Origin of the sequence: Mesorhizobium sp. M0139 (genome assembly GCF_040322455.1) — a bacterium.
Classification (GTDB): Bacteria; Pseudomonadota; Alphaproteobacteria; order Rhizobiales; family Rhizobiaceae; genus Mesorhizobium.
Genome location: NZ_JAMYTN010000001.1, coordinates 56,160 through 109,845, shown reverse-complemented (window position 1 = coordinate 109,845; position 53,686 = coordinate 56,160). Strand labels below are relative to the sequence as shown.

Sequence of the window (53,686 nt, the reverse complement as noted above, 5' to 3'; positions counted from 1 at the left end):
AGTTCATGCGGGTGATCCGGGCTAGCGGCGAACGCGGCGTTCCCGCCCACCCCCCTCTGGCCTGCCGGCCATCTCCCCCGCAAGGAGGGAGATTGGCAGCTCCGCCGCCTGCGTCTCTTTTGGTGCGTTGAAGATTTGCGAAGGCGGCAGCCACATCTGATCTCCCCCCTTGCGGGGGAGATGTCCGGCAGGACAGAGGGGGGTGTGACGGAGCGCAACCTTCGGGCCTTTCAGCAATCTGTAATTTGCGGCAATTAATGCACACTCGTCCTTGGTTGTCTATTTCCCGCACAACGGTTGCGTTTCCCCTCGCGTTGCCTTCGCGCCTGCAAAGGGGTTGAATGCGCCATCACAAACTCAGGGAGAGAAACCATGATCGAATACGGTCATTTCATTGGCGGCAAGCATGTCGCCGGGACCAGCGGGCGCAAGCAGGACGTCATGCAGCCGATGGACGGCTCGGTGCGCGGCACGGTGGCGCTGGCTTCGCCGGCGGAACTGCGTGCGGCTGTGCTGAACGCCAAGGAAGCACAGATCAAATGGGCTGCGACCAACCCGCAGCGGCGTGTGCGCGTGCTGATGAAGTTTCTTGAACTGGTTGCTCGCGACTATGACGAACTGGCCGATCTCCTGGCGCGCGAGCACGGCAAGACCATTGCCGACGCCAAGGGCGACATCCAGCGCGGCCTCGAAGTGGTCGAAGTCTGCATCGGTGCGCCGCACATGATGAAGGGCGAGTTCACGGACGGCGCCGGCCCCGGCATTGATGTCTATTCGATGCGCCAGCCGCTTGGCGTCGTTGCCGGCATCACCCCGTTCAATTTCCCGGCGATGATCCCGCTGTGGAAGATTGCCCCGGCGCTGGCCTGCGGCAACGCCTTTATCCTGAAGCCTTCCGAGCGTGACCCTGGCGTGCCGATGCGCATCGCCGAACTGTTCCTCGAGGCTGGCCTGCCGGCTGGCGTTCTCAACGTCGTCAATGGCGACAAGGATGTCGTCGACGCCATCCTCGACGATCCTGATATCAAGGCTATCGGCTTTGTCGGCTCGACGCCGATCGCGCATTACATCTACTCGCGCGGCACGGCCGCGGGAAAACGCGTGCAGTGCTTCGGCGGCGCCAAGAACCACATGATCATCATGCCCGATGCCGACATGGACCAGACCGTCGACGCGCTGATCGGCGCGGGCTACGGCTCGGCCGGCGAGCGCTGCATGGCGATCTCGGTTGCCGTTCCCGTCGGCAACGACACCGCCAACCGGCTGATGGAAAAGCTGATCCCGCGTGTCGAAAGCCTCAAGGTCGGCCCGTCGACGGATTCGTCCGCCGATTTCGGCCCGCTGGTGACGGCGCAGGCATTGGAACGCGTCAAGGGTTATGTCGACACCGGCGTCAAGGAAGGCGCCAAGCTGGTCGTCGATGGCCGCGGCTTCTCCATGCAGGGCTACGAGGATGGCTACTATATGGGCGGCTGCCTGTTCGACAATGTGACCGCTGACATGCGCATCTACAAGGAAGAGATCTTTGGTCCGGTGCTGTCGGTGGTGCGTGCGCCGACCTATGAGAGCGCCATCAAGCTCGCCAACGATCATGAGATGGGCAATGGCGTGGCCATCTTCACCCGTGACGGGGATGCTGCTCGTGATTTTGCTTCGCGCGTCCAGGTCGGCATGGTCGGCATCAACGTGCCGATCCCAGTTCCGATCGCTTACTACACGTTCGGCGGCTGGAAGGCGTCGTCCTTCGGCGACCTCAACCAGCATGGTCCGGACGCGTTCCGCTTCTACACCAAGACCAAGACGGTGACCTCGCGCTGGCCCTCCGGCGTCAAGGACGGTGCCGAGTTCGTCATCCCGACGATGAACTGACCGGACGATTTCGAAGATCGGCAAGAAGGCCCGGGTTCAACGTCCCGGGCCTTTCTTTGTACGAAACCGACATTGGCGATCACGTTCAAGCGATGGAACCAAGAGCCTGTCATCTGCCTTAAATTGCATTCCTGCCGTGTGCAGGCCATCAAAATAGCGCCGGTTGCAGCCGGGGTTCTCGTCTGGCGCAAGGAGGTGTCAGATGACACGACGTCTTGTGGCGGCGATATTCTTTGCGGTGTTCGCGATGTCCGGCATCGCCGAGGCCAAAGCCGATCAATGCGCGGCGCGGACCGACTTGGTCAAGGCGCTCGGCGAGAAGTTCCACGAAAACCAAGCCGCTCGTGGCCTGGTGAACCCGAATGTGGTGCTTGAGATATTCGTCTCCGACCAGGGCACCTGGACCATCCTGGCTACCGACACACACGGCCAAAGCTGCATCATCACGGCTGGCGAAGGCTGGGACGGGGCGACCATGGCCGCAGTCTTGCCGGGCACCTGATAAAGACCGGTCGGAAGTCTGGAGCAGAGACGGAGTTCAGCGTGTGGCGGCCACTTCGGCATGGCCGCGCAGCAGTGCCATAAGGCGTTTGGCGTCCTTGGCGGCAGCCTCTTCGTCACCAGCCAGGATCGAGCGGATTAGCGCGACGTGGTGCTCAGCCGATTCGGCCAGTCCTGTGTCGGCCATGTAGCGGAACCAGAAGCGGCGGCTGTGGGTCTGCAGGGGCGCGGCCAGACGGGCCGCAAACGGGTTGTCGGCGGCCATCGCCAAGGCCTCGTCGAGCGCCTTGTCGGCCTGGATGAAGGCCAGCACATTGCCCGAGATGACGGCCTTCTGCATGGCAAGGGCTGCCTCATGAAACAGGTCGGCGGCCTCACGGGTGACGAAGCGGGCGGCCGAGCGCGCCAGCACCACCTCGACGCCGCGCCTGGCATCCAGCACGCGCAGCCAGTCGCCGGGATGAAGCGGGGCAATGGCGATGCCGGCGCGTGGCCTGACATCCAGCAGTCCTTCCCAGGCGAGGCGCTGGATCGCTTCGCGCACCGGCGTGCGTCCTAGCGCCAGCTTCTCGATGAGGGCGCCTTCGGTGACAAAGCTCGCCGGCGCCAGTTCCAACGTCACGATCATATGCTCGAGTACATGGTAGGCCTTGGCGGCGGCCGGCTCGGGGTATGCTGTCTCACTGGATATCAAAGGTGGGCTCCTGATATATCTCACATATATCATAACGAATTCCGCGTTGACAGCCGGTTTTCAAATAGATATACGGCTGATATATCAGATGGAGAGACGATCATGTGGACCGGAGTTTTCCCCGCCGTCACGACCAAGTTTACTGATGACGACCGCCTCGATCATGCCGAGATGGAGCGCTGCCTTGCTTTGCAGATGGAGGCAGGCTGCGACGGTATCATCGTCTGCGGTTCGCTCGGCGAAGGGCCGATGCTGTCGCATGACGAGAAGATCGAGGTGCTGAAGACTGCCCAGAAAGTTGCAGGCAACAAGCCGGTGCTGCTGACGGTCAACGAGGCGGGCACCCGCGAGGCGGCGAGCATCGCAAAGCGCGCGAGCCGGGAAGGCGCCAACGGGCTGATGGTGGTACCGAGCCCGATCTATCACACCAACCCGGAAGAGACGGTCGCCGCCTTGCGCGCCGTCGCTCAGGCCGGCGACCTGCCGGTGATGATCTACTCCAACCGCCTCGCCTACCGCGTCGACGTCACCGTCGACCAGATGGAGGAACTGGCCGCCGACAAGCGCTTCGTCGCCATCAAGGAGTCCTCCGACGACATCCGCCGCTCGACAGAGATCATCAACCGCTTCGGCGACCGCTACGATTTGTTCACCGGCGTCGACAATCTCGCCTTCGAGGCGCTGTCGGTGGGCGCCATCGGCTGGGTGGCGGGTCTGGTCGTCGCCTTCCCGCGCGAGACCGTCGCCATCTACCAGCTGATGAAGCAGGGCCGCCGCGAGGAGGCGCTTTCGATCTATCGCTGGTTCCGGCCGCTGCTCGATCTCGATGTCTCGACCTATCTGGTCCAAAACATCAAGCTTGCCGAAGTGCTCGCGATCGACACAAATGACCGCGTGCGCATGCCGCGCCAGCCGCTGTCGGGCGAGCGCCGCAAAGCGATCGAGAAGATCGTCAAGGACGCGCTGGCGGTACGGCCGAAGCTGCCGCAGTTCTGAAGGCTTTCTTCTCCCCGTGCACGTGCACGGGGAGAAGATGGCGGCAGCCAGATGAGGGGCAGCGCCGACGTGCAAGGAAATTCCAGGGACACAGAGGAGGGCCGCCGCCCCTCATCCGCCCTTAGGGCCCCTTCTCCCCGTGAACGGGGAGAGAGGGTAGATATCGCCATTGTCGGTGGCGGCATTGTCGGCATCTGCGCGGCGGCCATGCTGGCCGAGGCCGGGCGCAGCGTCACGGTCTTCGACCGCACCGGCATCTGCAAGGAGACGAGCTCCGGCAATGCCGCCGCCTTCGCCTTCTCCGACGTGCTGCCGCTGGCGCATAAGGGCATGATGCGGCACTTGCCGAAATGGCTTGCCGATCCGCTCGGGCCACTCAGCATCCCGCCGGCCTACTTGCCGAAGCTGTTGCCTTGGCTGTTGCGCTTCTGGCGCGCTGGCGCACCAGAAAAATATGAGGCGAGCCTTGCTGCTCAGGCAGGCATGATGAAGCTCGCCGAGGCTGAATGGATGGGCCTGCTCGACCGTTCCGGCACGCGGCTGATGCTGCGCGAGGACGGCTCGCTGGAGCTTTATGAAAGCGAGGCCGAATTTCAGGCCGGGCTGCCGGGCTGGGCGGCGCGCGAGCGCTTCGGCATCGGCTTTCGCCATGTCGAAGGCGACGAACTGGCGCGGCTGCAGCCGGGACTGTCGCCGCGCTTCATCAAGGGCACCTTCGTGCCGGGCTGGAAGACCGTCGCCGATCCGAAACTGCTCGGCAAGGGGGTGTGGGCCTATGCCGAAAGGCTGGGCGCGCGTTTCGAAAAGGCGCGCATAGAGCGCGTCGCCGCCAATCCTGATGGCGCGACGCTGACGCTGACGGACGGCACGACCAGGCAGGCAAGACATCTTGTCGTGGCCGCCGGGGCATGGTCGCATCTGCTGACGAAGGCGCTTGGCGACACCATCCCGCTCGAAACCGAGCGCGGCTACAACACGACACTGCCGAAGACCGCTTTCGACGTGCAGCGGATGCTGATCTTTTCCGGCCATGGCTTCGTCATCACGCCACTCGAGACGGGCTTGCGCGTCGGCGGCGCCGTCGAGTTGGGCGGTCTCGACCGGCCGCCGAATTTTGCGCGCTCGAAGGCCATGCTGGAAAAAGCCAGACAGTTCCTTCCGGGGCTGGACGCGTCAGGCGGCCGCGAGTGGATGGGCTATCGCCCGTCGCTGCCGGATTCGCTGCCGGTGATCGGCACGGCGCGAACCGCGCCCAACGTTGTCTACGCCTTCGGCCATGGCCATCTCGGCCTGACCCAGGCGGCGGCCACCGGCCGCTTGATCCGCAATCTTGTTCTCGGGCAAACTTCGCCGATCGATCTTGCTCCCTTCAGCCCGCAACGGTTTTGAGTTCGAGGAAATCATGGCCAAAAAATCCTTCTTTTGCATCGACGGCCATACCTGCGGCAATCCGGTGCGGCTGGTCGCCGGCGGCGGCCCTTTGCTTCAGGGGTCGACGATGATGGAGCGGCGGGCGCATTTCCTGGCGGAGTATGACTGGATCCGCACCGGGCTGATGTTCGAGCCGCGCGGCCACGATGTCATGTCGGGCTCGATCCTCTATCCGCCGACGCGCGAGGATTGCGACATAGCCATCCTGTTCATCGAGACGTCGGGCTGCCTGCCGATGTGCGGCCACGGCACGATCGGCACGGTGACGATGGCCATCGAACATGGGCTGATCAAGCCGAAGACACCCGGCGTGCTCCGGCTCGACACACCGGCCGGGCTGGTTATCGCCGAATACAAACAAGTCGGCGACTATGTCGAGGAGGTGCGCATCACGAATGTGCCGTCCTTCCTTTATGCCGAGGGACTGACGGTCGACTGCCCGCAGCTTGGCGAGATCACTGTCGATGTCGCCTATGGCGGCAATTTCTACGCAATCGTCGAGCCGCAGGCGAATTTTCGCGACATCGCTGATTATTCCGCCAGCGATTTCATCGCCTGGAGCCCCGTGGTGCGGCAGCGGCTCAACGAGAAGTACTCGTTCGTGCATCCGGAAAACCCCGGCATCAACCGGCTGTCCCACATGCTGTGGACGGGCAAGCCGACGGTAGCGGGCGCGGATGCGCGCAACGCCGTCTTCTATGGCGACAAGGCCATCGACCGTTCACCTTGCGGCACCGGCACCTCGGCGCGCATGGCGCAGCTTCATGCCAAGGGAAAGCTCAAGGCAGGCGACAGCTTCGTCCATGAATCGATCATCGGTTCGCTGTTCGAGGGCAAGGTCGAAAAGGACGTCACCGTCGCCGGCAAGCCGGCCATCATTCCCTCGATCGGCGGCTGGGCGCGGATGACCGGCCTGAACACCATCTTCATCGACGACCGCGATCCGTTCGCGCACGGTTTGGTGGTTAAGTGATACGGTAGGCTGCCGATCATCCACCGAGACCCAAGACTTGGACCCAGAGCGGGACCTCTTGGCGAAACCAGTCAGCGAAAGGTTAGCGCGTTGGGCGAGGCATCCACCGCCATAGTCGGGAAGTAACCCATGTTGCAGCTGGTCAGTACGGAATGTGGCTAAAAAACGAAGCCCGCCAACAACGCAAAGATTCGTCTCATCACCTAATTTTGACCGGGATTTCTTCGAAATGAGGTCGCTGGTCCAGCTGAATCGTCAAAGACATTGCGTTATGCCAATGATAGGGTCCGCGATAGTCCAGGGGTCGGGAGCAAAAAAACGGGCAATCGGAAGGCGTGCCGGCAAAACACGCTCGACGTTTGAAAAATCACGTTGCAATCCGGGCTCGAAACTTTACGACTAGGGGAAATACGAAAAGGAATGCGTCTGCATGGGCGACATTCCAGGGGAGCCATGTACACATGCAGTACTTTGTCCAGCAGCTTATCAATGGGCTGACGCTGGGATCGATCTATGGGCTGATCGCAATCGGCTACACGATGGTCTACGGCATCATCGGCATGATCAACTTCGCCCACGGCGACATTTTCATGGTCGGGGCATTCGCCGCCCTCGTCGTCTTCCTCATCCTCGGCTCCTTGTTCTATTCGGTGCCGGTCGTCCTGGCGCTGCTGATCATGATGATCGTGGCGATGCTGCTCACCAGCCTCTACAACTGGACGATCGAGAAGGTGGCGTACCGGCCGCTGCGCGGTTCGTTCCGGCTGGCGCCGCTGATCACCGCCATAGGCATGTCGATCGCGCTGTCGAACTTCATCCAGGTGACGCAGGGCCCGCGCAACAAGCCGATCCCGCCGATGGTCAGCCAGGTCTACAACATCAACGGCATCAGCGTGTCGCTGAAGCAGATCATCATCGTCGTCGTCACCGCCCTGCTGCTGGCGCTGTTCTGGTACCTGGTCAACAGGACTTCCCTCGGCCGGGCGCAAAGGGCGTGCGAGCAGGACCGCAAGATGGCGGCGCTGCTCGGTGTCGATGTCGACCGTACGATCTCGATCACCTTTATCATGGGTGCAGCGCTTGCGGCCGTCGCGGGCACGTTGTTCCTGATGTATTACGGCGTCATCGCCTTTTCCGACGGCTTTGTGCCGGGGGTCAAGGCCTTCACCGCGGCCGTTCTCGGCGGCATCGGGTCTCTGCCGGGCGCGGTGCTTGGCGGGCTTTTGATCGGCTTCATCGAGAGCATGTGGTCGGCGTATTTCTCGATCGACTACAAGGACGTCGCGGCGTTCTCGATCCTGGCGATCGTGCTGATCTTCCTGCCTTCCGGCATTTTGGGCCGGCCAGAAGTCGAAAAGGTCTGAGACAATGGCGGTTTCCGTATCCTCGGAGCGCGACACCGTCGCCTCCCCCGTGCAGCGTGCATTGCGCGAAGCGTTCTATGCCGGCGCCATCTCGCTGGGGTTGTTCATTCTCTTCATCGGCCTGAAGACCGACCAGAACATAAGCAACCAGCTGATCCTGGTGCAGCGCTGGTTGCTGCTCATCACCGTGGTCGTGCTGACCATGCTTGGCCGCTTCTTCTACATTGCATATGGCCAGCCGTTCATGGCCAATCAGAAGATCACCAATGTCGCCACCGGCCTGTTGCCGGCGAGCGTCGCGTCGCGCTTCTTCCTGCTTCCGGCCTTCATCGTCGCCGTCGTGCTGGCGGTTGTCCTGGTTGCGTTCGGCAGCGCCCTGCCGGTGTTGGTGGGACCCGATCTGGCCGGCTACCTTCAGTTCCTGCGCGCATTGGCCGTCATTTACGCGCTCGCTTGCGTGATCTTCTATTTCCGCTCCTTCATCCACGCCAATTTCACCAAGCTCGGGATTGCGGCGCTGGTGCTATACCCGATCCTCGTCGTCGTGGTGCTGTCGATCTACGCGTGGTCGATAACCGGCGGCCTGCAGGGCTCGTTGAAGTGGGTCGACAATTTCGGCATCCAGATCCTGATCTATGTGATGCTGGCCTGGGGGCTGAACATCGTCGTCGGCCTCGCCGGCCTGCTCGATCTCGGCTACGTCGCCTTTTACGCGGTCGGCGCCTATGCCTATGCGTTGCTCGGTTCGCAATACGGCCTGTCGTTCTGGATCCTGCTGCCCGCCGCCGGCGCCATGGCCGCCTTCTGGGGCGTTATGCTCGGCTTTCCGGTGCTCAGGCTTCGTGGCGATTACCTGGCGATCGTGACGCTGGCCTTCGGCGAGATCATCCGCCTGGTGCTGATCAACTGGCGTGAAGTCACCAACGGCTCGGCCGGCATCTCCGGCATCCCGAAGGTCACCTTCTTCGGCCTGATGACGTTTAATTCGACCGACCCGAACTATATCGGCAAGGTGCTGCACATCGCCCAGTCAAGCGCCTACTACAAGATCTTCCTCTACTATCTCATTCTCGGGCTGGCGCTGCTGACCGCCTTCGTCACCATCAGGCTCAGGCGCATGCCTGTCGGCCGCGCCTGGGAGGCGCTGCGCGAGGACGAGATTGCCTGCCGCTCGCTTGGCATCAACACCACCACCACCAAGCTCACCGCCTTTGCCACCGGCGCCATGTTCGGCGGTTTTGCCGGCGCCTTCTTCGCCGCACGGCAAGGCTTCGTCAGCCCTGAATCCTTCGTCTTCCTCGAATCGGCGATCATCCTGGCCATCGTGGTGCTCGGCGGCATGGGCTCGCTGGTCGGCATCGCGGTCGCCGCGCTGGTGATGATCGGCGGCACCGAGGCGCTGCGCGAACTCGATTTCCTGAAAAGTGTCTTCGGAAAAGATTTCACCCCGGAGCTTTACCGCATGCTTTTGTTCGGCATGGCGATGGTCATCGTCATGCTGTGGAAGCCGCGCGGCTTTGTCGGCAGCCGTGAACCGACGGCATTCCTCAGTGAACGAAAAGCGGTCTCCTCCTCCTTCACCAAGGAAGGGCACGGCTGATGAGCGCGACCTCCATTCAGAAGACCAATCCGGGTATGAAAGACGCCATCCTCCAGGTCGAGCATCTTTCGATGAAGTTCGGCGGCCTGATCGCCATCGGCGATCTGTCGTTCCAGGCCAAGCGCGGCGAGATCACCGCTCTGATCGGACCCAATGGCGCCGGCAAGACCACCGTCTTCAATTGCATCACCGGCTTCTACAAGCCGTCGGAAGGCATGATTACGCTCAACCGGGCCGACGGCTCGAGCTTCCTGCTCGAACGGCTGCCCAATCATGAGATCCCGGCGCGCGCCAAGGTGGCGCGCACCTTCCAGAACATCCGCCTGTTCTCGGGCATGACGCTGCTGGAGAATCTGCTGGTTGCCCAGCACAACAAGCTGATGAAGGCATCCGGCTATACGATCCTGGGCCTGTTCGGGATCGGCGGCTACCGCAGAGCCTCGGCTGAATCGGTGGAGCTTGCCAAGCACTGGCTGGAGAAGGCCGATCTTGTCGATCGCGCCGACGATCCGGCCGGCGACCTGCCCTATGGCGCGCAGCGGCGCCTCGAGATTGCGCGCGCCATGTGCACAGGGCCCGAACTTCTGTGCCTCGACGAGCCTGCGGCCGGTCTCAATCCGAAGGAGTCGGCTGCGCTGAATTCGCTGCTGATGGACATCAAGAGCAGTACCTCGATCCTGCTGATCGAACATGACATGTCGGTGGTCATGCAGATTTCCGACCATGTCGTGGTGCTTGAATATGGCCGCAAGATTTCCGACGGCAGCCCGCAATCGGTGCGTACCGACCCGCGCGTCATCGCCGCCTATCTCGGCGTCGACGACGAGGAGGTCGAGACGGTGCTGACCGAGGTTGGCGATGAAGACGTCATCGAGCAGCTGGACATCGGGCCGGATTCGGCTCACGGACCAGGCACATCGTCTTCCTATCTCGCCGGCCCGGTAAGCGACACGATCGGCCACAGCCAGGGCGAGCGGGTCACAGTGTCGAAGGGAGCTTCAAAGGCCACCCAATACGATACAAGAGCCAACTCCGCGCCAAGAGCACCGTCCGAGCGTCTAACGGCCAAGTCCAAACCGGCGGCCACCAAATCCCCGACAGGCAAGCCGCGCGGAGGGCGTAAGTGATGGCCGAGACAACGCTGCTCGACATCAAGGGCGTCGAGACCTACTACGGCAACATCAAGGCGCTGAACGGCGTCGATGTCCACGTCAACCAGGGCGAGATCGTCGCGCTGATCGGTGCGAACGGTGCCGGCAAGTCGACGCTGATGATGACCATCTTCGGTGCGCCGCGCGCTCGTGCCGGCTCAATCACTTTCGCCGGCACCGACATCACCCAGATGCCGACGCACGAGATCGCCCGCATGCGCATCGCGCAGTCGCCGGAAGGCAGGCGCATTTTCCCGCGCATGACGGTGATGGAAAACCTGCAGATGGGCGCCGGTCTCGACAATCTCAAGCACTATGACGAAGATGCCGAGAAGGTGTTCGCGCTGTTCCCGCGCCTCAAGGAGCGCATTGCCCAGCGCGGCGGCACGCTGTCGGGCGGCGAGCAGCAGATGCTGTCGATCGGACGTGCGCTGATGGCGCGGCCGAAGCTGCTGCTGCTCGACGAGCCGTCGCTGGGTCTGGCGCCGCTGATCGTCAAGCAGATCTTCGATGCCATCCGCGAGCTGAACCGCACGCAAGGGCTGACCGTGTTCCTGGTCGAGCAGAACGCCTTCGGCGCGCTCAAACTCGCCACGCGCGGCTATGTCATGGTCAACGGCAACGTGACCATGAGCGGCACAGGCAAGGAATTGCTCGCCAATCCGGAAGTGCGGGCGGCCTATCTCGAAGGCGGCCATCACTGATTTTGGAGCGGAATGTATGCATACGGTATTCCGCTCCAACTTGTTTGTTTGTCGCATGACCTTTGTCCGAAAAGTCTGCAACTTTTCGGGATCATGCTAGGGAGTCTTCATCATGCAAGGCATTCTTCACGAGGAACCTTCCATCTGGCAGTTCTTCTTCGTCACCTGTCTGCTCGGCGGCTGGGCGGCATGGATGACCGGCAAGGCCAGCGCCCAGACATGGCGCAGCCTGCCGGCGCTGTTCGCCTATCTGCTGGGCCTCGGCATCGGCATCAGGTTCATCCATCATGCCCTGTTCAGCGGCACGATGTTTTCGCTGCAATACTATGTCGTGGACACAATCGTGCTCATGTTATTGGGATTTGTCGGCTATCAATACACGCGTACGAACCAGATGGTGACGCAGTATAATTGGCTTTACGAACGGGCTTCGATCTTAAGCTGGAAACCGAAAGGTTGACGTTCATCATTAACGCCGTTCCGGGGATGAATCGGCGTGACAAGGGCCTGAAAATCGGCAAAGTACGCTTTCTGCGATAAGGGTGGGCATCGCATGAAAGTTTCATCCACGCCCACCTCGTAAATGGGAGCGTTTAAATGAAGAAATCACTTTTGTCCGCCGTTGCCCTGACCGCGCTTGTCGCGTTCGGTGGCAATGCATGGGCTGACGTCATCGTCGGCGTCGCAGGTCCGATCACCGGTCCGAATGCGGCCTTCGGTGCGCAGCTGCAGAAGGGTGCGGAAGCGGCCGTTGCCGACATCAACGCCGCAGGCGGCATGAACGGCGAGCAGATCAAGCTCGAAGTCGGCGACGACGTCTCCGATCCGAAGCAGGGCATTTCGGTCGGCAACAAGTTCGTCGGCGACGGCGTGAAGTTCGTGATCGGCCACTTCAACTCGGGCGTCTCGATCCCGGTTTCGCAGGAAGTCTACGTCGACAACAACATCGTCGAAGTGACGCCTGCGGCGACCAACCCGAAATTCACCGAGCGCGGCCTGTGGAACGTGTTCCGCACCTGCGGACGCGATGACCAGCAGGGCGGCATCGCCGGCGGCTATATCGCGACCAACTTCAAGGACGCCAAGGTTGCCGTCATCCACGACAAGACCCCCTATGGTCAGGGCCTTGCCGACGAGACCAAGAAGGCGATGAACGCAGCCGGTCTGACCGAAGTCATGTATGAAGGCGTCAATGTCGGCGACAAGGACTTCTCGGCGCTGATCGCCAAGATGAAGGACGCCGGCGTCACCCTGATCTATTGGGGCGGCCTGCACACCGAAGCCGGCCTGATCATCCGCCAGTCGGCTGACCAGGGCCTCAAGGCTACCTTGATGTCGGGCGACGGCATCGTGACCGACGAGCTGGCTGCGATCGCCGGCGATGCGGTTATCGGTACGCTCAACACGTTCGGTCCAGATCCGCGTCTGATCCCCGAGAACAAGGCACTGGTCGAGAAGTTCCGCGCCCAGGGCTTCGAGCCGGAAGCCTACACTCTCTACTCCTACGCCGCCATGCAGGTGATCGCCGAGGCCGCTGCCGTGGCCAAGTCGAACGACCCCGTGGAAGTGGCCAAGGCGCTGCACGAGAAGGGCCCGTTCAAGACCGTTCTGGGCGATCTCGCCTATGACGCGAAGGGCGATCCGAAGCTCCCGGGCTACATCATGTACGAATGGAAGAAGGGTCCGGACGGCAAGATCTCCTGGTTCCCGAAGTCGTAATTCGGAACACAGCTCTATGGAATGCCCGGCGCTCGCGCCGGGCATTTTTCTTTGGTGACAGGGCAAAGCGAGGGTGGCTGGATAAGCCGCTAGCCGGGGTCGAATTTGTGCGGGCACGACAATTAGCGTCACCTCGCGACGCCAATCGCACGCAGCTTTTCGAGCAGAGGTGCTAGAATCCCTTTTAAATCGGTTTAATCTCTCCCCGATTTTGGTTGCACTGCAGCATTTTCGCGTTAATCATGCCTCTGCCCCATCCCTCCCTGTCCGGAGCCTCCTTCCTTGGCCATCACGAAGATCCTCGTCGCCAACAGGTCCGAAATTGCCATCCGCGTCTTTCGCGCGGCAAACGAGCTCGGCCTCAAAACCGTGGCGATCTGGGCCGAGGAGGACAAATATTCGCTTCATCGGTTCAAGGCCGATGAAAGCTACCAGGTCGGGCGCGGGCCGCATCTGGCCAGGGACATGGGGCCGATCGAAAGCTATCTGTCGATCGAGGAAGTGATCCGCGTCGCCAGGCTGTCCGGCGCCGACGCCATCCATCCGGGCTATGGCCTGCTGTCGGAAAGCCCTGAATTCGCAGATGCCTGCGCCGAGGCCGGCATCACTTTCATAGGGCCGAAGCCCGACACGATGCGCCGGCTCGGCAACAAGGTCGCCGCGCGCAATCTGGCCATCGAGGTCGGCGTGCCGGTGGTGCCGGCAACCGAACCGCTGCCGGACGACATGGAAGCAGTCAAGCAGCTCGCCAAGACAGTCGGCTATCCGGTGATGCTCAAGGCATCGTGGGGCGGGGGCGGGCGCGGCATGCGCGCCATCCGCACGGAAGCCGACCTCGCCCGCGAGGTGATGGAAGGCAAGCGCGAGGCCAAGGCCGCCTTCGGCAAGGACGAGGTCTATCTCGAAAAGCTGATCGAGCGCGCCCGCCATGTCGAGGTCCAGGTGCTTGGCGACACGCATGGCAACGCTGTACATCTGTTCGAGCGCGACTGCTCGATCCAGCGCCGCAACCAGAAGGTCGTCGAACGGGCGCCGGCGCCCTACCTCAGCGAGGCATTGCGCCAGGAGCTTTGCGGCTATGCGCTCAAGATCGCGCGGGAGACCAGCTATATCGGCGCCGGCACGGTGGAATTCCTGCAGGACGCCGACACCGGGAAATTCTACTTCATCGAGGTCAATCCGCGCATCCAGGTCGAGCATACCGTCACCGAGCAGGTGACCGGCATCGACATCGTCAAGGCGCAGATCCACATACTGGACGGCTTTGCCATCGGCACGAAAGAGTCGGGCGTGCCGGCGCAGGCCGACATCAGGCTGAACGGTCACGCGCTGCAGTGCCGCGTCACGACCGAGGATCCGGAGCATAGTTTCATTCCGGACTACGGCCGCATCACCGCTTATCGCGAAGCCGCCGGTTTCGGCATCCGCCTCGACGGCGGCACCGCTTATTCGGGCGCGGTCATCACCCGCTTCTACGATCCGCTGCTGGAGAAGGTGACTGCCTGGGCGCCGACACCGGCCGAGGCGATCGCCCGCATGAATCGGGCCCTGCGCGAGTTCCGCATCCGCGGCGTGGCCACCAACCTCACCTTCCTCGAGGCAATCATCAACCACCCGCGCTTCGCCGACAATTCCTACACGACCAGGTTCATCGACACGACGCCGGAGCTGTTCGCGCAGGTGAAGCGGCAGGACCGCGCCACCAAGCTGCTCAACTATCTGGCCGACGTCAGCGTCAACGGCCATCCCGAAACCCGCGGCCGACCGATGCCCAAGACCGATGCGGCAGCGCCTGTCGTGCCCTATCTCAACGGCAATGTGCCTGATGGCAGCAAGCAGAAGCTAGACGCGTTGGGGCCGGAGAAATTCGCTGCCTGGATGCGTGAGCAAAAAGAGGTGCTTGTCACCGACACGACGATGCGCGACGGTCACCAGTCGCTGCTCGCCACCCGCATGCGCACGCATGACATTGCCGGCATTGCCGGTACCTATGCGCGCGCGCTGCCGCGGCTGCTGTCGCTGGAATGCTGGGGCGGCGCCACCTTCGACGTCGCCATGCGCTTCCTCACCGAGGATCCGTGGGAGCGGTTGAGCAAAGTGCGCGAAGCGGCCCCCAACCTTTTGCTGCAGATGCTTCTGCGCGGCGCCAATGGCGTCGGCTACACCAACTATCCCGACAATGTCGTGCAACATTTCGTCAGCCAGGCAGCGGCCGGTGGGGTCGACCTGTTCCGCGTCTTCGACTGCCTGAACTGGGTCGAGAATATGCGCGTCGCCATGGACGCGGTGGGCGCGGAGGGCAAGCTGGTCGAAGCGGCGATCTGCTACACCGGCGACATCCTCGATCCGGCGCGCGCCAAATACGACCTTAAATACTATGTCGGGTTGGCGAAGGAATTGCAGGCAGCCGGCGCCCATATCATCGCCGTCAAGGACATGGCCGGGCTTTTGAAGCCGGCTGCCGCCCGCGTGCTGTTCAAGGCGCTGCGCGAGGCGACCGACCTGCCGATCCATTTCCACACCCACGACACGTCAGGCCTGTCGGCGGCGACGGTGCTGGCCGGCGTGGAAAGCGGCGTCGACGCCATCGACGCGGCGATGGATTCCTTCTCCGGCAACACCTCGCAGCCTTGCCTGGGCTCGATCGTCGAGGCGCTGAAGGGAACCGAGCGCGATCCCGGCCTCGATCCGCAATGGATCCGCAAAATCTCCTTCTACTGGGAAGCGGTGCGCAACCAGTATGCCGCCTTCGAAAGCGACCTCAAGGGGCCAGCCTCGGAAGTCTATCTGCACGAAATGCCGGGCGGCCAGTTCACCAACCTCAAGGAACAGGCGCGTTCGCTGGGGCTGGAAACGCGTTGGCACGAGGTGGCACAAGCCTATCACGACGTCAATTTGATGTTCGGTGACATCGTCAAGGTGACGCCGTCGTCCAAGGTGGTCGGCGACATGGCGCTGATGATGGTGAGCCAGGATCTGACCGTTGCCGACGTCGAAAACCCGGCCAAGGACATCGCCTTCCCGGACTCGGTCGTCTCGATGCTGCGCGGCGATCTCGGCCAGTCGCCCGGCGGCTGGCCTGCGAAGCTGCAGAAGAAGGCATTGAAGGAAACCAAGCCGATCACCGTACGGCCGGGCTCGCTGCTCAAGCCAGCCGACCTCAAGGCCAGCCGCAAGGAGATCGAGCAGAAGCTGGAGCGCAAGCTCTCGGAGTACGAATTCGCCTCCTGGCTGATGTATCCGAAGGTGTTCACCGACTTCGCCGCCGCGCAGGAAACCTACGGGCCGGTCAGTGTGCTGCCGACGCCGACCTATTTCTACGGCATGAAGTCCGAGGATGAGATCTTCCTGGACATCGAAAAAGGCAAGACGCTTGTAGTGCGCTGCCTTGCGATCGGCGACGTCGATGAGAAGGGCATGGTCACCGTGTTCTTCGAGCTCAACGGCCAGCCGCGCCGTGTCCGGGTGCCGGACAGGGCGCATGGCGCCTCGGCGGCCAAGGCTCGGCGCAAGGCCGAGCCCGGCAACGAGGCGCATGTCGGCGCGCCGATGCCGGGCGTGGTCTCCGCCCTTTCGGTTGCCGCCGGCCAAGCTGTCAAGGCCGGCGACGTGCTGTTGTCGATCGAAGCCATGAAGATGGAGACGGCCCTGCATGCCGAGCGCGACGGCACAGTGGCCGAAGTGCTGGTCAAGGCCGGCGATCAGATCGATGCGAAGGATCTGTTGATCGCGTTTGGCTGACGCGCGGATCCATCACACTGGGGACGGCTGGCAGCAGCCGTTCACGAAGCGCCGATAATGGCTTGACCCGCCGCGCCTGCTCGGGCATCGAACCCGCTCCAATTTACCGCGCCAGAATCGCGGTGCGAAAAAGTAGCGGAGAAAAAACATGGCCGACGACATCACAGATACCAGCCAGACTGTTGCCGCCGGCCAGTTGCGCGCCTTCATCGAGCGCATCGAGCGGCTCGAGGAAGAAAAGAAGACCATCGCCGACGACATCAAGGAAGTGTTCGCCGAGGCCAAGGGCACCGGCTTCGACACCAAGGCGATGCGGTCGATCATCCGGCTGCGCAAGAAGGACCAGGCCGAGCGCCAGGAAGAGGAAACCATCCTCGATCTCTACAAGGCCGCGCTCGGCATGGTGTAAGGCTGTCTGGAAATTCCACTCCGGCTGATATCGCCGGAGCGAATTTCGAAACAGTCTCGGGCCAAGGAATGATGCTGGAACGGGCATCGAACCATGAGCGAATTCGACTTCGGCGCCCGCCGCGCCTCTGAATTCCGCCAACGCAGCTTCTGGGCGCTGTTCGCCGAACGGCATCCGGAGGAACGCGCTTCCATGGCGCGGCGCGGACCCTGGTTCTGGCAGCGCGGGCTGCCTGACTTCGCTCTGGTCCTGTCCATGTATGTCGCGCCGGCGCAAAGCCAAGTTGGCGTCTTTTTCGGCCGTAACGAGAAGTTCGGCGCGACCGGGGTCTGGTCGCGGCTGAAGCGGTTCCAACCGGCAATCGAAGACAGGCTGAAGCTCAGGCCGGAGCAGAGCTGCGAGGGCCTCGGCATCAATTCGATGTGGCGGGTGAACTGCTATGCCGAGGACAACTGGCCGGCCATGGCCGACTGGCTGGTGACGGAATGCTCGCGCTTCGAGCGCGCCGTCACCGACGTGCTGAGAGAGGGATAGCTATCAGGTGTTGGTGCAAAGCATCGGATCCTTCTTCGGCTCGCGCTGGCAAGGCGCGGTTCCGGTCGAGCGGTTGTTCTGGCGCGATCTAGTCCTTGTCGGCACGGCGATCAACATCACCTCGTCGGTGGCCGCGCTCATTCTGCTCGGCTTGAAGCTGCCGCTCGCCGTCGTCCTGGCGGTGCATTTCGCGCCCGTGCCCTACAACATCTTTCTGACCTTTGCCGTCTGGCGAACCACGGAAAAATCCAGTGGCGCCAAGGCTTCGTTGATGACGCTCGGGGCTACGCTTTGGCTGATCCTGGTGGTGGTTGTCTGAGAAGATTGACACGAAAAAGGGCGGCCGAAGCCGCCCTTTGAAGATGGTGGTCAAGCCGCGGCTTAAGCCGCCGGCTCGAATTTCAGCGCCACGCCGTTGATGCAATAGCGCAGGCCGGTCGGCGGCGGGCCGTCCTCGAAGACATGGCCGAGATGGCTGCCGCAGCGGGCGCAGTGGCATTCGGTGCGGACCATGCCGTAGCTGCGGTCGACGGTGTTTTCGACCGAACCGGGCACCGGATCATTGAAGCTCGGCCAGCCGGTGCCGCTCTCGAACTTGAGCTTGGATTCGAACAGCGGCTGGTCGCAGCCGACGCAGGAAAAGGTGCCGGCGCGCTTTTCGTAGAGCAGCGCGCAGCTTCCGGGCCGTTCGGTGCCATGGCCGCGCATGACCGCATATTGCTCGGGCGTCAGGCGGGCGCGCCATTCGGCGTCGGTGCGGGTGACAGGGTAGGTGTGGGTGTCCATTTGATCTCCTCAGCCTTGGCGGCTTGTTGTTGGTTGCAAGCTATATTCGCTTAGAGATAGGCGTTTGTTACGTGTTTTGCTCGCATTTTCAGCCGAGCTCCTACCCAATCGCCTGAAGATAGCGGGCGATCGACGCATGAAATGCCGTTCTTGCGCCGCCGATGATGTTCTGCTGCCACCACGCGCCGTAGATGTCGTCGAATTCGAAAGGCTCAAGTGCCGCCGCGATGCGTCGCACGGCCGGCGCATTGAGCGGAATGTAGTTCGGATAGCTGTACATGAAGCTGACATGGCGACGCGTCGGCGTCACCTGCAATATGTCGCCGGACAGCAGGGCGTTACCGTCATCGCGTTTCCAATGCAGCACCTGGCCGCCGGCAAAATGGCCACCGCAACGCACGAGTGTCAGCGACGGGTTTATGGCCAGCGTCTCGCCCGCCCAGCTGACGATGGCGTTGTGCGGCCGCATAATCCACTGGCGGTCGTCGGCATGGAGATAGATCGGCACGCCGCCAAACGCCTCGCTCCACTCGACCATCACCGAATAATAGTGGCAGTGCGAAATGGCGATCGCGGCCAGGCCGCCGCGACGGTTGATTTCGGCTACCGCCTCGTCGCTCACCATCGAGATGCAATCCCACAGCACATTGCCGTGCGGCGTCTGCGCCAGCAGCGCCCGCTGGCCGATAGCAAAGCGCGGCTCGATGCCGAAAGCGAGAACGCCGGCATCGTCCTTCATCACAAGCCTATGCCCGGCAGAGAGTTCTTCCCCAGTGATCCAGGCCTGGCCTTCCCAGCGCACATATTGCCGCTCGTCCTCGCAGATCGGGCAATTTTCTGGAGGGGTCTGCGTTGCCGCGAACTGGACGCCGCATTGCGGGCAAAGAAAGCAGGTCATCGGTTTTCCTCTCATATCAACGCTTGCGTGAGAGCTGCTTCGTCGCGGTTTCCAACCCGGCCAGCGTCAGTGGGAACATGCGGCCGCCGAAGAGATCGCGGATCATCGCGATCGAATGGGTGAAGCCCCAGTTTTTCTGGTTTTCGGGGTTCAGCCAGACCGCATTCGGCCATTGCTGGATGAGGCGGTCAAGCCAGACACTGCCGGCTTCCGGGTTCCAATGCTCGACCGAACCGCCGGGATGCGCGATCTCGTAAGGGCTCATCGAGGCATCGCCGACGACGATCACCTTGTAGTCGGGGCCGTATTTGTGAAGCAGATCGAAGGTCGGGATGGTCTCGGCATGCCTGCGCCGGTTGTCCTTCCAGACGCCCTCGTAAAGGCAGTTGTGGAAGTAAAAATATTCGAGCTGGCGGAATTCGGCGCGGGCGGCCGAAAACAGCTCCTCGACGCTCTTGATGTGGTCGTCCATCGAGCCGCCGACATCGAAGAACATCAAGAGCTTCACGGCGTTGCGCCGTTCGGGGCGCGTCTGCACATCGAGATAGCCGTGCTCGGCGGTGGCATGGATGGTGCCGGGCAGGTCGAACTCTTCCTCCGCACCCTCGCGCACCCAGCGACGCAGGCGCTTCAGCGCCACCTTGATGTTGCGGGTGCCGAGCTCGACGGCGTCGTCGAAATTTTTGAACTCGCGCTTGTCCCAGACTTTCACCGCACGGCGATTGCGGCTTTCATGCTGGCCGATGCGCACGCCTTCGGGATTGTAGCCATAGGCGCCGAAAGGCGAAGTGCCGCCGGTGCCGATCCATTTCGAGCCGCCCTGGTGGCGGCCTTTCTGTTCCTCCAGCCGCTGCTTCAGTGTCTCCATCAGCTTGTCGAAACCGCCGAGCGCCTCGATCAGTTTCTTCTCTTCCTCGGTCAGGTGCTTTTCGGCGAGCCGGCGCAGCCATTCCTCAGGGATGTTGGCGACACCGACGGCATCGGGGCCGGTGAGCGCCTCGATCCCCTTGAAGACATGCGCAAACACCTGGTCGAAGCGGTCGATATGGCGTTCGTCCTTCACAAGCGCGGCGCGGGCGAGGTAGTAAAAACCCTCGACGTCATAGTCGACCAGCCCGGCCTCCAGCCCTTCCAGCAGCGACAGATATTCCCTGAGCGAAACGGGAACCCGCGCGGCCTTCAGTTCGAGAAAGAAGGGGAGGAACATGGTTGGCCGTTATCTATGCCGAACGGTCACGGCGGAGTCGCCACGGGCACTGTCGATTTCGCCGGATTGCAGAAGATTTGCCACAGTACGTGGGTTGGGCATGGGCAAGTGCTTCGCGATGCGGGCTTCCGCCCATTCGCGCATAGCCGAGGCGGCGTCGGCTATCGCTTCCGCCGGGTTTGCGCCGGCCCCGTGGCAGCCGGCGAGACCGGGCATCCGCACTCCCCAAACGCCGTCACTGCCATCCAGGATTCCGACATAGCGGATCATTCGGCTCCTTCCGCGTTATTTCGATCGCGCTCGCATCATAGCAGATCATACTCGATGAAGCCCGTCCGTCGCGCGACATGGTCGTAGAGCTTGCGCGCTGTGGCGTTGGTTTCGTGGGTCATCCAATAGACGTTCTTGACGCCGATCTTGTCGGCTTCCTGCTTGACCGCTTCAATGAGGGCCGCACCGATGCCCTTGCCGCGCACATCAGGGTCGGCGAACAGGTCCTGCAGGTAGCAGTTGTTTTTCTCCGACCAGCCGGAGCGGTGATAGAGATAATGGGTCAGGCCGACCGCCTTGCCGTCGAGCGTGGCGATAAACCCCTTCGGTTCGAATTCACCTTCCGTGAACAGTCGTTTCCAGGTGATGTCGTAGACCTCGTCCGGCAGCTTGGTCTCGTAGAAGGTGAGGTAGGCAGTCCACAGCCGCCGCCAGTCGGCATGGTCGGCCAGCGCCAGCGGGCGGACGGTGATCTCGGTCATTTCGGTTCCTCCAAAGCCTTATCGGATTCCGGCGGAATCAGATCGGAAACACCATCGCCTAATCCACCGGCGAATTGTACTCGCGAAATGCGGTCGCCAGCATTTGCAGCGCGTCACGCGCCCGCGGCGCCAGATTGTGCGAATGCAGGACCACTTCGGAGGGGTCAAGCGACGGCAGGCCGAGCTTGCGGCCAACCTCGATCAGGCCGGGCGGAGCGACGCAGTGAGCCAGCGCCGAAACGGCAAAGCCCGCCGATATCGCAATGTTGACGGCCGCGCCGCCGCCGCCGACGAAGGCCTCCTCCCAGGCGATGCCTGCTTTGTCCAGCGCCTCGACCGCCCGCACACGATCCGGACAGTTGCACACGGTGCTTAAGAGCGCGAGGCGCAACGGCGTTCCGCGCTGCCACTCGAAGGAAGGTGCGGCGAACCAGCCATAGTGGTTGCGCGACAAGGTCCGGCCAGGACGGCTGTCGCCTTCGCGGTGCACGATAACCGCGTCGAGCTCGCCGTGATCGAAAGCTTCCTTGAGCACCGTGCTGGTGTCGATCCTCAAACTGAGCGTCAGCGATGGATCGTGCGCATGGAGCTGGGCAATCAGAATGGACAGCGCCGGACCGGCGGCATGATCGACAAAGCCGAGCGCAAGCCGGCACGGTGCTGACGCAAACTCCGCCATGGCGCGCTCGTGCGCGGCAAGGAAGTCGCGCGCAGCGGGGAGGAAGACGGCGCCTCGTGCCGACAGGCTGACGCGGCGCGGCGTTCTTTCGATCAATCGCGCGCCGAGCTTTTCCTCAAGACGGCGCAGCTTGACGCTGATTGTCGCCTGGGTGCTGCCCAGCGCCGTGGCCGCCTGGGTGAAGCTCTGCAGATCGGCCACCATCACAAAGGTTCGTACGGCGTCCACATCAAGACTGATCATCGCAGCACTCCATTGGCCAATCATTCCGTTTTGTCATTTCTGATATAGCCGAGCATAGCCTTTTTTCATGATCAAGTCTCCTCTATCTCAACTTGATCGCGGTTTGAAGAGCGCCTCATGCTCGGATGGAAAGAGATCGATATGCCAATTCAACGAAACACCATCGCGCTCACCGGCGTGTGCTTGGCGTCGCTCTTGTCGGGCTCGAAATCTCCAGCGTGCCGGTGATCCTGCCGAAACTGGAAAGCGTGCTCGCCGCCAATTTCAGGGATTTGCAGTGGATCATGAATGCCTACACCATCGCCTGCACCACAGTGCTGATGGCGACAGGGACATTGGCCGACCGTTTCGGCCGCAAGAGCGTGATGGTGATCACCACCGTCGCCTTCGGCCTCGCCTCGCTGCTGTGCGGCCTGGCGCCGAGTGCGGCGCTGCTGATCGCCGCCCGCTTCCTGCAAGGTCTCGCCGGCGGCGCGATGCTGACCTGCAGCGTCGCCGTGCTGTCGCATCAGTTCCAGGATGGCCGTGAACGCGGCAAGGCTTTTGTTGCCTGGAGCGTCGTCTCAGGCATCGGGCTTGGTTTCGGTCCCGCCATTGGCGGCCTGATCGTGGCGCTGTCGAACTGGCAGTGGGTGTTCCTCATCCACGTGCCGCTGGCGATCCTGGCGCTCGCCTTTATCGGCATCGGTGTCACGCAATCGCGCGATCACAATGCCCAGAAACTCGACTGGGCCGGCATGCTGACGCTGTCGGCTTCTGTGTTCGGCTTCTCCTATCTGATCACGCAGGGTGCGGATCTCGGGACCAGCGCCCGCATCGGCGTGATATCAGCCTCCGTGGCTGCGTTCATCGCTTTCCTTGTCGCCGAGAGGGTCAATCCCTATCCGATGTTCGATTTCTCCGTGTTCCGCATCCGCCAGTTTTCCGGCGCGATCATGGGCGCCATCGGCATGAATTTCAGCTACTGGCCGTTCATCATCTATCTGCCGATCTATTATTCCGGCGTTCTCGGCTACGACAGCACGACGACCGGCCTGCTGTTGCTCGTCTACACGCTGCCGTTCATGGTGATGCCGCCGATCGCCGAGCGCATTCGCGCGCGCTATCAGGCGCGAATTGCCATCCCGCTCGGTCTGCTGACGCTAGGGATCGGTTTCATCGCCATGTGGATCGGCTCCAGGCTCGAGGGCGCCACCTGGCTGACCATGCTGCCGGGCACGCTGATTGCTGGCATCGGCATCGGTCTCACCAATTCGCCGACCACAAACACCACGACCGGCGCGGTATCGCCGGATCGCGCCGGCATGGCGTCCGGCATCGATATCAGCGCACGCCTGATCACGCTTGCCATCAACATCGCGGTGCTCGGCCTGCTGCTGACGCAAGGTATCGTTTCCCACCTGCGGGCCACACTCGGCGCGGCTTTGGAGCCGGATGAGTTGCGGGCACTGGCGGAAAGGGTCGCCACCGGCAATCTGGAGGGCCTTGCGCAGGGGACGCCGAAGCTCGCAGCCCTCGACCCATCCGGCGCCATCGTGCATGCCGCCCTGGTCAACGGTTTCGGCTGGGTCATGCTCTATTGCGGGATCGGCGTTCTCGCCCTGTCGGTCATCGGCTTCGCCATCTTCGGGCCGAAGCGCGTCGCGCCGCAGGAGAGAGGGTTTGCTCCCGCGGAGTAAGCGGCCAAAGCCGCCCGTAGCTGTCAGCCAACCCTCGATCCTCACCCCTGCCGCCTGGCCATGAAAGCAAGGCGCTCAAACAGATGCACGTCCTGCTCGTTCTTGAGCAGCGCGCCGTGCAGTTTCGGCAGCGCGTTCTTGGGGTCGGCGCGCAGATCCTCGGGTGCGATGTCGTCGGCGACCAGCAGGCGGATCCAGTCGAGCGCCTCGGAGGTCGACGGCTTCTTCTTCAACCCCTGCACATCGCGGATCTCGTAGAACTGGGTCAGGGCAGCACGCACCAAATTCTGCTTTATGCCGGGATAGTGCACGTCGACGATTTTGTGCAGCGTGTCGACATCGGGAAAGCGGATGTAGTGGAAGAAGCACCGGCGCAGGAAGGCGTCGGGCAGTTCCTTCTCATTGTTGGAAGTGATGATGACGATGGGGCGCACAGCGGCGCGGATCGTTTCGCCGGTTTCGTAGACGAAGAACTCCATCCGATCGAGTTCCTGCAGCAGGTCGTTGGGGAATTCGATGTCGGCCTTGTCGATCTCGTCGATCAACAGCACGACCTTCTTACCGGCCGCGAAGGCGTGCCAGAGCTTGCCGCGCTTGATGTAGTTTTTGATGTCGTTGAACCTGGCATCGCCGAGCTGGCTGTCGCGCAGCCGCGAGACGGCATCATATTCATACAGTCCCTGCTGCGCACGGGTGGTCGACTTGACGTGCCATTCGATCAGGTCGAGGCCGAGCGCCGATGCCACCTGGCGGGCAAGCTCGGTCTTGCCGGTGCCCGGCTCGCCCTTGACCAGCAATGGCCGCTCCAGCGCGATCGCGGCGTTCACCGCCACCATCAGATCCTTGTCGGCGACATAGGCCGCCGTGCCTTCGAAACGCATACTTGCTCCTCGGTTGGTCAGCGCGAGCGTAAGGACGCTGCTTGACCTGTGCAAGGGCGAGCCGGCTGCGACCAAAGCGTGTGAGATCGAAATGGAAACATCGGCTCATGTCACTAGCGCTTGACCGACCAGCCGCCTATATTGGGCTTGGCGGTCTGCGCTTCCCGGCAGGAGAACATTTTCCCCGGGGCCTTAACGATCCTTAGGGAGCTGTCCCTGGGAAGACCCGTGGGTTTTCTCATACGGCGCCCACCTACTTTGTAGGTTCCCGGGATCGCTCTCTCCACCGGTTGTGTGGATCGTCACTTACCTGTATCCGCCCAGTTTGGCGGATGATGTGGTAGAAAACGTCGCTCATGAAACGTCACCCAGATCCGACCTTTTCTATCGTCCGCGGATGACATCTCCCAAAGCCCTGAAAAAGCAGCTGCGCCTCGAGGCACTCGGCCGCCGCGATGCGCTCGATCCGCTGTGGCGGGTGGAGATCGCGCTTGAGATGGCCGAGACGGCGCGCGACCACCTCGCCATCGAGCCGGGTCAGATCGTTTCAGCTTTCTGGCCGATGCGATCGGAAGTCGACATCAGGCCACTGATGTTCGCCTTGCGCGAGAAGGGGGCCAGGCTTTGCCTGCCGGCCATCCTCGACAAGACCACCATCGTCTTTCGCGAACTGGTGCGCGGCGCGCCGATGGTCGAGATGGGTTTTGGCACGGTCGGTCCGCATGCGGAGGCCGAGGTTCTCGATCCCGCGGTGATGCTGGTGCCGCTCGCGGCCTTCGACAGCCGCGGTCATCGCATCGGGTATGGCGCCGGCTATTACGACCGCGCCATCGCCAGGCTGATCGACAAGGGCCAGCCGCCACGACTGATCGGCATCGCTTTCGATTGCCAGGAGGTGGGTCTCGTGCCGGATGAGGCGCACGACGTCATCATCCCGGAAATACTGACCGAGAGCGGTTTGCGCCGCTTCGACATCGCTTAAAAGACCGCGATCCCGCTTAACGCGTTTCCAAGACGTGCCGGATAGTATTCCGGCAACACAGTCCGAGCCGATGGCGGCCATCATGTTTGTCTTCGCACGCTTCCTGCTGATGCCGTTCGTCCTCATCGCGGTAACGCTGTTCGCGATGGCATTGCACATTTCCGGAACGGCCCTGCACCAACAGTTCGCCTGGCATCAGACGGTTGCCACTGTGACGGATGTCAGTTCCTACAGCGAAGCCCAGGGTAATGGCCTCACCGCGAAAGGCATCAACGTCGCTGTCACCTATGTCGCGAACGATGCACCGATGACGTGGTCCGGCAAGGGAAAGGACATCGGCCTCTACACGGCGTCCAAAGGCGACGCGGTGGAGTTGTATTACAACCCTGCCAATCCATCGATCCTCGATACCGCGGCGATGAAGGGCTGGCGCGGCGGGCTGTTGCTCCTGGCCGCTACTGGTGGGTTCACTGTTTTCTACGTCTGGTTCTTCTGGCTGCGCGGACGCGCCGCACCGCCGGCGTCACCGATGATGCCTTCGGCAGTTCGCGTTGCGGGCGCGAGCGCCAAGCCGCCTCAACAGCAGCGTGGTACTTTCGGCCGGCGTTAGCGCCAATCGCCCGGGTAGCGCTTGCCTAGCGTCCGTGCCTCTGGATAGAAGTGGGCATGAGACTTCTCTTCCTCGGCGACATGGTGGGCAAATCGGGACGTACGGCGGTGTGGGAACAACTGCCCAGCCTGATCTCGGATTTCAAACTCGACTTCGTCATCGTCAATGGCGAGAACGCCGCCGGCGGCTTCGGCATCACCGAAGACATTTTTCGCGACACCATCGCCGCCGGTGCCGATGTCGTCACCACCGGCAACCATGTCTGGGACCAGCGCGACGCACTGGTCTTCGCGCCGCGCGAGGAGCGCTTTTTGCGCCCGTCCAACTTCCCCAAGGGAACGCCGGGGCGCGGTTCCGGCGTCTATATCGCCAAAAACGGCGCGCGCGTGCTGGTCGCCAACATTATGGGCCGGGTGTTCATGCATCCCGAGCTCGACGATCCGTTCCAGGCCGGCGAGCGCGAGCTGGCCGCCTGTCCGCTGGGCGAGCAGGCCGATGCCGTGGTCATCGACTTCCATGCCGAAGCGACCTCGGAGAAAATGTGCTTCGCGCATTTCGTCGACGGCCGCGCCAGCCTCGTCATCGGCACCCATACGCACCAGCCGACGGCCGACCACCAGATCCTCAATGGCGGCACCGGCTACATGTCCGATGCCGGCATGTGCGGAGACTATGATTCCTCGCTCGGCATGGACAAGGAAGAGCCGCTCAACCGCTTCCTGTCGAAAGTTCCGAAAGGCCGCTTCGAGGCGGCCACCGGACCGGCGACATTGTGCGGCGTCGGCGTCGACATTTCCGACCGGACGGGCTTGGCCGAAAAGATCGCGCCGTTTCGTCGCGGGCCGCGGCTTGAAGAAACCGCGCCATCGTTCTGGTCGTGACATTGATATGGTGGAATATAGTACCTAATTGGCGACGAAACTGCTCTAGATCGTAGAGGGGACGACCTCCATGCAGCTCGTTGAGTTCCTGGCGCCGCATTTTCAATTTGTTTCCGATCCAACCGCGTGGGTCGCTTTGCTGACGCTGATCGTGCTTGAGGTCGTGCTCGGCATCGATAATCTGATCTTCATCTCGATCCTGACCAACAAATTGCCGGAAGCGCAGCGCGCCCGCGCCCGGCGTCTCGGCATCTCGGCGGCGCTGATCATGCGGCTGGTGCTGCTCGCAACCATCTCCATCATCGTGCAGCTGACGACGCCGGTGTTCACAGCGTTCGGCCATGGCTTTTCCTGGCGCGACCTGATCCTGATTGCCGGCGGCCTGTTCCTGGTCTGGAAGGCGACCAAGGAAATCCACCACACCGTCGATCCCGACGACCACAAGGATACGATGATGGGCGAGACGCTGCAGATCTCGCTTGCCGGCGCCATCTTCCAGATCCTGCTGCTCGATCTCGTCTTTTCGATCGATTCGATCATCACCGCCGTCGGCATGACCGACGAGATTGCCATCATGTACATCGCCGTGATCGTGGCGGTGAGCGTGATGATGCTGGCGGCCGGGCCGCTGGCCAACTTCATCGCCAAGAACCCAAGCATCGTCATGCTGGCGCTGGGCTTCCTGCTGATGATCGGCATGACGCTGATCGCCGACGGCATGGGCTATCATGTGCCGAAGGGCTACATCTACGCCGCCATGGGTTTTTCCGCCTTGGTCGAGGGCCTGAACATGCTGGCGCGGCGGCGCAAGAAATCCGGCGGCGGGCATTGAGGCTGGTGCCGCAGGGGCGGCCCTAGCGCCCCGGCATGCCGTTTGGGTAGCGGTCGCCGATCAGGCCAAGCGACAGGCCCTGTTCCAGCCATGCCTTTGCGCCGGCAAGAACCAGTGCGAAGCCGTTGGTCGAGCCGACCGCCTGCTTGACCTGCTCGTCGGCGGTGCCGGCGAAGCCGAAATTGCTGACCTCAAGAAAGGTCGCACCGTCAGGCGTTTCGGCGCCGGGCATCTCCGTGAATGTCCAGACCACAGTGGTCGGCGGATCGCTCCATTGCATGACGATCTTCTTGTTCTCGACGATCTCGCTGACATTGACCATCGCCGAGGCGCCGTACATGCGCCACTCCCAGCGAACCTCTTTGCGGCTATCCAGCCGGCCGCTACTGTGGGTAAACCAGAATTTCGTGGTGATGGCCGGGTCGACGATCGCCTCGAAGACATCGGCGACCGGCCGCCTGATCAGCATGCCGGCTTCGGCAGTCGGCGTTTTGTGAATTTCCATCGATGCTCCTTCCTTGTCCGGTTTGCGCTCACCATGCGTCAGGCTCGCGCACCATGTGAACGATGCTGGCCGGGTTGGCGATCCAGAAGCCGCGAAAGCCTTCGCCCAGGGGCTCGACCGTCGCAACGGACGACGCCGGCCTTGGCGAGATGATCCGCAATGGCTGCAGAATCGTCGGTGAAAAGCTCAAGCCAGACTTCGGCTTGGCTCAGCATCGGCGCCTCGTCGATCCACAGACGGTTTGGGCCAAGCTCGAAGCCGATGGCTGGCGTCTTGGCGGTAAATGGCTTCAAGCCGACGACATCACGATAGAAGGCGATCGTCGCCTCGTATTGATGCGGGGGCACTTTCATGGCGATGTTGATGCCGCCGGTCATTTTCGCGGTCATTGCGGGGCTCCGTTGCGCTGTTCATCTGTTTGTCTCGTTGGCCGGCTCGCCCCTCATCTCGCCGCGGTAGTAGCCGTCGCGCAGATTGATGCCGTATTCGACATAGGCCTTCATGCAGGCCAGCATCTGCGACCAGCCCTCGCAATTGAGGTAGGATTTCTGCAGGCCGACCACGCCTTCCGGCCAGCCGGATTCAGCAATGGTCACAAGGGTGCCGCCATCGTCCAGCGGCTCGAAGTTCATCTCGATGCGTGTCTTGTAGGCGGGCTTGCCTTCGGCATCGGTGGCATCCCAGCGCAGCACGATATGGCGGTCCTTGATCACCTCATCGACTTCGACGGGCACCTTGCCCCACCAGACCACCCCGGTGCCGGCCTTCAGCGGCGCGCTGGCGCCGCCGATGGTGGTGAAATAGCCACTCAGCTTTTTGGGATTGACGACGGCGTCGAAGACTTCGGCGACCGGTTTGCCGATGCGCCCGGAAACTCTGAATCCAAGAGACATATCCACAGCTCCTTCCTTGATTGGCTCGACGATATGTTATAAAAACATAACATGTCAAGCCAAACCGCAGACGATCACGTTTTCAAGGCGTTGGCGCATCCGCGCCGTCGCGAATTGCTGGATCGGCTGAAGGATGCGCCGCAGACGACCGGCATGTTGTGCGAGGCGTTTCCCGACATCGATCGCTGCACCGTCATGCTGCATCTCAAGGTGCTGGAAGAAGCCGAACTGGTGGTGGCAAAGCGCGAAGGGCGCGAGCGCTGGAACCATCTCAACGCGCTGCCGATCAAGCATATTCATGACCGCTGGATCAGCCAGTATGCCGGCCATGCGCTCAGCATTATCGACCGGCTGAAATCCGGTCTGGAGGGCTGAACCGGCGCGGCTGGACGAATTGAGCCGATTTATCTATAAGCCGGCCATTCCGACAGAGAACGCCGTGCATCCATCGCGTTGCACCTTGGACGGCTCTGAAAATTTGAATTCGAGTACCCGGGAGGTGAGACCACCTCGCTTCGGGATGCTCTAGCCGAAGACGACAGGGGTGCCATGGCTGGCCATTCACAGTTCAAGAACATCATGCACCGCAAGGGCCGGCAGGACGCGGTGCGGTCAAAAATGTTTTCCAAGCTGGCGCGCGAAATCACCGTCGCCGCCAAGAGCGGAACACCGGATCCGTCGATGAACCCGCGTTTGCGCCTGGCCATCCAGAACGCCAAGGCGGTGTCGATGCCGAAGGACAACATCCAGCGCGCCATCAACAAGGCATCGATGGGCGATGCCGAGAATTACGAAGCGGTGCGCTATGAAGGCTATGGGCCAGGCGGCGTGGCGCTGATCGTCGAGGCGCTGACCGACAACCGCAACCGCTCGGCCTCGAACGTGCGCGCCGCCTTCACCAAAGCCGGCGGTGCGCTTGGTGAAACCGGCTCGGTGTCGTTCATGTGGAACCGCGCCGGCGAGATTTACTATCCGGCCTCCGCCGGCAGCGCCGACAAGGTGATGGACGCGGCGATCGAGGCCGGCGCCGATGACGTCGAGTCCGACGAGGAAGGCCACACCATCTACTGTGCGTTCGAGAGTATGGGCGAAGTGTCTAAGGCGCTGGAAGCCTCGCTTGGCGAGGCCGAATCGGTGAAGCCGATCTGGCAGCCGCAGAACAATGTCCCGGTCGACGAAGAGCGGGCGCAATCGCTGATGAAACTGGTGGCAACGCTCGAGGACGATGACGACGTGCAGAGCGTCTACGCCAATTTCGAGGTCGACGACGAGACCATGGCCAAGCTCAGCGCGGCGTAGGTCCGTGCAATACAGTCGGATGCGAATATTGCTGTATGACGGCGGCCTGCCTATAGATTAGTCAGTTATCAGGGGGGCCGATGACCGAGTATAAAGAGGCAAGTTTTGCCGATGCGGTGGCCTGGCCTCGCCGGCCCGGCATATGGCGACGGTTTCTCGCTGCACTCATCGACTACCTTGTAATCCTGATCGCCCTCTATTTGCTCGTAGGGGCTCTATTTCTGCTGACCAACGGTGGCGTAAAAGGCAGCTTTTGGCTGAACTGGAAACTATGCCAGGAGGGTACGGTTCACGGTGCCCCGACACTTGCCCGTTATGATTGGCAGGTGTGTAGAACATCAGTACTCGGTTTGCCGGTCGCCATATGGAGCGTGGGTACGGCGCCGGGCTCAAAGCCTGGAGAAACCTCCTCCATCTCGATCGATCTGGATTCGCAAGGGAATTTCAGGCCTGCAGCATTGGACCTGGGTTTCCTCGAGCTGATCGCTCTGGCGTCTTATCTCCTCATTATGGAGTTGAAGTCCGGCCAATCAATCGGCAAGCGGCTCACGGAGCTCACTGTACATGATGAGGACGACAGACATAGGGTCGGCCTGCCGGCGAGAAAGGCTGTTCGGCGGCAACTTATCAAGTTTCTCGGCGCATTACCGATCGTCCTGACGGGAAGCTGGTATGCTTTTCAGGCTTGGGGCACCGCTCCCGGTGGCGTGCAGGATTACTCCAGCCTGGAAATAGTGGTTGCATCCGCTGCCCTCGTTTTGGTGCTGATCTGGCCGGTCTGGATTGCGATATCCATAGCTCTGGGCGACGACCCGATACACGATCGATTCGCAAATACCACGGTGCGCATACAGGAGGCCCAGACATGAGTGTGCCGGAGAGGCCCCGCGTGGTCATCACCTATTGCACGCAGTGCCAGTGGCTGTTGCGGGCCGGCTGGATGGCGCAGGAACTGCTCTCCACCTTCGGCACGGATCTTGGTGAAGTGACGCTGGTGCCGGGCACAGGCGGCATCTTCACCGTTTCCTGCAACGATGTGCTGGTCTGGGACCGCAAGCGCGACGGCGGCTTTCCCGATGCCGCCAAGCTCAAGCAGCTGGTGCGCGACGTCATCGATCCGGGCCGCGATCTCGGTCATTCCGACCGCAAGGGTCACACGCAAAAGGACCCCGCTTGAGGCGAGGTCCTTGCGTTTGCGAAGTGTCATTTTTCAGAGCAATGCGAAGATGAAGCAGGCCATCGACACGATGGCGGTGATGGTGCGGACGTGGTTCCACATCACCCATTGATTCAGATGGTTCGCCCACACGGCTGCGCCATTGGCGCTGGCCGGGTCGACGGCGGCGAGCGCATCGTTGAGCGGCAAATTGAAGACCATGGTCACGATCGTGTTGCCGATCAAATAGATCACGGCGCCGGCAAGCAGCCAGTATGAGCCGGACTGGCTCCACCCCATGAGAACGGCGGCGATAAGCACCAGACAGAGCAGGCCGGTGCCGAACAGCGCCGTCATGAAGGTGGGCGTGATCACCGTGATGTTGATCGAATTCATCGCTGCGATGCCTTGGGGGACCGGCAGCCGGGCAAGCGCCGCCATGATAAAGTTGGAAAAGGCGAAGAACACGCCGCCGACGACGCCCGAGCCGATGGCGGCGATGATGGTGAGGGTGGGAAGAAGCTTGATCATCTCAGTTGCTCCAGATGCCGGTTGCAGCGGTTTCATTTGCGTAGGCGGAAAAGTCTTTCGGCGCGCGGCCGAGCACACGCTGGACGCCGTCGGTCAGCGTCTCGTTGCGGCCGTCAAGCACTTCGGTGAACAGCTCGTTGAGCAGCCAGGCGATTTCGGGCGGCAGTTCGTATGCCGCCGTCGCGGCGGTGAATTCGTCATGCGAGATCTTGATATAGCGGATGTCGCGGCCGGTCGCCTTGGCGATCTCGGCAACCGCGTCGGCGAAGCTTAGCAGCCGCGGCCCGGTCAACTCATAGAGCTGGCCGACATGACCCGGTTCGGTCAGCGCAACGAAGGCAGCATCGGCGATGTCGTCGACATCGACGAAGGGCTCGCCAACAGGGCCGACAGGCAAAGCCACTTCGCCTTGCCGCAAGGACTCGACGAGAAAACCTTCGCTGAAATTCTGCGAAAACCAAGCGCAACGCAGGATCGTCCAGTCAGCGCCCGAGGCTTTGACCATCTCTTCGGCGCGCTGGGCTTCGGTCTCGCCGCGGCCGGAGAGCAGCACCATGCGGGTGACGCCATTTGCCACCGCAAGCCTGGCGAAGGCGCCGACGGTCTCGGCGGCGCCCGGCACGGCGATGTCGGGATAGTAACTGATGTAGACGGCGCCCACGCCCTGCATCGCAGGCTCCCAGGTCGCCGGAACCTCCCAGTCGAAGCGGGGGCTGCCGGAACGCGAGCCGATGCGCACGGGAATGCCCTGTGAGGTCAGCCGCTCGGCGAGGCGACGGCCGGTCTTGCCAGTGCCACCGAGGATCAGGACTGGTTTGGTGTTAGTCATTGGGGTTTTCCTTTGTTTGCAAATGTGAGTAATCCTCACATTTGCAAAACGTGATAAACCCTCGTATTTTGCGAGTCAAGCCGTTTGTTGGCAGATTTTGTCGAGACCGGAGGCCGTCATGGAAGACACAGCAACGCCCGCATCTGCCCAGGAGCAGGTCGCATCGCCGCGACGGGCGCCCACCCAGCAGCGCAGCCGCGAGCGGGTCGAGCGCATGCTGGCCGCAGCCTCGGCGCTGATTGCCGAGCAAGGCAGCGACGCCATGCGCATGGGCGAGGTGGCGGAACGGGCCGCGGTGTCGATCGGCTCGCTCTACCAGTTCTTTCCCGACAAGCGGGCGATCGTCTGGGCGCTGGCCGAGCGCTACACCGCCGAAAGCCAGGCCTGCATCTCCTCGGCGCTCAAGGATGTCGTCGACGCCGAGGGCCTGCGGCAGGCGTTTTCGGAGCTGGTGGATATCTACTATCAGCTGTTCCTGGCCGAGCCGGTGATGCGCGACATCTGGTCGGGCACGCAGGCCGACAAGGCGCTGCGCCAGCTCGAACTCGCCGACAGCCGGGCGAATGCCGAATTCCTGACCATGGTGCTGAAGCGGCTGCATCCCGGCGCCGATCCGGTGGCGCTGGAGACCACAGCGTTTCTGGTCTGGCAGATGGGCGAGGCTGCCGTGCGGCTGGCGATCTCGGTCGACCGGCAGGAGGGCGACAGGCTGGTCGCCGCCTACAAGCGCATGGCGCTGCGGGAATTGGTGGACGGGTAGGCTCGCACCACTCTGGGAAGGGTCGCTTCGAAGCAGCAGGGTGGAGGCGTCGGACCGCACCCGACCCTGGGCGACCTCCCCACAAGCGGGAGGTATCGGCGCGTTAGCTCGAAGCGACTGACTTTGGCGGCAACAAAAAAACCCGCCACAAAGGCGGGTTCTTGATTCAGCGATACAGGTAAACTTTAGAGGCCGAAGCCTTCGAAGCGCTTCTTGAACTTCGACAGGCGGCCGCCGCGGTCGAGCAGGGTCTGCTGGCCGCCGGTCCAGGCCGGGTGCGTGGTCGGATCGATATCGAGGTTCATCGTATCGCCTTCCTTGCCCCAGGTCGAACGGGTCGAGTATTCGGTGCCATCGGTCATGACGACCTTGATGGTGTGGTAGTCGGGATGGATATCGGCCTTCATTGTCGTGCTTCCTGGCTTGCGGCGCTACAGACGGGCCCGCGGCCTGCGTCGATGCGCCCCTTTTTAAAACTCGAAGCCGCAGCTATTGAAAAGCCACGGCTTCTAAAACGGTCGGCGAGCCTATACATCAGCCGGAATTGAATCACAAGGCCACGGCAGGCGCATATTGAACGCGCCCACCTGGAGCGGCCAGAGGAAACGGTCATGGCGGACATCAGCGGCGAGCAAGACGGGCGCAGGCGCTCGCTCGGGCCGCTCAGGCGCCTATATCCCTACATATTCCGCTACCGCAAACTGGTCATAGGCGCCCTCATTTCGCTCGCCATCGCCGCGGCGACGACGCTGGCGCTGCCGCTGGCCGTGCGGCGCATGATCGACCACGGTTTCAGTGCTTCCGGCACCGTCTTCATCGCCGAATATTTCGCCGCTTTGGTTGCGATGGCAGCCATTCTGGCGGCGGCGTCGGCCGGACGCTACTACTTCGTCATCACGCTCGGCGAGCGGGTCGTCGCCGACATCCGCAGCGACGTGTTTTCGCATGTCACGACGCTTTCGCCGTCCTTCTTCGACACCGCGCAATCGGGCGAGATCGTCTCGCGGCTTGCCGCCGACACCACGCAGGTGAAATCCGCGGTCGGCGCCACCGCCTCCGTGGCGTTGCGCAACGTCATCCTCGGCCTTGGCGCGGTGGCGATGATGGTCGTCACCAGCCCGAAACTGTCGGGCCTGGTGATCGCGGCCATTCCGCTCATCGTGCTGCCGCTGGTCGCGTTCGGCCGTTCGGTGAGGCGCCGGTCACGGCAGGCGCAGGACACGCTGGCGCAAGCGACCGCCTATGCCAGCGAGCAGATCGGCGCGGTGCGTACGTTGCAGGCGTTCACCAACGAGACGCTGGTCACCGGGCGGTTCTCGGCCGCGGTGGAAGCCGCCTTCCAGGCGGCGCGCTCGTCGATCTTCTCCCGCTCGCTGCTCACCTTCTTTGCCATCTTCATGATCTTTTCCTCGGTCGTGGCGGTGTTGTGGTTCGGCTCGCGTGACGTGCTTGCCGGCACGATGTCGCCCGGCACGCTCGGCCAGTTCCTGCTTTACTCCGTGTTTGCCGCAGGCGCGCTGGGCGCACTGTCGGAAGTCTGGGGCGAGCTTGCCCAGGCGGCGGGTGCGGCCGAAAGGCTGACCGAGATACTCGACGAGACGCCGGCGATTCAACCGCCGGCCAATCCGCTGCCGCTGCCCGCCAAGGCGACAGGCGCGATCAGTTTCGACGACGTCTCCTTCTCCTACCCGGCAAGGCCGGACCGTGCCGCCGTCCACGGCTTGAGTTTTCAGGTCAAGCCCGGCGAGACGGTGGCGATCGTCGGCCCGTCGGGCGCCGGAAAGAGCACCGTCTTTTCGCTGATCCTGCGCTTCTACGATCCCGAAACTGGCCGCATCGCCATTGACGGCGTCGACGTGCGCGAAGCCGATCCGGCTGAAGTGCGGGAGCGCATTGCGATCGTGCCGCAGGATGTCACCATCTTTGCGGCAAGCGCGCGCGACAATATCGGCTTTGGCCGGCCGGGCGCGACGAATGCCGAGATCGAGGCCGCCGCCAGGGACGCGCTGGCCGACGAGTTCATCCTCAGGCTCGACAAGGGCTACGACAGCCAGGTCGGCGAGCGCGGTGTGACCTTGTCCGGCGGCCAGCGCCAGCGCGTGGCGATCGCCCGCGCCATCCTGCGCGACGCGCCGATCCTGCTGCTCGACGAGGCCACGTCGGCGCTCGACGCCGAAAGCGAAACGCTGGTGCAGACGGCGCTGGAACGGCTGATGCAGGGCCGCACCACCATCGTCATCGCCCACCGGCTGGCGACCGTGCTGAAGGCCGACCGCATCCTGGTCATGGATGGCGGCCGCATCGTCGAGGAAGGCACGCACCAGAGCCTGGTCGCCAAGGGCGGAATCTATGCAAGGCTGGCCAAGCTGCAGTTCGAAACCGGAGCAAGCGCCTTCAGGGGTGCCGCGGAGTAGCAACCCGCAATCAGGCGGGACCATACCGCTTGCGGAGATGCTCGGTGAAATACGCGGCGTTGAGCTTTTCCCCGGTGGCGCGCTCAAGCAGTTCGGGCGTCGACCAGCGGGATCCCTGCGACCAGATATTGTCGCGGCGCCAGTCATTGATGGCGGCGAAATTGCCCTTGGCGAGGTCGCTGTCGGCTGAAGGATGGTCGCGCGTCAGCGCAGCCCATTGCTGCGCCGCCATCATAGCGCCCAGCGTATAGGACGGGAAATAGCCGAAGGCGGCGCCTGGCCAATGCACGTCCTGCATCGGTCCGTCGGCTGGGTTGTCGATGGTCGAAAGGCCAAGATACTCCCGCATCTTGGCGTCCCAGGCTTCGGGCAGGTCGGCCGCCTGCAGCCGCCCCGAGACCACCTCCTGCTCCAACTCGTAGCGCAGGATGACATGCAGCGGGTAGGTGACCTCGTCGGCGTCGACGCGGATCAGGCCGCGCTCGACCCGGTGCACATGCGGCAGGATGTCGTCGAGCGACCAGGCTTCGCCGAGATGCTTTTCGACCACGGGCAGCGCCCAGCGCCAGAATTCGGGGTTGCGGCCGACCTGTTTCTCGACGAACAGACTCTGGCTTTCATGCACCGCCATGCCGCGCGCCTTGCCGAGCGGCCAGTGCGCCCAGGCCTTCGGCAGGTTCTGCTCGTAGAGCGCGTGGCCGGTCTCGTGCAGCACGCCCATCAAAGCCGACAGGAAATCGGACGTTTTGTAGCGGGTGGTGATGCGAACGTCGCTCGGCACCCCGCCGCAGAAGGGATGGTGCGATACCGACAGAGAACCATGGGTGAGGTCGAAGCCGACCGAAGCCATCATGGCGAGACCAAGCTCGCGCTGTTTGTCGATCGCATAGCTGCCGGAGAGCGGCTTCAGCGGGCGCTTGGCCAGTCGCGCTTCCTGTACGGCCAGCGCTTCCGGCACGAAGCCCTTCAGGAATGTCTTCAGCTCGGTGAAGACCGGCGTGATGTCGGCGGCGCGGTTGCCAGGATCGTATTGCTCCATCAGTGCGTCGTAGGGATCGAGGCCGAGCGCGTCGGCGCGCAGGGCGGCTTCCTCGCGCACCAGCGCGATGACACCTTCGAGCGCCGGCAGGAATCCGGCCCAGTCATTCTTGCCGCGCAGGTCGCGCCAGAGCTGCTCGGAGCGCATACGCGCCACCGTCTGGCGCTCGACGAATTCGACCGGCAGGCAGGTCAGGTTGGTGTATTGGCGACGCAGTTCGCGGACCGCCGCCTGCTGCTCCTCGTTCAGCGCCTCCTGTTCGGCGGCGGCGAGCCAGTCGGCGATCTCCGGCGCGGTAGCCCTGATATGCAGCATCCCGGCCAGGGACGACATGGCTTCGGCGCGCTTCTCGCCGCCGCCGACGGCCATGTGGGTCGCCTCGTCGGCGCCGAGGATAGCGAGCGCATGTTCCAGCGCTTCGAGCTTGTGGCCGAGATCATCGAGCTTCTGAAAAGACATGGCAGGTTCCGCGTTTTGGACCGCGGGAAAAGATACCAACGCGCCAGGATTGGCAACCCTCAAAGGTGGCTTTCGCCGATGCAGCTTGCGCCGATGAGCTTGTGCGTGGAATGCTGGCTGGCGGTGGAACACCGCCATGCAGGGGAGACTAAGATGATCGGCAATATCCTGGTCGGGCTGGTGGCCCTGATCCACCTCTACATCGTCTATCTGGAGATGGTGGCGTGGGACACACCGCGCGGGCACAGGGCGTTCAACCTCAAGCCGGACTTCGCCAGCGCATCGAAGGTGCTCGCCGCCAATCAGGGGCTCTACAACGGCTTCCTTGCCGCCGGGCTGATCTGGGGCCTCTATCTCGGCGCAGCCGGATTCCAGATCAAGGTGTTCTTCCTGCTTTGCATCGCCGTCGCCGGCCTCTATGGCGCGGCGACTGCCAGCCGGAAGATCCTCTATATTCAGACCGTGCCGGCGGTGCTGGCCCTCGCTGCGCTGTGGCTGGGCTGGTGACAAAAAAGACGCCCTCGGAGCCAGATCCGGGGGCGTCAGACAGTCCCTTCCTCATTCCTGGAGATATCAGAGCGGATCTCAGCCGTTCGGATAATTTCCGCCGTCGGAGCCATCACCGATCATGAAGCCGCTGCCGGTGTCGGACATCAGCCTCTGATCGACATTGTCGAGGCGGCGCAGCAGATCGTGATATTGCGCGGCCGGGATCCGGCCATGGTCCGAAGCGGCGACCCGTTCGGCGGCCTGGCCGATATGCGCAGCACGCAGATGCAGCCACTGCGCTTCCGAGGTCGAGATGCCCTTCGTCTCGCGCGCATCCGTGATGCCCTGTTCGACGCCCCGCACCTGCTCGATCAGGCCGGTCACGCGCGGACCGGTCATGTCGGTCGGGTCGCTGGCGTCGAGGGCGCCCTTGTGATGTCCGGCGGCATAGGCGCCGGCGAGTGGAACAGTGATCAGAAGTGTCGTGAGGGTTGCGGTCCTGAGAGTCTTCAAAGAGCGCATGATGTGCGTCTCCTCCTGCTATGGAAGGGGCAAGCGCTTTCGCTCCGCCTTCCGGAAGCGGGCCGTCCGGTTCCGTCGCGTCGCGATGGGAGGCATCGCCGGCGGTTCTCGGCCCTGCGCGTCAAAGTAGGAGCCCGGAAACGCGAAGTGTAATTAAAGAAAGATAATGTTTTCAGGCCTTGCCGGCCTGGCGTTGCGCCCTAGAGTTGAGCCGGCAAACAATTTCGCGTGACTGAAAATCACCGTTCGGTGAGCTTCAGTTCAATGCGTCGGTTCTTGTTGCGGGCGTCTTCGGTGTCGGCGGGGTCGAGCGGCTGGAATTCGCCGAAGCCGGCCGCAACCAGCCGGTTGGCGGGCACGCCGTTCTCGATCAGGAACTTGACCACCGAGGTCGAACGCGCCGTCGACAATTCCCAATTGTCGCGATAGCGGCCGGCGCCGGACAGCGGCTTGTTGTCGGTGTGGCCGTCGACGCGCAGCACCCAGTTGATCTCGGGCGGGATTTCCTTTTGCAACTCGATGATGGCGTCGGCGAGCTTCTTCATCTCGACCTTGCCGGCATCGTTGATCACTTCGGAGCCGGTCGGGAACAGAACTTCCGACTGGAAGACGAAGCGGTCGCCGACGATGCGGATGTTCTCGCGATCGGCGAGGATTTCGCGCAGGCGGCCGAAGAAGTCGGAGCGGTACCGGTTCAGTTCCTGCACGCGCTGCGCCAGCGCGACGTTGAGCCGACGGCCGAGATCGGCGATCTTGGTGTTGGAATCGCGGTCGCGCGTTTCGGACACGTTGAGGGCGTCCTCGAGCGCGCCGATCTGCTTGCGCAGTGCCGCGATCTGCTGGTTCAGGATCTCGACCTGGCTCAGCGCCTGCTGGCTGATCTGGCGCTGGCTGTCGAGTTCGCCGCCGAGCTCCGCGGCGCGCTGGTTGGCGGCGTCGCCGGCGCCGGCGCCTTGCGCCAGCAACTGCTCGAGCCGGCTCCTTTCTGCTTCCGCCGCCGACAGCGACGCCTGCAGATTGGCCAGCGAATCGTCCTTGTCCTGCGCGGTCGAACGCTCCAGCGCCAGCAGCTGCGTCAGTTCGTTGATCTGCGAGTTGAGGCGCGTGAGCGCCGTATCCTTGCCGGAGAGTTCGCGGCCGAGCAGGAACTGCGCCAGCACGAAAACGGTAAGCAGGAACATGATGGCGAGCAGCAGCGTCGACAGCGCGTCGACGAAGCCCGGCCAATAGTCGATCCGGCGATCGGTGCGCCGGCCCCTGGCGAGAGCCATGCTAGTGGACCCCGGGTTTCTTCAGCGCGTCGGCGATCTTTTCCAGCGTGTTGCGCATCGCCTTCTGCTCGTCCGACTGGGCCTCGACCCAGTCGCGCATGATCTGCTGCTCGGAGCGCATGTTCTTGACCAGGCCGGAAATGCCGTCGGCGAGATTGGCCATGGCGGTGGCGACGCGCGGATTGGAGCCGCCGCCGCTTTCCTGCATGCTGCGCAGCCGTTCCGACAGGACCCGGATCTCGTCGGAGGATTCAGTCTTGGCCGGGTCGGCGACGGCGATGTCGGAGGAGAGATCGGTGACCGAGGACAGCCAGTTTTCAAGCTCGGTATAGAATCGGGTCTGGGCGCGGCCGGCCTGCAGGTCGAGGAAGCCTAGCACCAGCGACCCGGAAAGACCGAACAGCGAGGACGAAAAGGCCGTGCCCATGCCGGCCAGCGGCGCCGACAGCCCCTGCTTCAGCGAATCGAGCACGGCGGCGGCGTCGCCGGTGCCGGGATCGAGCGATTCGATGGTTTCGCGGATCGAGCCGATGGTGTTGAGCAGGCCCCAGAAGGTGCCGAGCAGACCGAGGAACACCAGCAACCCGACGAGATAGCGCGAGGTGTCGCGGCTTTCGTCGAGGCGGGTGGCGATCGAATCCAGCATGGTGCGCATCGAAGACGTCGAGAAGGCGACCGTCGAGGAGCGGCCGATCATCGCCTTCATCGGCGCCAGCAGCACCGGCTCGGTGGTTTCGGAACCGGCGCGGAAGGAATTGACCCAGCGCACTTCGCGAAACAGTCGTCCGACCTGGGCGAAGGCGAGCAGGATGCCGACCACAAGGACGCCGACGATGAGGCCATTGAGGCCGGGATTGCTCCCGAAAGCGGTCGAGATCTGGCGGGTGAGGATGGCGGCGATGAAGGCGACGATGACCAGGAAGATGACCATGGTCAGGAGGAAGACCTGCGGGCTCGACAGTTTGTGCGGATCGTACATCAGGACATCAGAACGCCTGCCCACGCCGAAGGATCTGAGAAAAGCCATCCGTGCCCCGTTTCCGATGCTCTATTTGCCTTGACGCAATTCCGAACGGGAAGCCGCTCATACTTCCCTGGAACTGCTCCAGTGCCGCCGATCACGTAATTCGCGACTCTAAACGGAATTGTGACCAAATTGAATGGCGCTTGGCAATATTGCCCGACTGTCGGGCCGCACCACGCCGTTCAGAGGCGGTTGACGACCAGGCAGTCGACCATGGCGGCAAGATGCAGCCCGGCGCCGGTGACGACAAAGCCGTGCCAGAGGGCATTGTGAAAGCGCAGGCGTTTCCAGGCGAAGAAGATGACGCCGCAGGAGTACACGATGCCGCCGGCGACAATCAGCGCGATCGAAGTCGTCGGCAACGTCGCCACCAGCGGCTTGACCAGGACGACGCCGCTCCAGCCGATGGCGAGATAGAAGACAATGGCCAGACGGTCGAAGCGGCCGGGCAGGAACACTTTCATGGCAATGCCGGTCAAAGCAGCGGTCCAGACAAGGACAATCATCGGCAGCGCCAGCGGCGAGCCGTCGAGCTGGGCCAGAAAGGGCGTGTAGGTCGCGGCGATCAGGAGGTAGATCGCCGCATGATCGAAGCGCCGCAAGATCCACTTCGCCGGCGACGTCACCGGCCACAGATTGTAGGTCAGCGAAATCGACAGCACAGTCAGCAGCGACACCACAAAGAAGGCGGCGGCGATGTATTCGCCGGGACCGGCATGGAAGGCGGCCAGTGCCAGCAAGGCCGAGCCGGCTGCTATCGCCAGCACGATGCCGACCGCATGGACGATGCCATCGGCGATCATCTCCGCACGCGAGTAGTGCCAACGCCCGACATAAGGGATTTCAACTGGCTGGTCTGGCTGCGCTTCTCGCGAGGATAGTGAAGGTATGCTCGTCATAAAAAATCCTGCGTCACCCTTATCTGGGCGGCCGCCGGGCAGTATTTCAAGCTTTGATTGCGGTTTTGCGACCGCGGCGCTTCAGCACGCCGCGCCGGCATGCCAAGTGATCAGCGCGCCGAAAGCGGCTTCTTCACCGCCTTGAGCAGCGCGCGCTGGATGACCTCGTTGCCGGCGACGAGCGAACCCGCCTCGAGCATATCCTGGCCTCCATCCATGTCGGAGACGAAGCCACCGGCCTCGCGGATCAGCAGCAGGCCGGCGGCAATGTCCCAGGCCGACAGGCCGGTTTCCCAAAAGCCGTCCATGCGGCCGGCCGCGACATAAGCGAGATCGAGCGCCGCGGAACCCAGGCGGCGCACGCCCGAGACCTCGGCCATCACATTGCGCAACTCGACGAGGAAATTGCCGTGCTGGCCGCGGCCGAGATGCGGCACGCCGCAGCCGATGACGCAGTCGGTGAGCTTGCTGCGGCCGGCAACGCGCAGCCGGCGATCGTTCATGAAGGCGCCGCCGCCGCGCTCGGCGGTGTAGAGCTCATCCATTGCCGGATTGTAGATGACGGCGGCGACCAACTGGCCCTGTCGCTCCAGCGCGATCGAGATGGAAAAGATCGGAATGCCGTGCAGGAAATTGGTGGTGCCGTCGAGCGGGTCGACGATCCAACGGTGCTGGTCGTCGTCCCCTGCGATCATGCCGCGCTCTTCCATCAGGAAGGCATAGCCCGGCCGCGCCTTCGACAGTTCGGCAAACAGGATGTCCTCGGCCTTGCGGTCGGCTTGGCTGACATAGTCGCCCGGTCCCTTCATCGACACCTGCAGGTTCTGCACCTCGCCGAAGTCGCGCGACAGCGAGCGGCCGGCCTTCATGGCGGCCTGGACCATGACATTGAGAAGTGCGGAGCGTGCCATCGTATCTGTTCCTGCCTACGCGTCAGTCTGCGCGGCGCATGTAGGTGAGTTCGTTGGTGTCGACGACGATGCGTTCGCCGGCGCCGATGAATGGCGGCACCAGCACGCGGATGCCGTTTTCCAGCACCGCCGGCTTGTACGAGGACGCGGCCGTCTGGCCCTTCACCACCGGGTCGGCCTCGGTGATGGTCAGCGTCACCTGGTCGGGCAGCGAAATGCCGATCGGCCTGTCCTCATAGAGCTGGACCGTCACCATCATGCCGTCCTGCAGGAAGGCGGCGCGGTCGCCGACGAAATCCTTCGCCAGCTCGAGCTGCTCGTAGCTCTGCGTGTCCATGAACACCAGCGCGTCATCCTGGGCGTAGAGGAAGGAAAAATCCTTCAGATCGAGCCGGATCTGCTCGACGGTCTCCGCTGAGCGGAAGCGCTCGTTGAGCTTGGTGCCGTTGATCAGGTTCTTCAGTTCGACCTGGTTGTAGGCGCCGCCTTTGCCGGGCTTGACGGTGTTGGTCCTGACCGCCACCCAAAGGCCGCCATCGTGCTCGATGACATAGCCGGGACGGATTTCGTTGCCATTGATCTTGGCCATGATGAGATTGATCCGGGATGCTAGCAACGGCTTGGCCGTTGATATGAGGATGGTCGCTGGATAAGCGATTTCGGGCTCCCAAGACCACAAATCGGCAGGAGAGGCAAGGGATGCCAGATCGCCCGACAAGGGCTGCTAGCCTCAAACCTGGGCCGCAATGACTTTGCCGACGGCCTCGACGATGGCGTCCGCAGCCTCAGTCTGCCGGTTGAGATGAGGCGAACGAAGTGCGGCGACCTGCAAGGAAAGGTCGACATCTTCCGTGTTGACCAGCATGAGGCCGTCGGGAAGTCCGCGCCTTGCAAGACGCAACGGCACTAGCCCAAGGCCGTGCCCCCGACGGACCCATTCCATCTGCAAGGCCGGATCCTGTATCTCCGCCGCGATCTCGAAATAACGCCTTCCGCCGACCAGAACGGACGTGAGCTTCTGGCGCGCGTCGCAAGGTGCCGGACTAAGCACCCACGGCATGGGTGTCCGGCCACCGTCTTCCGGATCGGCGACGGTGGACGCAGCTATGACGCCAAGACGTTCAGTGCCAAGCGCTTCCGGACCTGGCTTGTCCGACGATCGCAGAACAATCGTCACATCGAGCTCGCCGCGTTCGAATTGATCGATCAGTTCGGCGCTCCAGCCGGTCTTGAGCCGTAGCGACACTTTCGGGAACGCCGCCGCGGCGTTGGCGATGGCCCCGGCGATGTCGCGGTCCGAGAGGCCATGAGCGAGGCCAAGGCGGAACAGACCTTCCGGCTCGGTCTTTCCGGCGAAGGATTTCAGCGCTTCTACGGAAGCGATGATATCGCGTCCGCGCGCCAGCACTCCCAGCCCCGTCGGCGTCAGTCGCGGCGGCTTTTGCCGGCGGTCGAGCAGCGTCGTGCCAAGCATGTCCTCCAGCCGCTGGATTTGCCGGGTCACAGCCGGCTGCGTCAGCGGCAGGCGCCGGGCGACCTTCTGGATCGAGCCCTCCTCGGCAAACAGGGCGAGCGTGCGCAATTCCTCAAGCATAGTCAGAACGATGTTTTGCAAGCATAATCATTCTGAACATTATGAATTTGAAATCCACCGCCTGGCAAGCGATTTTCCTTTCAAACGGAAGGACAATGACAATGAAGGCAATCGAACTGCAGAGCCCAGGCGGCATCGACAATCTCATGATGGTCGAACGGCCAACGCCGGAACCCGGCCGTCAGGAGATGATCGTCCGCGTCAAGGCGACGGCGCTCAACTACCGCGATGTCGAGATCGCGCGCGGCAGCTATCACACGACATTCCCCTTGCCGCTGGTGCCGCTTTCCGACGGCGTCGGCGAGGTCGTTGCGGTTGGCTCCGAGGTCAGCCGCTTCAAGGTCGGCGACCGGGTCTGCGGCACGTTCTGGCAGCGATGGGTCGGCGGCAGCTTCGCCATGGCCGAACCCTCATACCAGCGCGGTGGCCCCATCGATGGGCTGCTAAGCGAATTCGCCCGGCTGGACGAACAGGCGGCGGTCATCGCCCCGGCGCAGCTCAGCGATGTCGAGGCGGCGACGTTGCCTTGCGCCGCGGTCACTGCCTGGCATGCGTTGTTCACCGAGGGCAAGCTCAAGCCAGGCGAAACCGTGCTCAGCCTCGGCACCGGCGGCGTGTCGCTGTTTGCCGTGCAGTTGGCAAGGGCGGCCGGCGCGCGCGTCATTGTTACGTCGAGCAGCGATGAGAAGCTTGCCCGGGCGAAGGGGCTTGGCGCGCATCACGGCATCAACTACCGCGACAATCCGGACTGGTCGTCGGCCGTGCTGGCGCTGACCGATGGCCGCGGCGCGGACCACATCATCGAAGTCGGTGGTCCCCAGAGTTTCGCGCAGTCGCTCAAGGCGTCGGCGCGCGGCGCCCAGATCAACGTCATCGGCTATCTCGGCGGCAGCGAAGGGGTGATCAATCCGCTCGACATCTTCCGACGCCAGGTGAAAGCACGCGGCATACCGGTCGGCTCGCGCGAGTCCTTCGAAGCGATGAACCGGGCGCTCGCCGTCAATCGGCTGCGGCCGGTGATCGACCGGGTCTTCCCATGGGCAGAGGCAGCGCAGGCCTTTCGCCATCTCGAACACGGCTCTCCCTTCGGCAAGGTCGTGCTGGATCATACACAGTGACGTTGCGTGTCAGGGCAGGCGGTTGGCCTTCTGCAAGGCTTGCTTTGTCTGATCGTCGGTCAGCCCTTGCAGGAAATCGTCCATCTCCGGATCGATAAGGCCGGCGCGGCGGGCGACCACATACCAGGCCCCGGCCAGGATCAGGTCGGGGTCGGTTCCGATGCCGCCCATATAGAGCTTTGCCAACCGGTTCTGGGCAGCGACATTGCCGCCTTCAGCTGCCTGCTTCATCCAGTTGAAGCCGGATTTCAGGTCGCGAACACCGCCCCGGCCCTCGATCATCCAGGCGGCAAGATCGATCTGCGCGGTGTCGTAGTTCTGCCTGGCAGCCTGTGCCAGCAAGCTGCGGGCCTTTGCATCGTCGCGGGTTTTGCCGCCGACGCCATTGGCATAAACCTGCGCCATCGCATACTGGGCGTCGGCAAGCCCTGTCGCCGCGGCACGCTCATAATAAGGCACAGCCCTGGCGAGGCCGGCATCGCCCGGATCCTGCTGCACGAGCAATTGCGCGAAGTTGAACTGCGCCAGCCGGTTGCCGGCCTCGGCGGCGGCCTGCATCAACGCATAAGCTCCCTTCTCGTCCTTCTTGACGTAGCGGCCGTCGAGCAGCATCAGCGCATACTGGAACTGCGATTCAGGAATCCCCTGCTCGGCGGCCTGCGCATACCATTTGGCGGCTTCCGCTGGGTTGAGCGGCACGCCCAACCCGCGCGACAGGATCTCGGCCACCAGCGTTTGCGCCGCCGGGTCGCCATTCTTGGCCCGCACCAGCGCCAGATTGTAGGCGGTCTTGTAAAGACCGCGCTGGAAAGCGCCATAGGCGGGGTCCGCCGGCTTGGCGCCGAAACGCTCTGGGTTGATCGCGTCGGCCGACGGCAGCGGCGCGGTTGTCGCGGGCTGCGGCAGCGGGGTGTCGATCGGCTTTTCGATATGGACGCCGGAATCCGTGGCACCGGCTTTCGGGGCACCCGTATCGGGGGCGACCGCATCCGGCACGCTGAGGGCGGGCGCGCTGGTGTCCGGCCTCGGCTGCGGCAGCGGAACGGTCTCCGCCGCGATCGCTGCCCCGCTCATCAAGGCCGCAACGAGAACCGCGAGAGGAAGTCCATGTCGGCGCACGTCAGCCCTCGAAGCGCGGCGCGGTTTGGTCGAGCAGCGCATTGGCGGCGGCAATCGCCGCCTTCGGATCGGCGCCTTCGGCCAAGACGGCGCTGGACAGCGCCACGAACTCGGCGCCAGTGGCGGCCACCGCTTCTACCGAAGCGATGGCGGAACCGGCCATGACGACGCAAGGGATCTCAATCACGTCCGCCCACCATTGCCCGAGCGACAGGTTGCGCGGATGCGGTTCCGGCTTGTTGTCGTAGCCGAAGCGGCCGAAGAAGATGTAGTCGGGCCTGGTTTCGCCGAGTTCCAGCGCGTCGTCGCGCGTCTTGGCGCCGCCGGCGCCGACCATCATCTTGCCCTGGAAGTGTTCGATGGTCTCGGCGAGCGCGTCCTTGGAAACCTCGACATGAATGCCGTCGGCCTGGACACGGCCGGCAATGCGGGTATCGCCGGCGATGATGACGGCGATGCCGGCCGCTTGCGCGGCCGGTACGATCTGTTCTGCGAAGGCCTGGAAGGCAGCCTCGTCCATGCCGTTCTCAGGCAGGATCAGGGAAGCGATATCACCGCCGTCGAAGGCAGCCGCAATGCGCTGCGCCGGAGCGTCCTTGGGTGCGATCAGCACGATGCGGCAGCGGTTGGGGGGTGTTGCGTCGTTCATGGCTTTCGATCCCGGGTTTCGCCTATGCCGGGCGAAGATGGTTGCATTGCGGCATAGAACAAAGCGCCCGCCTTGAACAGGCGGGCGGGGATCGATGAGATGGCTTTGGTTTACGATCGCCGGCGAGCCGACGCTCTGCCGCTCATTTGACGGCTTGCGGGCTTTCGACCGTTGGTTTGGCTTTCCACAAAGTCCAGCCGAGGTTCATGCCGGCGGCGGCGACCAGGATCGCGGCGGCGCCGACGAGCTGGGCCGGATGCAGCCGGTGGCCGAAAGCCATGACATCGACCAGGATCGCCACGACAGGATAGATGAAGGACAGCGACCCCTGCAGATGCGTCGGCAGTTTCTGGATGGCGGCGTACATGAATATGTACACCAGGCCCGTGTGAACGACGCCAAGCGTGGCCAGCATGGCCCAGCTCCAGGCATCTGCGGGCAAATGCGAGAGGTTGGCGAAGGGCGCCAGCATGACGACGCCGACGCAGACCTGGATCAGCGCGATCAGATGCGGCGGGGTGCCCTTGAGCTTCTTGGCGACGATTGCCGCGACAGCCCAGAAGAAGGCCGCTCCGAGCGCCATGACGATGCCGATGACATAATCTGTGCCGGTTATGCCGGAACCGACACCCGCATCGGGCCCTGTCTGCACGATCAGCAGCATGCCGGCGAAGGCGATGCCGAGCCAGGTCAGCTTGGCCAGGGTCAGCCGCTCGCCGAAGAACAGCGCGCCGAAGCCGACCAGCATGAAGGGCTGCGTGTTGTAGACCGCCGTGGCAATCGAGATCGAGGCGCGGGAGAAGGCGCTGAACAGCAACAGCCAGTTGATGACAATGGCCGCGCCGCCAAGAGCGGCGATGGCAACAATGCGCAGCGTCAGCCTGCCGCGCAGCAACCCGAGTGCCGCGCAGGTGATCAGCAGCGCCACCGCGCCGAAGGCGCAGCGCCAGAACACCACGTCCATAACGGGCTGGCCCGACATGACGACAAACCAGCCGATCGTGCCGACGATCGTCATCGCCGCCGTCATCTCGATCGTGCCGCGTACCGTGTTGTCCATGACAATACCTCTATCTGTTGAGGCCATAATCTCATGCCGCCTTGAGGGTTTATATGCCCTATGAAAGGTGATAAGGGCACAACACCTTATTTAATAAGGCGCGCGCTGCCCTTTTGCGAGGAGATGAAAATGCTGGACGAGTTGGACAGAAAGCTTCTCGACATCCTGATCCTGGATTCGCGGACTTCGTTGAAGGATCTGGCGCAGCAGGTCGGGCTGTCGTCGCCGAGCGTCTCGGAACGGCTGCGGCGGCTCGAGGAACGCGGCGTCATCCGCGCCTTCACCATCGAGATCGACCCGGAGGCGCTGGGGTTTCCGCTGCAGGCGATCGTGCGGGTGCGGCCACTGCCGGGCAAGCTGCACATCGTGCAGAAGCTGATCGAGGAGATCCCGGAATTCGGCGAATGCGACAAGGTCACCGGCGACGACTGTTTCGTGGCCCGGCTCTACGTGCGCTCCATCGGCGAGCTCGACAAGCTTCTCGACCGCATCGCCGACAAGGCGGAGACCAGCACCGCCATCATCAAGGCGCAGCCGATCCGGCGCCGTCCGCCGCCACTGAATTAAGCTCCAGCTTGTAGCCGATGTGGCTGGCCTTGAAGCCGAGCCGGTCATAGAAGCGATGCGCGTCCTGGCGGCTCTTGTTGGTGGTCAGCTGGACAATCTTGCAGCCGCGTTCACGGCACTGTTCGACCGCCCATTCCAGCAGACGCTGTCCCAGCCGTTCGCCGCGGCGGTCCGCGGCGACGCGCACAGCCTCGATCTGGCCGCGCAAGGCGCCCTGCAGCGACAGCCCGGCGAGATAGCTGATCTGCAACGTGCCGATGACGCGGCCGCTATCCGTCATCACGGCAAGAAACTGGTTGGGGTCGGCGTCGATGGCGGCAAAGGCGTCGCGATAGGCCTTGGCGAGTGGCTCGGTCGCATCCTCGCGGCTGCGGCCAAGCGGATCGTCGGCGAGCATGGCTACGATGGCAGGCAGGTCGGCCGCTTCGGCGCGGCGGATGTGGGGTTCGCTCATTGTCAAAAACCTGGGGTCAAAAACCTGGGGTCAAAAACCTGGGGTCAAAACCTGGGGCCAAAACCTGGGGTCAAAACCTGATGTGCATCGGACGGCGCCCTTATGCATCGGCGGCGATCTTGCCGTAAATCCGGAACCGTCGCTTTACGCACAGTTGATCGACACGGCCGGCATTTTCCCGGTCGCGGCGCAAGGGTTTCTGGGCTATTGCAGGGCAACCGTCTTCCCTCCAGCATTTCCAGTTCATGTCAGGTCTGCTCGCCGATCCGTGGTTTTATGCCGCCGCCATTCCGGCGGTGATACTTGTCGGGCTGTCGAAAGGCGGCTTCGGCGGCGCTGTCGGCTTCGTTGGCGTGCCTTTGATGGCGCTGGCCATGCCGCCGGTGCAGGCGGCGGCCATCCTGCTGCCGATCCTGTGCCTGATGGACATCGTTTCGGTGTGGACGTGGTGGGGCGTCTACGACAGAAAGATGCTGGTCGACATGATGCCGGGCGCGGTGATCGGCATTGGGCTCGGCTGGCTGACGGCAGCGCTCGTAACCGAAGAGATGGTGCGGCTGATCGTCGGCGCTGTCGCGCTGATCTTCGTGCTGCGCTGGCTCTATCTCCAGTTCCGCCACGGTTCCGACCATGCGGCGGCGCCCAACCGCATCGCCGCCGCCTTCTGGGGCACCGTCGCCGGCTTCACCAGCTTCGTCGCCCATGTCGGCGGGCCCCCCTTCCAGGTCTATGCGCTGCCGATCCGGCTCGATCCGAAGGTGCTGTCGGGGACATCGGCGATCTTCTTTGCCGCCACCAACGCGCTGAAGCTGATCCCCTACTTCGCGCTTGGCCAGTTCGACACCGCCAACCTGACGGCGTCGGCCGTGCTGATGCCGCTGGCGCCGCTGGCCACCATCGCCGGCGCCTGGCTGGTGCGGCGCATGCGGCCGGAGATTTTTTATCCCTTCACCTACGCGACCGTGGCCGTGGTCGCGGTCAAGCTGCTTTGGGACGGGATCGCCGGCCTGCTCTAAATCCCGCTCAGGCGGCTGCCGGTTTGGTTCGCGGGGCGCTCGCAAAGGTCAGCGATGCACCACCAACGACCACGACCGCCATGGCGCCGAGAGTGGCGATGTCGTGCGCGGTCGGCTTCAGCACCATGTCGGCGACGACGACGATCATGATGACGAAATCGAACTTGACGATCCGTATCATGCGGCGCCCAAACGCTATGGCAGCCGGGGTCATGCCGTCCGCGGCAAGCATTGTGGCAAGCTTTTCGAACGAAGGCTTCAGCACGAGGATACCGGTCAGAAACGCGGCGGCGTAGCCGCAAAGGCCGATGACGACCCAAAGGTCGGAGAAGCCGGTCCATAGCGAAGTCAGCACCAGACCAGAAGCCAGGGTCGCGATAGACGCCGGCACGAACAGACGCAAGCCGAGTTTGTCCGTCGTTCTCAGCATGACCATCAGCGTCTCGTCGTCGCCGTCGCGATCGGCGAGTATCGAAACCAGCAGCATGGCGAAACCGCCGCCGAGCCAGAGGATCGCTGCCATGACATGCAGGAATTTGAAGAGAGAATACCAGTCCATTGCCGCTCCTTGTGCATCGTTCCGGGGGTAAACGCTGCTATCGCGCGTCTGCTTCCGAAGGAGGGCGGATTATCTCCGTACATGTATCCAGAAGATGCCGCGTGGGTGCCGGCTTGTTGCGGTGGCGCCGTCGCCGGATTTTACCGCCAGCCCGCACAATACCCGGCATTTGCCGGATAGACGCCGTGTCGGCATTGGCTGGTTTCGCGGCATGATCCTGAAACCTGCGGGGACTAAGCCGCTCGCGACCGACGCTCCATTTTGGCCGCGCGCGGTCGGACCAAGTCTGCAACAACCAACGAGGGTATCCCATGCAAGGCGTAGCACGAAATTTCTTCACCCTGGCCGTCATCTATTCCCTGTGCGGCATGGCGCTCGGCCTGCATATGGCGATCTCCAATGACCATGGGCAGATGCCGACCCACGCGCACACCATGGTGGCGGGCTGGCTGATGTCGGCGGTGTTTGCCTTCTTCTACCACCTGTTTCCAGCGGTCGGGCAAAAGACGATTGCCGTCGTGCATTTCTGGCTGACGGCAATCTGCGGCATCGCACTGATGATTGGGCTTTACTTTGAACTTGCCGGCCATCCGGAGATCGAGCCGGTGCTGGCTTCCTCCTCGATGGGGTTTTATGCGGCAATGCTGCTGTTCGCCTTCATTTCCTTGCCGGCTGTGTGGAAGAAGGCATGAACAAGCCGACGATCAGGCTTAGGGCTCCGTTGTGCTGATACGGCACAGAAGGGCAGCGGTCGATCAAGAAATATCCGCGCCGTTAAGGGTTCATTAAGCTTTACAGGTGTTTACTATGTCCATCCAGTGATCTGGATTCTTACCGAGTGGTTGGAGCCACTTCGTTTGACGCCTCCCTGTTAAACTCCTGAGAGCCGCCTTATCCGCGGCTCTTTTTTTGTCTGCTTTTGGTCCGCTTGGCGCCCCTGCGCAGGCGTTAACCGTTTGTTAAACATGTGCTTGCCTTCGCCGGCGGCGAAGCGCATTTTCAAGCTTCAGTCATCTAGGGTGCCGGCGTGACGGCGAGAAGCCGAATCAGCCGACGGGGCAGTGCAGGGGCGTATCGATGAACGAGCCTTCGAAGGGCATCGCGAAAACCATCAAGCTGGCGGAACGCCGGGTTTTCTCCCAATCCTTCAAACCGCTCTACCAGGAAGGCATGGGCCTGGTCGAACAGGCAGCCGAGTATCTTGACGGCAAGGGCCGGGCCGAGGCCAAGAAGCTGTCCAGGCTGGCGGCGACGCTCTATGCGGCCGAATCGATGCGGCTGACCACAAGGTTGATGCAGGTCGCCTCCTGGCTGCTTTTGCAGCGGGCGGCAAATTCCGGCGAGATGACCCGCGACCAGGTCGCTTCGGAAAAATCCAAGGTGCGTCTCGACACCGCCTCGGCGCATGACGAAGCGGTCGGCTGGGGCGAACTGCCGAAGGATTTCCTCGACCTCGTCACCCGCTCGCTGCGCCTGCAGGCGCTGGTGCGCCGCATGGACGAAGAGATCTATGGCGGCGCGTTTGCCGAGACGCCGGTAACAGGCCGCCGCGCCAATCCGGTTTCCGACCAGATCACGCTGCTGAATACGGCTTTCGCTCGAGGTTAAACGCTTCCCGTTTCCGGTTTGTTCACATTTCCCTGACATCGCTGTGCGCCGGAGGTAGACTTCGCGCATGAGGGAAGCGATTCGCATTATCGGTATCGATCCGGGGCTGAGGCGCACCGGATGGGGCATCGTCGAGAGCCTCGGCAACTCGCTGCGCTTTATCAGTTCCGGCACTGTACGCTCCGACGACAAGGCGGCGCTGGCGACACGGCTCTGCCAATTGCATGACGGGCTGGCCGAGATCCTGCATGCGGCCATGCCGCAGGAAGCGGCCGTCGAGCAAACCTTCGTCAACAAGGATGCGGTGGCGACACTGAAGCTCGGCCAGGCGCGCGGCATAGCCATGCTGGTGCCGGCGCGCGCCGGCCTTGTCGTCGCCGAATATGCCCCCAATGCCGTCAAGAAGGCGGTGATCGGCGTTGGCCATGGCGACAAGAAGCAAATCCACATGATGGTCAAGGTGCTGTTGCCGAAAGCCGTTTTCGACACCGAACATGCCGCCGACGCGCTAGCTATCGCCATCTGCCACGCGCATCACCGGCAAAGCGTCGCCTATAGGATGGCGCTGGCATGAGGGATCACGCATGATCGGCAAATTGAAAGGCACGCTGGACGAGATCGACGAGGATTTCTGCCTCGTCGATGTGCACGGCGTCGGCTATGTCGCCTATTGCTCGGCGCGCACGCTGGCCGCGCTGCCTTCGCCCGGCGAGGCGGTGGTGCTGTTCATCGAGACCTATGTGCGCGAGGACATGATCCGGCTTTACGGTTTCCAGTCGGTGCTTGAGCGCGAGTGGTTCCGGCTGTTGATGAGCAATGTGCAAG

The 53,686-nt window shown here is 62.8% G+C and carries 60 protein-coding genes, 1 other RNA gene and 2 pseudogenes (2 of these 63 only partly in view); 35 read left to right on the top strand and 28 right to left on the bottom strand.

Annotated features, from left to right (window positions below):
• Nucleotides 1–7: the beginning of a LysR family transcriptional regulator gene (locus tag NKJ58_RS00565; protein ID WP_023715963.1), read on the bottom strand. 875 nt of this gene lie to the left of the window's left edge; only the first 7 of its 882 coding nucleotides appear in the window; its start codon is at nt 5–7; its stop codon lies off the left edge, out of view.
• Nucleotides 8–372: 365 nt separating this feature from the next.
• Here NKJ58_RS00565 and NKJ58_RS00560 point away from each other — a divergent pair, with 365 nt between their 5' ends.
• Both NKJ58_RS00560 and NKJ58_RS00555 read left to right on the top strand, forming a co-directional pair.
• The gene (locus NKJ58_RS00560; RefSeq protein WP_023684131.1) at nt 373–1,869 is read left to right on the top strand and encodes a CoA-acylating methylmalonate-semialdehyde dehydrogenase; all 1,497 of its coding nucleotides are present in this window, start codon (nt 373–375) and stop codon (nt 1,867–1,869) included.
• A gap of 202 nt (nt 1,870–2,071) precedes the next feature.
• A complete protein-coding gene (locus NKJ58_RS00555) occupies nt 2,072–2,371 on the top strand; it encodes a hypothetical protein (protein ID WP_023684132.1) in 300 nt (99 codons plus the stop codon).
• Between the two features lie 36 nt (nt 2,372–2,407).
• Here NKJ58_RS00555 and NKJ58_RS00550 read toward each other — a convergent pair whose 3' ends face one another.
• Nucleotides 2,408–3,097 carry a GntR family transcriptional regulator gene (locus NKJ58_RS00550; protein WP_352497646.1) on the bottom strand — a complete coding sequence of 230 codons (690 nt, stop codon included), beginning with the start codon at nt 3,095–3,097 and terminating at the stop codon, nt 2,408–2,410.
• Nucleotides 3,098–3,166: 69 nt separating this feature from the next.
• Here NKJ58_RS00550 and NKJ58_RS00545 point away from each other — a divergent pair, with 69 nt between their 5' ends.
• The 13 genes and pseudogenes from NKJ58_RS00545 to NKJ58_RS00485 all read left to right on the top strand — a co-directional run bounded on the left by NKJ58_RS00545 (nt 3,167) and on the right by NKJ58_RS00485 (nt 18,005).
• The gene (locus tag NKJ58_RS00545; protein WP_352519121.1) at nt 3,167–4,060 is read left to right on the top strand and encodes a dihydrodipicolinate synthase family protein; all 894 of its coding nucleotides are present in this window, start codon (nt 3,167–3,169) and stop codon (nt 4,058–4,060) included.
• A 51-nt stretch (nt 4,061–4,111) separates the two neighbouring features.
• A complete protein-coding gene (locus tag NKJ58_RS00540) occupies nt 4,112–5,449 on the top strand; it encodes an NAD(P)/FAD-dependent oxidoreductase (protein WP_031197165.1) in 1,338 nt (445 codons plus the stop codon).
• Nucleotides 5,450–5,462: 13 nt separating this feature from the next.
• Nucleotides 5,463–6,464 carry a 4-hydroxyproline epimerase gene (locus tag NKJ58_RS00535; RefSeq protein ID WP_352852695.1) on the top strand — a complete coding sequence of 334 codons (1,002 nt, stop codon included), beginning with the start codon at nt 5,463–5,465 and terminating at the stop codon, nt 6,462–6,464.
• A gap of 461 nt (nt 6,465–6,925) precedes the next feature.
• Entirely contained in the window at nt 6,926–7,828 is a 903-nt protein-coding gene (locus tag NKJ58_RS00530) for a branched-chain amino acid ABC transporter permease (protein ID WP_023668715.1), read from the top strand.
• A 4-nt stretch (nt 7,829–7,832) separates the two neighbouring features.
• Entirely contained in the window at nt 7,833–9,428 is a 1,596-nt protein-coding gene (livM, locus tag NKJ58_RS00525; RefSeq protein WP_023668716.1) for a high-affinity branched-chain amino acid ABC transporter permease LivM, read from the top strand.
• A pseudogene (locus NKJ58_RS00520) lies at nt 9,428–10,534 on the top strand (ABC transporter ATP-binding protein); the annotation flags it as partial. The gene livM and the pseudogene NKJ58_RS00520, both read left to right, overlap by 1 nt.
• Before the next feature lie 20 nt (nt 10,535–10,554).
• Entirely contained in the window at nt 10,555–11,283 is a 729-nt protein-coding gene (locus tag NKJ58_RS00515; RefSeq protein ID WP_023668718.1) for an ABC transporter ATP-binding protein, read from the top strand.
• A 112-nt stretch (nt 11,284–11,395) separates the two neighbouring features.
• Nucleotides 11,396–11,743: a DUF6867 family protein gene (locus NKJ58_RS00510; RefSeq protein WP_352519120.1), complete on the top strand. Its 348-nt coding sequence runs from the start codon at nt 11,396–11,398 to the stop codon at nt 11,741–11,743.
• 137 nt (nt 11,744–11,880) lie between these two features.
• Nucleotides 11,881–13,002, top strand: a complete 1,122-nt coding sequence (locus tag NKJ58_RS00505; RefSeq protein ID WP_023668720.1) for a branched-chain amino acid ABC transporter substrate-binding protein — start codon at nt 11,881–11,883, stop codon at nt 13,000–13,002.
• Between the two features lie 282 nt (nt 13,003–13,284).
• Nucleotides 13,285–16,743, top strand: a complete 3,459-nt coding sequence (pyc, locus tag NKJ58_RS00500; protein WP_352519119.1) for a pyruvate carboxylase — start codon at nt 13,285–13,287, stop codon at nt 16,741–16,743.
• A 148-nt stretch (nt 16,744–16,891) separates the two neighbouring features.
• Complete coding sequence (locus NKJ58_RS00495; protein ID WP_023668722.1) at nt 16,892–17,152, top strand: DUF2312 domain-containing protein; 261 nt, start codon at nt 16,892–16,894, stop codon at nt 17,150–17,152.
• 93 nt (nt 17,153–17,245) lie between these two features.
• Nucleotides 17,246–17,686 carry a hypothetical protein gene (locus NKJ58_RS00490; protein ID WP_023684140.1) on the top strand — a complete coding sequence of 147 codons (441 nt, stop codon included), beginning with the start codon at nt 17,246–17,248 and terminating at the stop codon, nt 17,684–17,686.
• A 7-nt stretch (nt 17,687–17,693) separates the two neighbouring features.
• Nucleotides 17,694–18,005 (top strand): hypothetical protein, encoded by a 312-nt coding sequence (locus NKJ58_RS00485; protein WP_031196451.1) that lies wholly within the window; start codon nt 17,694–17,696, stop codon nt 18,003–18,005.
• A 62-nt stretch (nt 18,006–18,067) separates the two neighbouring features.
• On the opposite strand, the gene msrB is transcribed toward NKJ58_RS00485, so the two are convergent.
• The 6 genes from msrB to NKJ58_RS00455 all read right to left on the bottom strand — a co-directional run bounded on the left by msrB (nt 18,068) and on the right by NKJ58_RS00455 (nt 22,251).
• The gene (gene msrB / locus NKJ58_RS00480) at nt 18,068–18,472 is read right to left on the bottom strand and encodes a peptide-methionine (R)-S-oxide reductase MsrB (RefSeq protein WP_013529102.1); all 405 of its coding nucleotides are present in this window, start codon (nt 18,470–18,472) and stop codon (nt 18,068–18,070) included.
• Between the two features lie 100 nt (nt 18,473–18,572).
• Nucleotides 18,573–19,370 (bottom strand): MBL fold metallo-hydrolase, encoded by a 798-nt coding sequence (locus tag NKJ58_RS00475; RefSeq protein WP_023684142.1) that lies wholly within the window; start codon nt 19,368–19,370, stop codon nt 18,573–18,575.
• A 16-nt stretch (nt 19,371–19,386) separates the two neighbouring features.
• Nucleotides 19,387–20,577 carry a vWA domain-containing protein gene (locus NKJ58_RS00470; protein WP_352519118.1) on the bottom strand — a complete coding sequence of 397 codons (1,191 nt, stop codon included), beginning with the start codon at nt 20,575–20,577 and terminating at the stop codon, nt 19,387–19,389.
• Between the two features lie 9 nt (nt 20,578–20,586).
• Nucleotides 20,587–20,847 (bottom strand): type II toxin-antitoxin system HicB family antitoxin, encoded by a 261-nt coding sequence (locus NKJ58_RS00465; protein ID WP_023684143.1) that lies wholly within the window; start codon nt 20,845–20,847, stop codon nt 20,587–20,589.
• Between the two features lie 35 nt (nt 20,848–20,882).
• Complete coding sequence (locus NKJ58_RS00460; protein ID WP_023684144.1) at nt 20,883–21,329, bottom strand: GNAT family N-acetyltransferase; 447 nt, start codon at nt 21,327–21,329, stop codon at nt 20,883–20,885.
• A gap of 58 nt (nt 21,330–21,387) precedes the next feature.
• Nucleotides 21,388–22,251, bottom strand: coding sequence for a LysR family transcriptional regulator (locus NKJ58_RS00455; protein ID WP_023684145.1), 864 nt, complete (start codon nt 22,249–22,251; stop codon nt 21,388–21,390).
• 125 nt (nt 22,252–22,376) lie between these two features.
• Between NKJ58_RS00455 and NKJ58_RS00450 the strand changes: the two genes are divergently transcribed.
• A complete protein-coding gene (locus NKJ58_RS00450) occupies nt 22,377–23,930 on the top strand; it encodes an MFS transporter (protein ID WP_352852694.1) in 1,554 nt (517 codons plus the stop codon).
• Nucleotides 23,931–23,971: 41 nt separating this feature from the next.
• Here the strand turns inward: NKJ58_RS00450 and NKJ58_RS00445 are convergent, their stop codons facing one another.
• Entirely contained in the window at nt 23,972–24,811 is an 840-nt protein-coding gene (locus tag NKJ58_RS00445; RefSeq protein WP_023684147.1) for an AAA family ATPase, read from the bottom strand.
• A 149-nt stretch (nt 24,812–24,960) separates the two neighbouring features.
• Here NKJ58_RS00445 and ssrS point away from each other — a divergent pair.
• From ssrS to NKJ58_RS00420, 5 genes are all read left to right on the top strand, one after another.
• A non-coding RNA gene (gene ssrS / locus NKJ58_RS00440) (6S RNA) lies at nt 24,961–25,116 on the top strand.
• A 92-nt stretch (nt 25,117–25,208) separates the two neighbouring features.
• Entirely contained in the window at nt 25,209–25,793 is a 585-nt protein-coding gene (locus NKJ58_RS00435; RefSeq protein WP_023832606.1) for a 5-formyltetrahydrofolate cyclo-ligase, read from the top strand.
• 82 nt (nt 25,794–25,875) lie between these two features.
• The gene (locus tag NKJ58_RS00430) at nt 25,876–26,403 is read left to right on the top strand and encodes a DUF3592 domain-containing protein (RefSeq protein ID WP_352519116.1); all 528 of its coding nucleotides are present in this window, start codon (nt 25,876–25,878) and stop codon (nt 26,401–26,403) included.
• Between the two features lie 56 nt (nt 26,404–26,459).
• On the top strand, nt 26,460–27,284 hold the full coding sequence (locus tag NKJ58_RS00425) for a TIGR00282 family metallophosphoesterase (RefSeq protein WP_023728645.1): 825 nt from the start codon (nt 26,460–26,462) through the stop codon (nt 27,282–27,284).
• Nucleotides 27,285–27,354: 70 nt separating this feature from the next.
• Nucleotides 27,355–28,116 carry a TerC family protein gene (locus NKJ58_RS00420; protein WP_023744972.1) on the top strand — a complete coding sequence of 254 codons (762 nt, stop codon included), beginning with the start codon at nt 27,355–27,357 and terminating at the stop codon, nt 28,114–28,116.
• Nucleotides 28,117–28,138: 22 nt separating this feature from the next.
• On the opposite strand, the gene NKJ58_RS00415 is transcribed toward NKJ58_RS00420, so the two are convergent.
• The 3 genes and pseudogenes from NKJ58_RS00415 to NKJ58_RS00405 all read right to left on the bottom strand — a co-directional run bounded on the left by NKJ58_RS00415 (nt 28,139) and on the right by NKJ58_RS00405 (nt 29,514).
• On the bottom strand, nt 28,139–28,621 hold the full coding sequence (locus NKJ58_RS00415) for an SRPBCC family protein (RefSeq protein WP_352519115.1): 483 nt from the start codon (nt 28,619–28,621) through the stop codon (nt 28,139–28,141).
• 28 nt (nt 28,622–28,649) lie between these two features.
• Nucleotides 28,650–29,010: pseudogene (locus NKJ58_RS00410) on the bottom strand (VOC family protein).
• Between the two features lie 21 nt (nt 29,011–29,031).
• A complete protein-coding gene (locus NKJ58_RS00405) occupies nt 29,032–29,514 on the bottom strand; it encodes an SRPBCC domain-containing protein (RefSeq protein ID WP_023668738.1) in 483 nt (160 codons plus the stop codon).
• Nucleotides 29,515–29,565: 51 nt separating this feature from the next.
• Between NKJ58_RS00405 and NKJ58_RS00400 the strand changes: the two genes are divergently transcribed.
• The 4 genes from NKJ58_RS00400 (at nt 29,566) to NKJ58_RS00385 (ending at nt 31,990) form a co-directional block, all read left to right on the top strand.
• A complete protein-coding gene (locus NKJ58_RS00400) occupies nt 29,566–29,889 on the top strand; it encodes an ArsR/SmtB family transcription factor (protein ID WP_027050579.1) in 324 nt (107 codons plus the stop codon).
• A 174-nt stretch (nt 29,890–30,063) separates the two neighbouring features.
• Entirely contained in the window at nt 30,064–30,813 is a 750-nt protein-coding gene (locus NKJ58_RS00395; protein ID WP_023668740.1) for a YebC/PmpR family DNA-binding transcriptional regulator, read from the top strand.
• Nucleotides 30,814–30,893: 80 nt separating this feature from the next.
• Nucleotides 30,894–31,682, top strand: coding sequence for an RDD family protein (locus tag NKJ58_RS00390; RefSeq protein ID WP_352519114.1), 789 nt, complete (start codon nt 30,894–30,896; stop codon nt 31,680–31,682).
• Nucleotides 31,679–31,990 (top strand): Rdx family protein, encoded by a 312-nt coding sequence (locus NKJ58_RS00385; RefSeq protein ID WP_023668742.1) that lies wholly within the window; start codon nt 31,679–31,681, stop codon nt 31,988–31,990. The genes NKJ58_RS00390 and NKJ58_RS00385 overlap by 4 nt, the downstream gene beginning before the upstream one ends.
• 33 nt (nt 31,991–32,023) lie before the next feature.
• Here the strand turns inward: NKJ58_RS00385 and NKJ58_RS00380 are convergent, their stop codons facing one another.
• Together NKJ58_RS00380 and NKJ58_RS00375 are read right to left on the bottom strand one after the other, a co-directional pair.
• Entirely contained in the window at nt 32,024–32,500 is a 477-nt protein-coding gene (locus NKJ58_RS00380; RefSeq protein WP_352519113.1) for an anthrone oxygenase family protein, read from the bottom strand.
• A gap of 1 nt (nt 32,501) precedes the next feature.
• Complete coding sequence (locus NKJ58_RS00375; protein ID WP_023806576.1) at nt 32,502–33,329, bottom strand: NAD(P)H-binding protein; 828 nt, start codon at nt 33,327–33,329, stop codon at nt 32,502–32,504.
• Between the two features lie 118 nt (nt 33,330–33,447).
• Between NKJ58_RS00375 and NKJ58_RS00370 the strand changes: the two genes are divergently transcribed.
• On the top strand, nt 33,448–34,089 hold the full coding sequence (locus tag NKJ58_RS00370; protein ID WP_023684159.1) for a TetR/AcrR family transcriptional regulator: 642 nt from the start codon (nt 33,448–33,450) through the stop codon (nt 34,087–34,089).
• A 185-nt stretch (nt 34,090–34,274) separates the two neighbouring features.
• Here NKJ58_RS00370 and rpmE read toward each other — a convergent pair whose 3' ends face one another.
• Nucleotides 34,275–34,496 (bottom strand): 50S ribosomal protein L31, encoded by a 222-nt coding sequence (rpmE, locus tag NKJ58_RS00365; RefSeq protein ID WP_023668748.1) that lies wholly within the window; start codon nt 34,494–34,496, stop codon nt 34,275–34,277.
• 204 nt (nt 34,497–34,700) lie between these two features.
• Between rpmE and NKJ58_RS00360 the strand changes: the two genes are divergently transcribed.
• Nucleotides 34,701–36,503 (top strand): ABC transporter transmembrane domain-containing protein, encoded by a 1,803-nt coding sequence (locus NKJ58_RS00360; RefSeq protein ID WP_023668749.1) that lies wholly within the window; start codon nt 34,701–34,703, stop codon nt 36,501–36,503.
• Nucleotides 36,504–36,513: 10 nt separating this feature from the next.
• On the opposite strand, the gene NKJ58_RS00355 is transcribed toward NKJ58_RS00360, so the two are convergent.
• On the bottom strand, nt 36,514–38,001 hold the full coding sequence (locus tag NKJ58_RS00355) for a carboxypeptidase M32 (RefSeq protein WP_023824266.1): 1,488 nt from the start codon (nt 37,999–38,001) through the stop codon (nt 36,514–36,516).
• Between the two features lie 153 nt (nt 38,002–38,154).
• Between NKJ58_RS00355 and NKJ58_RS00350 the strand changes: the two genes are divergently transcribed.
• The gene (locus NKJ58_RS00350) at nt 38,155–38,508 is read left to right on the top strand and encodes a DUF1304 domain-containing protein (RefSeq protein ID WP_023806573.1); all 354 of its coding nucleotides are present in this window, start codon (nt 38,155–38,157) and stop codon (nt 38,506–38,508) included.
• Nucleotides 38,509–38,586: 78 nt separating this feature from the next.
• Here NKJ58_RS00350 and NKJ58_RS00345 read toward each other — a convergent pair whose 3' ends face one another.
• The 7 genes from NKJ58_RS00345 to NKJ58_RS00315 form a co-directional block, all read right to left on the bottom strand.
• The gene (locus NKJ58_RS00345; protein WP_023688945.1) at nt 38,587–39,012 is read right to left on the bottom strand and encodes a hypothetical protein; all 426 of its coding nucleotides are present in this window, start codon (nt 39,010–39,012) and stop codon (nt 38,587–38,589) included.
• Nucleotides 39,013–39,251: 239 nt separating this feature from the next.
• Nucleotides 39,252–40,283, bottom strand: a complete 1,032-nt coding sequence (locus NKJ58_RS00340) for a peptidoglycan -binding protein (RefSeq protein WP_023716065.1) — start codon at nt 40,281–40,283, stop codon at nt 39,252–39,254.
• 1 nt (nt 40,284) lies between these two features.
• Nucleotides 40,285–41,310: a MotA/TolQ/ExbB proton channel family protein gene (locus NKJ58_RS00335; protein ID WP_023668754.1), complete on the bottom strand. Its 1,026-nt coding sequence runs from the start codon at nt 41,308–41,310 to the stop codon at nt 40,285–40,287.
• 179 nt (nt 41,311–41,489) lie between these two features.
• Entirely contained in the window at nt 41,490–42,206 is a 717-nt protein-coding gene (trhA, locus tag NKJ58_RS00330; protein ID WP_023688947.1) for a PAQR family membrane homeostasis protein TrhA, read from the bottom strand.
• A 110-nt stretch (nt 42,207–42,316) separates the two neighbouring features.
• Nucleotides 42,317–43,117, bottom strand: coding sequence for an inositol monophosphatase family protein (locus tag NKJ58_RS00325; RefSeq protein ID WP_023684166.1), 801 nt, complete (start codon nt 43,115–43,117; stop codon nt 42,317–42,319).
• A 22-nt stretch (nt 43,118–43,139) separates the two neighbouring features.
• Nucleotides 43,140–43,706, bottom strand: a complete 567-nt coding sequence (gene efp / locus NKJ58_RS00320; protein ID WP_023668757.1) for an elongation factor P — start codon at nt 43,704–43,706, stop codon at nt 43,140–43,142.
• Between the two features lie 141 nt (nt 43,707–43,847).
• On the bottom strand, nt 43,848–44,732 hold the full coding sequence (locus NKJ58_RS00315; protein ID WP_023747294.1) for a LysR family transcriptional regulator: 885 nt from the start codon (nt 44,730–44,732) through the stop codon (nt 43,848–43,850).
• An 80-nt stretch (nt 44,733–44,812) separates the two neighbouring features.
• Here NKJ58_RS00315 and NKJ58_RS00310 point away from each other — a divergent pair, with 80 nt between their 5' ends.
• Complete coding sequence (locus NKJ58_RS00310; protein WP_023742241.1) at nt 44,813–45,829, top strand: zinc-dependent alcohol dehydrogenase family protein; 1,017 nt, start codon at nt 44,813–44,815, stop codon at nt 45,827–45,829.
• Nucleotides 45,830–45,838: 9 nt separating this feature from the next.
• Here NKJ58_RS00310 and NKJ58_RS00305 read toward each other — a convergent pair whose 3' ends face one another.
• The 3 genes from NKJ58_RS00305 to NKJ58_RS00295 form a co-directional block, all read right to left on the bottom strand.
• On the bottom strand, nt 45,839–46,903 hold the full coding sequence (locus tag NKJ58_RS00305) for a tetratricopeptide repeat protein (protein WP_352852693.1): 1,065 nt from the start codon (nt 46,901–46,903) through the stop codon (nt 45,839–45,841).
• Nucleotides 46,904–46,949: 46 nt separating this feature from the next.
• Nucleotides 46,950–47,597, bottom strand: coding sequence for a thiamine phosphate synthase (locus NKJ58_RS00300; protein WP_023684171.1), 648 nt, complete (start codon nt 47,595–47,597; stop codon nt 46,950–46,952).
• Between the two features lie 142 nt (nt 47,598–47,739).
• The gene (locus NKJ58_RS00295) at nt 47,740–48,657 is read right to left on the bottom strand and encodes a DMT family transporter (RefSeq protein WP_352852692.1); all 918 of its coding nucleotides are present in this window, start codon (nt 48,655–48,657) and stop codon (nt 47,740–47,742) included.
• Between the two features lie 129 nt (nt 48,658–48,786).
• Here NKJ58_RS00295 and NKJ58_RS00290 point away from each other — a divergent pair, with 129 nt between their 5' ends.
• The gene (locus NKJ58_RS00290; RefSeq protein WP_023704892.1) at nt 48,787–49,224 is read left to right on the top strand and encodes an Lrp/AsnC family transcriptional regulator; all 438 of its coding nucleotides are present in this window, start codon (nt 48,787–48,789) and stop codon (nt 49,222–49,224) included.
• Here NKJ58_RS00290 and NKJ58_RS00285 read toward each other — a convergent pair.
• Nucleotides 49,181–49,678 (bottom strand): GNAT family N-acetyltransferase, encoded by a 498-nt coding sequence (locus NKJ58_RS00285; RefSeq protein WP_023728625.1) that lies wholly within the window; start codon nt 49,676–49,678, stop codon nt 49,181–49,183. The two genes, NKJ58_RS00290 and NKJ58_RS00285, sit on opposite strands and share 44 nt — an antisense overlap.
• 245 nt (nt 49,679–49,923) lie before the next feature.
• On the opposite strand from NKJ58_RS00285, the gene NKJ58_RS00280 reads away from it, so the two are divergent.
• Complete coding sequence (locus NKJ58_RS00280; protein ID WP_023668765.1) at nt 49,924–50,694, top strand: sulfite exporter TauE/SafE family protein; 771 nt, start codon at nt 49,924–49,926, stop codon at nt 50,692–50,694.
• Nucleotides 50,695–50,701: 7 nt separating this feature from the next.
• Here the strand turns inward: NKJ58_RS00280 and NKJ58_RS00275 are convergent, their stop codons facing one another.
• Entirely contained in the window at nt 50,702–51,253 is a 552-nt protein-coding gene (locus tag NKJ58_RS00275; RefSeq protein WP_023694595.1) for a DUF2269 family protein, read from the bottom strand.
• Nucleotides 51,254–51,564: 311 nt separating this feature from the next.
• Between NKJ58_RS00275 and NKJ58_RS00270 the strand changes: the two genes are divergently transcribed.
• The 4 genes from NKJ58_RS00270 to ruvA form a co-directional block, all read left to right on the top strand.
• A complete protein-coding gene (locus NKJ58_RS00270) occupies nt 51,565–51,945 on the top strand; it encodes a hypothetical protein (RefSeq protein WP_023668767.1) in 381 nt (126 codons plus the stop codon).
• Nucleotides 51,946–52,330: 385 nt separating this feature from the next.
• Nucleotides 52,331–52,861 (top strand): protease adaptor protein RcdA, encoded by a 531-nt coding sequence (gene rcdA, locus NKJ58_RS00265; protein WP_023824260.1) that lies wholly within the window; start codon nt 52,331–52,333, stop codon nt 52,859–52,861.
• A gap of 67 nt (nt 52,862–52,928) precedes the next feature.
• On the top strand, nt 52,929–53,435 hold the full coding sequence (gene ruvC, locus NKJ58_RS00260; protein WP_023668769.1) for a crossover junction endodeoxyribonuclease RuvC: 507 nt from the start codon (nt 52,929–52,931) through the stop codon (nt 53,433–53,435).
• Nucleotides 53,436–53,445: 10 nt separating this feature from the next.
• Nucleotides 53,446–53,686: the 5' end (the start) of a Holliday junction branch migration protein RuvA gene (gene ruvA / locus NKJ58_RS00255; RefSeq protein ID WP_023737864.1), read on the top strand. 380 nt of this gene lie beyond the right edge of the window; the window shows 241 of its 621 coding nt (coding positions 1–241); its start codon is at nt 53,446–53,448; its stop codon lies off the right edge, out of view.

Excerpts from the sequence above, each read along its gene's own strand:
- NKJ58_RS00460 (WP_023684144.1), bottom strand. The coding sequence starts at position 21,329 with ATGACCGAGATCACCGTCCGCCCGCTGGCGCTGGCCGACCATGCCGAC.
- NKJ58_RS00310 (WP_023742241.1), top strand. The coding sequence starts at position 44,813 with ATGAAGGCAATCGAACTGCAGAGCCCAGGCGGCATCGACAATCTCATG.
- NKJ58_RS00535 (WP_352852695.1), top strand. The coding sequence starts at position 5,463 with ATGGCCAAAAAATCCTTCTTTTGCATCGACGGCCATACCTGCGGCAAT.
- trhA (WP_023688947.1), bottom strand. The coding sequence starts at position 42,206 with ATGACGAGCATACCTTCACTATCCTCGCGAGAAGCGCAGCCAGACCAG.
- NKJ58_RS00355 (WP_023824266.1), bottom strand. The coding sequence starts at position 38,001 with ATGTCTTTTCAGAAGCTCGATGATCTCGGCCACAAGCTCGAAGCGCTG.
- NKJ58_RS00290 (WP_023704892.1), top strand. The coding sequence starts at position 48,787 with ATGCTGGACGAGTTGGACAGAAAGCTTCTCGACATCCTGATCCTGGAT.
- NKJ58_RS00405 (WP_023668738.1), bottom strand. The coding sequence starts at position 29,514 with ATGTCTCTTGGATTCAGAGTTTCCGGGCGCATCGGCAAACCGGTCGCC.
- NKJ58_RS00345 (WP_023688945.1), bottom strand. The coding sequence starts at position 39,012 with ATGCGCTCTTTGAAGACTCTCAGGACCGCAACCCTCACGACACTTCTG.
- efp (WP_023668757.1), bottom strand. The coding sequence starts at position 43,706 with ATGGCCAAGATCAATGGCAACGAAATCCGTCCCGGCTATGTCATCGAG.
- NKJ58_RS00380 (WP_352519113.1), bottom strand. The coding sequence starts at position 32,500 with ATGATCAAGCTTCTTCCCACCCTCACCATCATCGCCGCCATCGGCTCG.
- NKJ58_RS00515 (WP_023668718.1), top strand. The coding sequence starts at position 10,555 with ATGGCCGAGACAACGCTGCTCGACATCAAGGGCGTCGAGACCTACTAC.
- NKJ58_RS00530 (WP_023668715.1), top strand. The coding sequence starts at position 6,926 with ATGCAGTACTTTGTCCAGCAGCTTATCAATGGGCTGACGCTGGGATCG.
- NKJ58_RS00360 (WP_023668749.1), top strand. The coding sequence starts at position 34,701 with ATGGCGGACATCAGCGGCGAGCAAGACGGGCGCAGGCGCTCGCTCGGG.
- NKJ58_RS00550 (WP_352497646.1), bottom strand. The coding sequence starts at position 3,097 with ATGATATATGTGAGATATATCAGGAGCCCACCTTTGATATCCAGTGAG.
- NKJ58_RS00475 (WP_023684142.1), bottom strand. The coding sequence starts at position 19,370 with ATGACCTGCTTTCTTTGCCCGCAATGCGGCGTCCAGTTCGCGGCAACG.
- livM (WP_023668716.1), top strand. The coding sequence starts at position 7,833 with ATGGCGGTTTCCGTATCCTCGGAGCGCGACACCGTCGCCTCCCCCGTG.
- NKJ58_RS00370 (WP_023684159.1), top strand. The coding sequence starts at position 33,448 with ATGGAAGACACAGCAACGCCCGCATCTGCCCAGGAGCAGGTCGCATCG.
- NKJ58_RS00400 (WP_027050579.1), top strand. The coding sequence starts at position 29,566 with ATGTCAAGCCAAACCGCAGACGATCACGTTTTCAAGGCGTTGGCGCAT.
- msrB (WP_013529102.1), bottom strand. The coding sequence starts at position 18,472 with ATGGACACCCACACCTACCCTGTCACCCGCACCGACGCCGAATGGCGC.
- NKJ58_RS00285 (WP_023728625.1), bottom strand. The coding sequence starts at position 49,678 with ATGAGCGAACCCCACATCCGCCGCGCCGAAGCGGCCGACCTGCCTGCC.
- NKJ58_RS00415 (WP_352519115.1), bottom strand. The coding sequence starts at position 28,621 with ATGGAAATTCACAAAACGCCGACTGCCGAAGCCGGCATGCTGATCAGG.
- NKJ58_RS00540 (WP_031197165.1), top strand. The coding sequence starts at position 4,112 with ATGAGGGGCAGCGCCGACGTGCAAGGAAATTCCAGGGACACAGAGGAG.
- NKJ58_RS00420 (WP_023744972.1), top strand. The coding sequence starts at position 27,355 with ATGCAGCTCGTTGAGTTCCTGGCGCCGCATTTTCAATTTGTTTCCGAT.
- NKJ58_RS00390 (WP_352519114.1), top strand. The coding sequence starts at position 30,894 with ATGACCGAGTATAAAGAGGCAAGTTTTGCCGATGCGGTGGCCTGGCCT.
- NKJ58_RS00435 (WP_023832606.1), top strand. The coding sequence starts at position 25,209 with ATGACATCTCCCAAAGCCCTGAAAAAGCAGCTGCGCCTCGAGGCACTC.
- NKJ58_RS00470 (WP_352519118.1), bottom strand. The coding sequence starts at position 20,577 with ATGTTCCTCCCCTTCTTTCTCGAACTGAAGGCCGCGCGGGTTCCCGTT.
- NKJ58_RS00395 (WP_023668740.1), top strand. The coding sequence starts at position 30,064 with ATGGCTGGCCATTCACAGTTCAAGAACATCATGCACCGCAAGGGCCGG.
- NKJ58_RS00510 (WP_352519120.1), top strand. The coding sequence starts at position 11,396 with ATGCAAGGCATTCTTCACGAGGAACCTTCCATCTGGCAGTTCTTCTTC.
- NKJ58_RS00445 (WP_023684147.1), bottom strand. The coding sequence starts at position 24,811 with ATGCGTTTCGAAGGCACGGCGGCCTATGTCGCCGACAAGGATCTGATG.
- NKJ58_RS00555 (WP_023684132.1), top strand. The coding sequence starts at position 2,072 with ATGACACGACGTCTTGTGGCGGCGATATTCTTTGCGGTGTTCGCGATG.
- NKJ58_RS00490 (WP_023684140.1), top strand. The coding sequence starts at position 17,246 with ATGAGCGAATTCGACTTCGGCGCCCGCCGCGCCTCTGAATTCCGCCAA.
- NKJ58_RS00325 (WP_023684166.1), bottom strand. The coding sequence starts at position 43,117 with ATGGCACGCTCCGCACTTCTCAATGTCATGGTCCAGGCCGCCATGAAG.
- NKJ58_RS00425 (WP_023728645.1), top strand. The coding sequence starts at position 26,460 with ATGAGACTTCTCTTCCTCGGCGACATGGTGGGCAAATCGGGACGTACG.
- NKJ58_RS00545 (WP_352519121.1), top strand. The coding sequence starts at position 3,167 with ATGTGGACCGGAGTTTTCCCCGCCGTCACGACCAAGTTTACTGATGAC.
- NKJ58_RS00430 (WP_352519116.1), top strand. The coding sequence starts at position 25,876 with ATGTTTGTCTTCGCACGCTTCCTGCTGATGCCGTTCGTCCTCATCGCG.
- NKJ58_RS00455 (WP_023684145.1), bottom strand. The coding sequence starts at position 22,251 with ATGATCAGTCTTGATGTGGACGCCGTACGAACCTTTGTGATGGTGGCC.
- NKJ58_RS00375 (WP_023806576.1), bottom strand. The coding sequence starts at position 33,329 with ATGACTAACACCAAACCAGTCCTGATCCTCGGTGGCACTGGCAAGACC.
- NKJ58_RS00350 (WP_023806573.1), top strand. The coding sequence starts at position 38,155 with ATGATCGGCAATATCCTGGTCGGGCTGGTGGCCCTGATCCACCTCTAC.
- rcdA (WP_023824260.1), top strand. The coding sequence starts at position 52,331 with ATGAACGAGCCTTCGAAGGGCATCGCGAAAACCATCAAGCTGGCGGAA.
- NKJ58_RS00295 (WP_352852692.1), bottom strand. The coding sequence starts at position 48,657 with ATGGACAACACGGTACGCGGCACGATCGAGATGACGGCGGCGATGACG.
- ruvC (WP_023668769.1), top strand. The coding sequence starts at position 52,929 with ATGAGGGAAGCGATTCGCATTATCGGTATCGATCCGGGGCTGAGGCGC.
- NKJ58_RS00505 (WP_023668720.1), top strand. The coding sequence starts at position 11,881 with ATGAAGAAATCACTTTTGTCCGCCGTTGCCCTGACCGCGCTTGTCGCG.
- rpmE (WP_023668748.1), bottom strand. The coding sequence starts at position 34,496 with ATGAAGGCCGATATCCATCCCGACTACCACACCATCAAGGTCGTCATG.
- NKJ58_RS00385 (WP_023668742.1), top strand. The coding sequence starts at position 31,679 with ATGAGTGTGCCGGAGAGGCCCCGCGTGGTCATCACCTATTGCACGCAG.
- NKJ58_RS00495 (WP_023668722.1), top strand. The coding sequence starts at position 16,892 with ATGGCCGACGACATCACAGATACCAGCCAGACTGTTGCCGCCGGCCAG.
- NKJ58_RS00300 (WP_023684171.1), bottom strand. The coding sequence starts at position 47,597 with ATGAACGACGCAACACCCCCCAACCGCTGCCGCATCGTGCTGATCGCA.
- NKJ58_RS00450 (WP_352852694.1), top strand. The coding sequence starts at position 22,377 with ATGGAAAGAGATCGATATGCCAATTCAACGAAACACCATCGCGCTCAC.
- NKJ58_RS00465 (WP_023684143.1), bottom strand. The coding sequence starts at position 20,847 with ATGATCCGCTATGTCGGAATCCTGGATGGCAGTGACGGCGTTTGGGGA.
- NKJ58_RS00305 (WP_352852693.1), bottom strand. The coding sequence starts at position 46,903 with ATGAGCGGGGCAGCGATCGCGGCGGAGACCGTTCCGCTGCCGCAGCCG.
- NKJ58_RS00335 (WP_023668754.1), bottom strand. The coding sequence starts at position 41,310 with ATGGCTTTTCTCAGATCCTTCGGCGTGGGCAGGCGTTCTGATGTCCTG.
- NKJ58_RS00270 (WP_023668767.1), top strand. The coding sequence starts at position 51,565 with ATGCAAGGCGTAGCACGAAATTTCTTCACCCTGGCCGTCATCTATTCC.
- NKJ58_RS00280 (WP_023668765.1), top strand. The coding sequence starts at position 49,924 with ATGTCAGGTCTGCTCGCCGATCCGTGGTTTTATGCCGCCGCCATTCCG.
- NKJ58_RS00275 (WP_023694595.1), bottom strand. The coding sequence starts at position 51,253 with ATGGACTGGTATTCTCTCTTCAAATTCCTGCATGTCATGGCAGCGATC.
- NKJ58_RS00340 (WP_023716065.1), bottom strand. The coding sequence starts at position 40,283 with ATGGCTCTCGCCAGGGGCCGGCGCACCGATCGCCGGATCGACTATTGG.
- NKJ58_RS00560 (WP_023684131.1), top strand. The coding sequence starts at position 373 with ATGATCGAATACGGTCATTTCATTGGCGGCAAGCATGTCGCCGGGACC.